59 protein-coding genes and 1 riboswitch (1 of these 60 only partly in view) are annotated in these 54,333 nt (G+C 72.2%); of the genes, 31 read left to right on the top strand and 28 right to left on the bottom strand.

Annotation, left to right across the window (positions count from 1 at the left end; all coding sequences use genetic code 11):
- The 4 genes from ACFW48_RS32170 to ACFW48_RS32155 form a co-directional block, all read left to right on the top strand.
- A protein-coding gene (locus tag ACFW48_RS32170; protein ID WP_386320973.1) for an aromatase/cyclase crosses the window boundary here: on the top strand, positions 1–439 show its 3' portion. It extends 29 nt beyond the left edge of the window; 439 of the gene's 468 nt are visible here — the last part of the coding sequence; the start codon falls outside the window, past its left edge; the stop codon is at positions 437–439.
- Positions 411–1,010, top strand: coding sequence for a flavin reductase family protein (locus tag ACFW48_RS32165; protein WP_386320970.1), 600 nt, complete (start codon positions 411–413; stop codon positions 1,008–1,010). The genes ACFW48_RS32170 and ACFW48_RS32165 overlap by 29 nt, the downstream gene beginning before the upstream one ends.
- Complete coding sequence (locus tag ACFW48_RS32160; protein ID WP_386320967.1) at positions 1,007–2,329, top strand: NAD(P)/FAD-dependent oxidoreductase; 1,323 nt, start codon at positions 1,007–1,009, stop codon at positions 2,327–2,329. The genes ACFW48_RS32165 and ACFW48_RS32160 overlap by 4 nt, the downstream gene beginning before the upstream one ends.
- A 175-nt stretch (positions 2,330–2,504) precedes the next feature.
- Positions 2,505–3,746: a condensation protein gene (locus ACFW48_RS32155; protein WP_386320965.1), complete on the top strand. Its 1,242-nt coding sequence runs from the start codon at positions 2,505–2,507 to the stop codon at positions 3,744–3,746.
- 58 nt (positions 3,747–3,804) lie between these two features.
- On the opposite strand, the gene ACFW48_RS32150 is transcribed toward ACFW48_RS32155, so the two are convergent.
- The 6 genes from ACFW48_RS32150 to ACFW48_RS32125 all read right to left on the bottom strand — a co-directional run bounded on the left by ACFW48_RS32150 (position 3,805) and on the right by ACFW48_RS32125 (position 10,317).
- The gene (locus tag ACFW48_RS32150; protein ID WP_386320962.1) at positions 3,805–4,683 is read right to left on the bottom strand and encodes an SAM-dependent methyltransferase; all 879 of its coding nucleotides are present in this window, start codon (positions 4,681–4,683) and stop codon (positions 3,805–3,807) included.
- A gap of 43 nt (positions 4,684–4,726) precedes the next feature.
- Positions 4,727–6,304 carry an ABC1 kinase family protein gene (locus ACFW48_RS32145; RefSeq protein ID WP_386320959.1) on the bottom strand — a complete coding sequence of 526 codons (1,578 nt, stop codon included), beginning with the start codon at positions 6,302–6,304 and terminating at the stop codon, positions 4,727–4,729.
- Positions 6,305–6,396: 92 nt separating this feature from the next.
- Positions 6,397–7,071: a hypothetical protein gene (locus ACFW48_RS32140; RefSeq protein ID WP_386320956.1), complete on the bottom strand. Its 675-nt coding sequence runs from the start codon at positions 7,069–7,071 to the stop codon at positions 6,397–6,399.
- A 104-nt stretch (positions 7,072–7,175) separates the two neighbouring features.
- Complete coding sequence (locus tag ACFW48_RS32135; RefSeq protein ID WP_345627140.1) at positions 7,176–7,760, bottom strand: sigma-70 family RNA polymerase sigma factor; 585 nt, start codon at positions 7,758–7,760, stop codon at positions 7,176–7,178.
- A 90-nt stretch (positions 7,761–7,850) separates the two neighbouring features.
- Complete coding sequence (locus tag ACFW48_RS32130) at positions 7,851–9,608, bottom strand: NAD(P)/FAD-dependent oxidoreductase (RefSeq protein WP_386320952.1); 1,758 nt, start codon at positions 9,606–9,608, stop codon at positions 7,851–7,853.
- A gap of 49 nt (positions 9,609–9,657) precedes the next feature.
- Entirely contained in the window at positions 9,658–10,317 is a 660-nt protein-coding gene (locus tag ACFW48_RS32125) for a hypothetical protein (protein WP_386320950.1), read from the bottom strand.
- A 347-nt stretch (positions 10,318–10,664) separates the two neighbouring features.
- Here ACFW48_RS32125 and ACFW48_RS32120 point away from each other — a divergent pair, with 347 nt between their 5' ends.
- From ACFW48_RS32120 to ACFW48_RS32080, 9 genes are all read left to right on the top strand, one after another.
- On the top strand, positions 10,665–11,804 hold the full coding sequence (locus tag ACFW48_RS32120; RefSeq protein WP_386320947.1) for a thioester reductase domain-containing protein: 1,140 nt from the start codon (positions 10,665–10,667) through the stop codon (positions 11,802–11,804).
- 71 nt (positions 11,805–11,875) lie between these two features.
- Complete coding sequence (locus tag ACFW48_RS32115; RefSeq protein WP_386320944.1) at positions 11,876–12,148, top strand: acyl carrier protein; 273 nt, start codon at positions 11,876–11,878, stop codon at positions 12,146–12,148.
- Positions 12,148–13,110, top strand: coding sequence for a ketoacyl-ACP synthase III (locus ACFW48_RS32110; RefSeq protein ID WP_386320941.1), 963 nt, complete (start codon positions 12,148–12,150; stop codon positions 13,108–13,110). The genes ACFW48_RS32115 and ACFW48_RS32110 overlap by 1 nt, the downstream gene beginning before the upstream one ends.
- Before the next feature lie 10 nt (positions 13,111–13,120).
- Positions 13,121–14,092: a thiamine pyrophosphate-dependent dehydrogenase E1 component subunit alpha gene (locus ACFW48_RS32105; protein WP_386320938.1), complete on the top strand. Its 972-nt coding sequence runs from the start codon at positions 13,121–13,123 to the stop codon at positions 14,090–14,092.
- Positions 14,089–15,102: an alpha-ketoacid dehydrogenase subunit beta gene (locus tag ACFW48_RS32100; RefSeq protein ID WP_386320935.1), complete on the top strand. Its 1,014-nt coding sequence runs from the start codon at positions 14,089–14,091 to the stop codon at positions 15,100–15,102. The genes ACFW48_RS32105 and ACFW48_RS32100 overlap by 4 nt, the downstream gene beginning before the upstream one ends.
- The gene (locus ACFW48_RS32095) at positions 15,099–16,220 is read left to right on the top strand and encodes a 2-oxo acid dehydrogenase subunit E2 (RefSeq protein ID WP_386320932.1); all 1,122 of its coding nucleotides are present in this window, start codon (positions 15,099–15,101) and stop codon (positions 16,218–16,220) included. The genes ACFW48_RS32100 and ACFW48_RS32095 overlap by 4 nt, the downstream gene beginning before the upstream one ends.
- Positions 16,221–16,292: 72 nt before the next feature.
- Complete coding sequence (locus ACFW48_RS32090) at positions 16,293–16,550, top strand: acyl carrier protein (RefSeq protein ID WP_386320929.1); 258 nt, start codon at positions 16,293–16,295, stop codon at positions 16,548–16,550.
- On the top strand, positions 16,547–17,815 hold the full coding sequence (locus ACFW48_RS32085; protein WP_386320926.1) for a beta-ketoacyl-[acyl-carrier-protein] synthase family protein: 1,269 nt from the start codon (positions 16,547–16,549) through the stop codon (positions 17,813–17,815). The genes ACFW48_RS32090 and ACFW48_RS32085 overlap by 4 nt, the downstream gene beginning before the upstream one ends.
- A 702-nt stretch (positions 17,816–18,517) precedes the next feature.
- A complete protein-coding gene (locus tag ACFW48_RS32080) occupies positions 18,518–19,387 on the top strand; it encodes an esterase/lipase family protein (RefSeq protein ID WP_386320924.1) in 870 nt (289 codons plus the stop codon).
- Here ACFW48_RS32080 and ACFW48_RS32075 read toward each other — a convergent pair.
- Positions 19,339–20,217, bottom strand: coding sequence for an alpha/beta fold hydrolase (locus ACFW48_RS32075; RefSeq protein WP_386320921.1), 879 nt, complete (start codon positions 20,215–20,217; stop codon positions 19,339–19,341). The two genes, ACFW48_RS32080 and ACFW48_RS32075, sit on opposite strands and share 49 nt — an antisense overlap.
- A gap of 221 nt (positions 20,218–20,438) precedes the next feature.
- On the opposite strand from ACFW48_RS32075, the gene ACFW48_RS32070 reads away from it, so the two are divergent.
- Both ACFW48_RS32070 and ACFW48_RS32065 read left to right on the top strand, forming a co-directional pair.
- Positions 20,439–21,326 carry an RNA polymerase sigma-70 factor gene (locus ACFW48_RS32070; protein WP_386320919.1) on the top strand — a complete coding sequence of 296 codons (888 nt, stop codon included), beginning with the start codon at positions 20,439–20,441 and terminating at the stop codon, positions 21,324–21,326.
- Positions 21,327–21,504: 178 nt separating this feature from the next.
- Positions 21,505–22,266: a GntR family transcriptional regulator gene (locus ACFW48_RS32065; protein ID WP_386320917.1), complete on the top strand. Its 762-nt coding sequence runs from the start codon at positions 21,505–21,507 to the stop codon at positions 22,264–22,266.
- A gap of 63 nt (positions 22,267–22,329) precedes the next feature.
- Here the strand turns inward: ACFW48_RS32065 and ACFW48_RS32060 are convergent, their stop codons facing one another.
- From ACFW48_RS32060 to ACFW48_RS32050, 3 genes are all read right to left on the bottom strand, one after another.
- Positions 22,330–23,484, bottom strand: a complete 1,155-nt coding sequence (locus tag ACFW48_RS32060; RefSeq protein WP_386320914.1) for an ROK family transcriptional regulator — start codon at positions 23,482–23,484, stop codon at positions 22,330–22,332.
- A gap of 100 nt (positions 23,485–23,584) precedes the next feature.
- Entirely contained in the window at positions 23,585–24,247 is a 663-nt protein-coding gene (locus ACFW48_RS32055; RefSeq protein ID WP_375905653.1) for a response regulator, read from the bottom strand.
- Positions 24,248–24,261: 14 nt separating this feature from the next.
- Positions 24,262–25,428 (bottom strand): sensor histidine kinase, encoded by a 1,167-nt coding sequence (locus ACFW48_RS32050; protein WP_386320912.1) that lies wholly within the window; start codon positions 25,426–25,428, stop codon positions 24,262–24,264.
- A 108-nt stretch (positions 25,429–25,536) separates the two neighbouring features.
- Between ACFW48_RS32050 and ACFW48_RS32045 the strand changes: the two genes are divergently transcribed.
- From ACFW48_RS32045 to ACFW48_RS32035, 3 genes are read left to right on the top strand one after another with little or no spacing between them, the layout of a single operon-like run.
- Positions 25,537–26,457 (top strand): ABC transporter ATP-binding protein, encoded by a 921-nt coding sequence (locus ACFW48_RS32045; RefSeq protein ID WP_386320909.1) that lies wholly within the window; start codon positions 25,537–25,539, stop codon positions 26,455–26,457.
- Between the two features lie 2 nt (positions 26,458–26,459).
- A complete protein-coding gene (locus ACFW48_RS32040) occupies positions 26,460–27,185 on the top strand; it encodes an ABC transporter permease (RefSeq protein ID WP_386320906.1) in 726 nt (241 codons plus the stop codon).
- A 57-nt stretch (positions 27,186–27,242) separates the two neighbouring features.
- Positions 27,243–27,683, top strand: coding sequence for a hypothetical protein (locus tag ACFW48_RS32035; protein WP_386320904.1), 441 nt, complete (start codon positions 27,243–27,245; stop codon positions 27,681–27,683).
- Between the two features lie 19 nt (positions 27,684–27,702).
- On the opposite strand, the gene mug is transcribed toward ACFW48_RS32035, so the two are convergent.
- The 7 genes from mug to ACFW48_RS32000 form a co-directional block, all read right to left on the bottom strand.
- Positions 27,703–28,254, bottom strand: coding sequence for a G/U mismatch-specific DNA glycosylase (gene mug, locus ACFW48_RS32030; protein WP_386321186.1), 552 nt, complete (start codon positions 28,252–28,254; stop codon positions 27,703–27,705).
- Positions 28,251–29,693 (bottom strand): adenylosuccinate lyase, encoded by a 1,443-nt coding sequence (purB, locus tag ACFW48_RS32025; RefSeq protein ID WP_386320901.1) that lies wholly within the window; start codon positions 29,691–29,693, stop codon positions 28,251–28,253. Before purB ends, mug begins: the two co-directional genes overlap by 4 nt.
- An 85-nt stretch (positions 29,694–29,778) precedes the next feature.
- Positions 29,779–30,561 carry an SGNH/GDSL hydrolase family protein gene (locus tag ACFW48_RS32020; protein WP_386320899.1) on the bottom strand — a complete coding sequence of 261 codons (783 nt, stop codon included), beginning with the start codon at positions 30,559–30,561 and terminating at the stop codon, positions 29,779–29,781.
- A gap of 78 nt (positions 30,562–30,639) precedes the next feature.
- On the bottom strand, positions 30,640–31,680 hold the full coding sequence (locus tag ACFW48_RS32015) for a hemolysin family protein (RefSeq protein ID WP_386320897.1): 1,041 nt from the start codon (positions 31,678–31,680) through the stop codon (positions 30,640–30,642).
- Positions 31,677–33,032 (bottom strand): hemolysin family protein, encoded by a 1,356-nt coding sequence (locus ACFW48_RS32010; RefSeq protein ID WP_386320894.1) that lies wholly within the window; start codon positions 33,030–33,032, stop codon positions 31,677–31,679. Before ACFW48_RS32010 ends, ACFW48_RS32015 begins: the two co-directional genes overlap by 4 nt.
- Before the next feature lie 182 nt (positions 33,033–33,214).
- Positions 33,215–33,640, bottom strand: a complete 426-nt coding sequence (locus ACFW48_RS32005; RefSeq protein ID WP_386320892.1) for a GNAT family N-acetyltransferase — start codon at positions 33,638–33,640, stop codon at positions 33,215–33,217.
- An 80-nt stretch (positions 33,641–33,720) separates the two neighbouring features.
- Positions 33,721–34,608: an LLM class F420-dependent oxidoreductase gene (locus ACFW48_RS32000; protein WP_386320888.1), complete on the bottom strand. Its 888-nt coding sequence runs from the start codon at positions 34,606–34,608 to the stop codon at positions 33,721–33,723.
- A 176-nt stretch (positions 34,609–34,784) separates the two neighbouring features.
- On the opposite strand from ACFW48_RS32000, the gene ACFW48_RS31995 reads away from it, so the two are divergent.
- Positions 34,785–35,012: a toxin-antitoxin system HicB family antitoxin gene (locus ACFW48_RS31995; RefSeq protein WP_337305145.1), complete on the top strand. Its 228-nt coding sequence runs from the start codon at positions 34,785–34,787 to the stop codon at positions 35,010–35,012.
- Positions 35,013–35,045: 33 nt separating this feature from the next.
- Entirely contained in the window at positions 35,046–35,420 is a 375-nt protein-coding gene (locus ACFW48_RS31990) for a fic family toxin-antitoxin system, toxin component (protein ID WP_386320886.1), read from the top strand.
- Here ACFW48_RS31990 and ACFW48_RS31985 read toward each other — a convergent pair whose 3' ends face one another.
- The 4 genes from ACFW48_RS31985 to bioB form a co-directional block, all read right to left on the bottom strand.
- The gene (locus ACFW48_RS31985; RefSeq protein WP_386320883.1) at positions 35,421–36,110 is read right to left on the bottom strand and encodes a class I SAM-dependent methyltransferase; all 690 of its coding nucleotides are present in this window, start codon (positions 36,108–36,110) and stop codon (positions 35,421–35,423) included.
- 353 nt (positions 36,111–36,463) lie between these two features.
- The gene (bioD, locus tag ACFW48_RS31980) at positions 36,464–37,180 is read right to left on the bottom strand and encodes a dethiobiotin synthase (protein ID WP_386320880.1); all 717 of its coding nucleotides are present in this window, start codon (positions 37,178–37,180) and stop codon (positions 36,464–36,466) included.
- Position 37,181: 1 nt separating this feature from the next.
- The gene (locus ACFW48_RS31975; RefSeq protein WP_386320877.1) at positions 37,182–38,468 is read right to left on the bottom strand and encodes an adenosylmethionine--8-amino-7-oxononanoate transaminase; all 1,287 of its coding nucleotides are present in this window, start codon (positions 38,466–38,468) and stop codon (positions 37,182–37,184) included.
- Entirely contained in the window at positions 38,461–39,669 is a 1,209-nt protein-coding gene (bioB, locus tag ACFW48_RS31970; RefSeq protein WP_386320874.1) for a biotin synthase BioB, read from the bottom strand. Before bioB ends, ACFW48_RS31975 begins: the two co-directional genes overlap by 8 nt.
- Before the next feature lie 150 nt (positions 39,670–39,819).
- Between bioB and ACFW48_RS31965 the strand changes: the two genes are divergently transcribed.
- Positions 39,820–40,947, top strand: a complete 1,128-nt coding sequence (locus ACFW48_RS31965; RefSeq protein ID WP_386320871.1) for an 8-amino-7-oxononanoate synthase — start codon at positions 39,820–39,822, stop codon at positions 40,945–40,947.
- A gap of 42 nt (positions 40,948–40,989) precedes the next feature.
- Here ACFW48_RS31965 and ACFW48_RS31960 read toward each other — a convergent pair whose 3' ends face one another.
- The gene (locus ACFW48_RS31960) at positions 40,990–41,232 is read right to left on the bottom strand and encodes a DUF397 domain-containing protein (protein ID WP_386320869.1); all 243 of its coding nucleotides are present in this window, start codon (positions 41,230–41,232) and stop codon (positions 40,990–40,992) included.
- A gap of 9 nt (positions 41,233–41,241) precedes the next feature.
- Positions 41,242–42,102 carry a helix-turn-helix domain-containing protein gene (locus ACFW48_RS31955; protein ID WP_386320866.1) on the bottom strand — a complete coding sequence of 287 codons (861 nt, stop codon included), beginning with the start codon at positions 42,100–42,102 and terminating at the stop codon, positions 41,242–41,244.
- A gap of 214 nt (positions 42,103–42,316) precedes the next feature.
- On the opposite strand from ACFW48_RS31955, the gene ACFW48_RS31950 reads away from it, so the two are divergent.
- Entirely contained in the window at positions 42,317–42,811 is a 495-nt protein-coding gene (locus tag ACFW48_RS31950; RefSeq protein WP_386320864.1) for an ATP-binding protein, read from the top strand.
- A gap of 90 nt (positions 42,812–42,901) precedes the next feature.
- Here the strand turns inward: ACFW48_RS31950 and ACFW48_RS31945 are convergent, their stop codons facing one another.
- The 4 genes from ACFW48_RS31945 to ACFW48_RS31930 form a co-directional block, all read right to left on the bottom strand.
- Complete coding sequence (locus ACFW48_RS31945; RefSeq protein WP_383558343.1) at positions 42,902–43,375, bottom strand: C40 family peptidase; 474 nt, start codon at positions 43,373–43,375, stop codon at positions 42,902–42,904.
- Positions 43,376–43,378: 3 nt separating this feature from the next.
- A riboswitch (cyclic di-AMP (ydaO/yuaA leader) is annotated at positions 43,379–43,523 on the bottom strand.
- 370 nt (positions 43,524–43,893) lie between these two features.
- Positions 43,894–44,202, bottom strand: coding sequence for a hypothetical protein (locus tag ACFW48_RS31940; RefSeq protein ID WP_386320860.1), 309 nt, complete (start codon positions 44,200–44,202; stop codon positions 43,894–43,896).
- A gap of 7 nt (positions 44,203–44,209) precedes the next feature.
- Positions 44,210–44,845, bottom strand: coding sequence for an ATP-dependent Clp protease proteolytic subunit (locus ACFW48_RS31935; RefSeq protein WP_386320858.1), 636 nt, complete (start codon positions 44,843–44,845; stop codon positions 44,210–44,212).
- 162 nt (positions 44,846–45,007) lie between these two features.
- Positions 45,008–45,367 (bottom strand): VOC family protein, encoded by a 360-nt coding sequence (locus ACFW48_RS31930; RefSeq protein WP_386320855.1) that lies wholly within the window; start codon positions 45,365–45,367, stop codon positions 45,008–45,010.
- 111 nt (positions 45,368–45,478) lie between these two features.
- Here ACFW48_RS31930 and ACFW48_RS31925 point away from each other — a divergent pair, with 111 nt between their 5' ends.
- Positions 45,479–45,760, top strand: coding sequence for a type II toxin-antitoxin system Phd/YefM family antitoxin (locus ACFW48_RS31925; protein WP_386320853.1), 282 nt, complete (start codon positions 45,479–45,481; stop codon positions 45,758–45,760).
- Positions 45,761–45,862: 102 nt separating this feature from the next.
- Here ACFW48_RS31925 and ACFW48_RS31920 read toward each other — a convergent pair whose 3' ends face one another.
- Complete coding sequence (locus ACFW48_RS31920; protein ID WP_386320851.1) at positions 45,863–46,852, bottom strand: ABC transporter permease; 990 nt, start codon at positions 46,850–46,852, stop codon at positions 45,863–45,865.
- 103 nt (positions 46,853–46,955) lie between these two features.
- On the opposite strand from ACFW48_RS31920, the gene ACFW48_RS31915 reads away from it, so the two are divergent.
- The 8 genes from ACFW48_RS31915 to ACFW48_RS31880 all read left to right on the top strand — a co-directional run bounded on the left by ACFW48_RS31915 (position 46,956) and on the right by ACFW48_RS31880 (position 54,195).
- Positions 46,956–47,609 (top strand): TetR/AcrR family transcriptional regulator, encoded by a 654-nt coding sequence (locus ACFW48_RS31915; RefSeq protein WP_386320850.1) that lies wholly within the window; start codon positions 46,956–46,958, stop codon positions 47,607–47,609.
- 165 nt (positions 47,610–47,774) lie between these two features.
- Entirely contained in the window at positions 47,775–48,077 is a 303-nt protein-coding gene (locus ACFW48_RS31910; protein WP_386320847.1) for an urease subunit gamma, read from the top strand.
- Between the two features lie 14 nt (positions 48,078–48,091).
- Entirely contained in the window at positions 48,092–48,403 is a 312-nt protein-coding gene (locus tag ACFW48_RS31905; protein WP_386320844.1) for an urease subunit beta, read from the top strand.
- Positions 48,396–50,117 carry an urease subunit alpha gene (locus ACFW48_RS31900; RefSeq protein ID WP_386320841.1) on the top strand — a complete coding sequence of 574 codons (1,722 nt, stop codon included), beginning with the start codon at positions 48,396–48,398 and terminating at the stop codon, positions 50,115–50,117. Before ACFW48_RS31905 ends, ACFW48_RS31900 begins: the two co-directional genes overlap by 8 nt.
- A gap of 8 nt (positions 50,118–50,125) precedes the next feature.
- Positions 50,126–50,800: an urease accessory protein UreF gene (locus ACFW48_RS31895; protein ID WP_386320838.1), complete on the top strand. Its 675-nt coding sequence runs from the start codon at positions 50,126–50,128 to the stop codon at positions 50,798–50,800.
- 208 nt (positions 50,801–51,008) lie between these two features.
- Complete coding sequence (gene ureG / locus ACFW48_RS31890; RefSeq protein ID WP_386320836.1) at positions 51,009–51,683, top strand: urease accessory protein UreG; 675 nt, start codon at positions 51,009–51,011, stop codon at positions 51,681–51,683.
- Positions 51,671–52,441 (top strand): urease accessory protein UreD, encoded by a 771-nt coding sequence (locus ACFW48_RS31885; RefSeq protein ID WP_386320833.1) that lies wholly within the window; start codon positions 51,671–51,673, stop codon positions 52,439–52,441. Before ureG ends, ACFW48_RS31885 begins: the two co-directional genes overlap by 13 nt.
- A 128-nt stretch (positions 52,442–52,569) precedes the next feature.
- Entirely contained in the window at positions 52,570–54,195 is a 1,626-nt protein-coding gene (locus ACFW48_RS31880) for an alpha/beta hydrolase (protein WP_386320830.1), read from the top strand.
- The last annotated feature ends 138 nt before the right edge of the window (positions 54,196–54,333 follow it).

Below are 54,333 nucleotides of genomic sequence, written 5' to 3'. Positions count from 1 at the left end.
CGACGAACTGGCACCCGCCGACGTCTACGCCCGCATCAGCGACTTCCGCCGCTATCCCGAGTACAGCGACACCTTCCGCGAGGTGCACGTCGAGCCTCCGCTGCCCGACGGCTCCACGGTCTCGGACTGGACCGTCGAGTTCCGGGGCGGCCTGATGCGGTGGCGGGAACGCGACACCTACTCGCCCGAGACGTACTCCATCGCCTTCGAACAGGTCAGCGGCGACTTCCAGACCTTCGAGGGGAGCTGGCGCTGCGAAGCGAGGGACGGCGGCACGCTCGTCGTCTTCACCGCGGCCTTCGACCTCGGCATCCCTTCCATGGCCGAGATCCTCGACCCGGTGGCCGAGTCGACCTTGCGGACCAACATCGCCCGCGTGCTGCGGGGCCTTGCGGGCGCGGAGGTGATCGATGAGCGCGCGGCTGCGGCTCGTGACTGACCGGGCGGCCGTCGCGGGCGCCCCGCCTCCGGCCGCCGATCCGCCGCACGAGGAGCCGCTGCACGAGGAACCAGGGCCGGGCGCCGCCCGCTGCCTCGGCCTGTACGCCAAACTGGCCGCCGGGGTGACCGTCGTGACCGCCCGCGGCGCGGACGGCCCGCTCGGTATGACGGTGTCCGCCGTCACCTCGCTCTCCGCCCGTCCGCCGCTGCTGCTGGCCTGTCTGCGCGACGGCTCCCGCACCCTCGCCGCCGTCCGCGGCCGGCGGGCCTTCGCCGTGCACCTGCTGCGCGAGGAACAGCAGGAGCTCGCGGGCCGGTTCGCGTCCCCGACGACGACCGCGGCCGAGCGGTTCGCCGGGACCGACATCCGGCAGGTGCTGGGCGTCCCCGTGTTGGCCGACGCGCTCGCCTGGTCGGTGTGCCTGACCGAGGACGTACGCCGCTACGGCGACCACCACCTCGTCGTCGGCCGGGTCGCCGCCGTGCACGTGGGCGGCGGACGCCCGCTGCTGTGGCACGACCGCCGGTTCGGTGCGCTGACCGAGCCGGTGCCGGACGCCGCCGGATGACCAGGCCATCGGCCGGGACGCCGTACTGGGACCTCGCGGAACTGCCGACGCAGCCCCAGCTGCACGGCGTGGTCACCGCCGACGTGGCCGTCGTCGGGGCCGGCCTGGCCGGGTTGTCCTGCGCCTACCACCTGGCGGAACGCGCCCCGGGGCTCGACATCGCGGTGGTGGACGCCGAGCACCCGGCCGCCGGCGCCAGCGGCCGGGGCACCGGTCTGCTGGGCCCCCGGGCCGGCCCCGCGGTCGACCGCGCGGTGCGCCGCTTCGGCCCGCAGACGGCGCGCAGGATGCACCGGGCCAGTGAGCGGGCGGTGCGGGACGTCCTCGACCTGTGCGCCCGGCTCGACGTGCCCTGCGGGCTGCGGCCCGGCGAGCAGCTGGTGGCCACGCGGTCGTCCGCGGGCCTGGTGGCACTCGCCCGCCAGGCCCGCGCCTGCCGCGAACTCGGTCTGGACGTCCCCGTCCTCACCCCGGCCGGCATCCGCGACCGGGTCGGCGTGCCCTACCGGGCGGCATTCCTGCACCGCCCCGCCGCGACCCTCGACCCGGCCGCCCTGACCTGCGCCCTCGCCCGTGCCTGCGCCGACAAGGGCGTGCGATTCTACGGCCGCAGCCCGCTGCTGGCCCTCCGCCCCGGCGATCTGGTCGGCCCCGAGCTGGTCCTCCCGCACGGCAGGCTCTACGCCGGTCAGGCGGTGCTGGCCGTCAACTCAGCCGCGCAGGCACTGGACCTGCCGGTCGGCACCGTCCTGCCGCTCGAGGTGTACGCCGTCGCCACCGAACCGCTGAGCGCCCCGGCCTACGAGGCCCTGGGCGGGCGCGCAGGACACTCCGTCGTCGACGCCGTCCCGCTGGCGCCGTACTTCCGGCTGCTCCCGGACCGGGGCCTGGTGGCGGGCGGCGGTACCGCCACGGTCCCGGCGGGTATCGGCGCTCCCCGTCTCCAGGCCGTCAGGGAGCGGGCCTGGACCCGGCTGGAGAGGTGGCTGCGGTCCCTGCATCCGGACCTCGCCCGGGTACGGGTCACCCACCGCTGGTCCGGCCGCATCGGCATGACGGGCGACGACCTGCCGGTGGTGGGGCCGGTGCCGGGCTTCGACGACGTCTGGTACATCGGCGGCTGCTGCGGGCACGGACTCGCCCTGTCCGTGGCGCACGGCGCGCACGTGGCCGCGGCCCTGCTGGGTGAGCCGGAACCCGGCGAACCGCTCCCGTGGCACCGCTCCCGGGCCCCGCGCCTGCCCGCACGCGGACCCGTTCGGCCCCTGCTGCGGGCGTACGTGGACGCAATGGGGCGAATCGCGCGGCATACATGCTGACGGCGGGCGCGGCCCGCATCCGTACCCCAGCTCCGCAGACCGCGGGCTCCAGCTCCGCGGACCCCATATCCGCTGACCGCAAGCCACGGACCGCACCGCAAGCCATGAGCCGCCGGCCGCAGACCCCAGCCTCGCAGCCCCACAGACCCTCAGAACCCGACCAGGAGGTTCCACCATGCGACCCGACTTCGGTACGGACGGCCGCCTGCCGCCGTCCCTGTCCATGGGAACCGTAGATGTCGCCTTCCACCTGGCGACGGGCGGAAGCCCCGTGCCCATCGCGTTCACGTTCGGGTTCGAAGGCCGTGCCCCCACTCTGGACTCCGTACGCGCGCGGGTCGCCGAACGCGTCCACCGCGTCCCGACGTTGCGCTACCGCATCGCACGGGACCGCAGGAAATTCGGGCGAGTGGACCGGATCGCGGTGGACCGGCATGTGCACGAAGCGTGGCTGCCCGAGGACACCGACGGGTCGGCGACCAGCCGCCTGATGCTGTCCCGGCCGATGAGCACGGACGACGGGCCGCCCTGGGACGTGTGGCTGGTCCACGGCCCGGCGGACCGCCACACCCTGGTCTACCGAACCGACCACACCTTCCAGGACGGCATGGGCGCCGCCTACACCGCCCGCGCTCTCCTCGGAGACCACCCCGAGGGCGGACCGGCCCCGCAGCATCCCGCCCGGCCCACCGCACACGGTCTCGCGGACGCCCTGGGCGAAGTGGTGGCCGCCTTCCGCGCACCCACCCCGAAACCCGCGTTCGACGGAGAATCCACGGGCCGCGTCGACGTCTGCCACGCCGACACCCCGCTGGCCCGGCTGCGCGCCATCGCCCGCGCCCACGGCGGTACGGTCACGGACGTCTATCTCGCGGCCCTGTCCCACGCCGTCCGCACCTGGTACCTGAAGGACACCGGCTCGGCCCATCCGCCGCTGCCCGTGTCGATCCCGATGTCGGTCCGGGCCCCGGGGGAGGAGTACGCCCCGGGCAACCGCATGGTCACCGCCCGGCTCCTGCTGCCCTGCGACGAGGAGTCACCCCAGCGGGCCCTGGACCGGGTCGTCGCCCGCACGGGCCGGCTGCGGGAGAGCCGGCGGCGCGACGCCATGCGCCTGCTGCTGTCCGCCGCCCCGCGGACGCTCGGCGCCACCGTCGGCACCCGCCTGGTCCGCGGGGCGTTCGTGGCCGGCCCGGTGAGCAGCGTGAACTTCGGCACGGCCCTGGTCCACCAGGGGGTCGCGGCCCGTCGTGCGGCCGTCTTCGCCGGCGTCGCGTCAGGCATCCGGTGTGTGACGACGCTGACGAGCCAGCACGACACCGCGTGCCTGACCGTCGTTCACGACGAGGCCCTGGCGACCGCGGACGAACTCCCCGACCTGTGGCTCGCGGCGCTGCTGGAGCTGGAGCGGCCGTAGCCACGGCACCACGCGCAGGCCCCGGACGCACCGTCCGGGGCCTGCGCGTGGTGCCGTGTCAGGGAGTGCCGCGCAGCGTTCCGGTGGTGAGGAAGACGCTCTTCGCGGCGGCCGTGCCGATCAGCGGCAGATACGGGGAGAGGCGCTCGACCGCGTACGGCAGCGTGAACAGGTCGGCGACCCCCGCGTCCCAGCCGTGCTCCGCCCACCAGCGCTCCGGCTCGGCGAGCTGCCAGTTCCAGGCCAGTCCGATCGTCGACAGGGCGTCCATGAAGGGCGCGACGAGCGGGGAGGACATGGTCGCGGAGTTCACGCACTCGGCGCCGAACATGCTGCCGGGCGCGGAGAGTTCGGTCATCGCGGCGACGACGGCCTCGACCTCCGGGGGCCGAAGGAAGTACAGGGGTGCCTCGCAGAGCCATGCGGTGGGCCTGCCGGGATCGAATCCCGCCGCCCTGAGTTCCTCTCTCCAGGATGCCGTGCCGTCGGCTTCGACGACGGTGCGGCGTCCGCAGGAGAGCCGGCTCAAGTCCAATACCCGTTCCTTGAAGGCATGTACGGCCGCGTCCTCCACCTCGAAGACGTGCACCCCGGTCGGCCAGTCGAGCCGGAAGGCACGGGTGTCCAGCCCGGCGCCGAGCAGCACCACCTGGCGGCAGCCCGAACGGGCCGCGGCGAGCAGGTAGTCGTCGAAGAAGCGGGTGCGTACCACCTGATAGTCGGGCAGCAGGCGCTGCATCGGTCCGTCACCGGGCGGGCCCCCGTCGAACCCGGCCGCGTGGAGGAAGTCGGCGGCCCACGGGTCGCGGACGAGCGGCGCGGGCCGGAGGTTCTCCGCCGCGTGTGCGGCGGCCGTCCAGAGCGCCGCGCGGGAGATGCCGTGCGGGGTTGCGGCGGCCGGCGCGAACGGTGACTGCGGACGTGTGGATTCCGGCATGGGACCTCCTTGAGGTGGGGCGGGGTGGCTGTGCGGACCCGGATCATCCGGAGCGGCGACGGCCCAGCAGGAAGGCCGCGGCACCCAGCGCGAGCAGGCTTCCGGAGGGGCGGGTGGGCCGCTGGCCGCCCATCGCGGCGGGGGTGCGCGGCTCGTGGATGTTCAGGGCGAACTGACGGTTGGCCACGTCGGAGAGGACGCCCCGGACCTGTTCGGGACTGGTGACGGCGGCCAGCAGTAGCTCCATGGAGTTCCGGGCGAACTGGTTGCGGCCGAGGAACTCGCGGCCCAGTGCGAAAAGGATCTTCGGCACCTCCCCCTGGAACACCTCGGGCAGCGTGATCTCGGGAGCCAGGCACCGCACCGAACCGTCCAGGTTCGCGAAGGACTTGCCCAGCAGTGAGACGGCCGGCGGCGAACCGATCCCGCGCTTGGTCGCCTTGGCCAGCACGGTGGTGAGCGCCACGCCGAAGTTCATGTCCTCCAGTGAGAGATGGGAGACCTTGGGCACGAACGAGGCCATGTCGGCGGCGAACGCGGGCATGTTGGCCCACGGCGTCATCCGGCCCATCTCCGCCCAGTGCTGCGCCACCCCGGCCCCGTCGTTCTGCGCCAAGGTCATGAACAGCGGCAGCAGCTGAAGACTGGTCCTGCGGTCCAGGCGGCCGACCATGCCCCAGTCGATCAGCGTCGCGGGTCCGCCGGGAGCGGCGAAGACGTTGCCGGCGTGCGGGTCGGCGTGGAAGAAGCGATGGACGAAGTACCCGTGGTACATGAACCGCAGCAGGTCCTTGCCGATCTCCACGCGCTCGTCGTCCGTGAAGTGCGCGCGGTCGACGTGCCGCACCGACTTCCCGTCGGCCAGCGACTGGACGAGGACCCGAGGGCTGGCGTGCAGTACCCGGGGCACCTCCAGCGAACGGAACGACCGGACGTGCCCGCGGGCCTCGTCCATGTTGCGGGCCTCGCCGGTGAAGTCCAGCTCCGGCTCCATGGCGTCGAAGACCGAGCCGAGCATCGCCTCGATGTCGATGACCTCGTTGAACCGGGGCGCGACGCGGGCCACGATCTTCGACGCCCGGCGCATCAGGGCCATGTCCGCGAGTACGCCCTCGCGGATGCCGGGCCGCTGGATCTTCACCACGGCCGCGCGCCCGCCGGGCAGCGTCACGCGGTAGACCTGGGCGAGGGACGCCGCCCCCAGCGGGGCGACGGTCTCGATGTCGTCGAAGCGCAGCTTCCAGTTCGGCCCGAGGTCCCGGGCCAGTACCGGCTCGAACTCCGAGAACGGCTGGACGTCGACCTCGTCGTGCAGGTTCTGCAGTTCGTCCCGGATGGACTGGGGGACCATGTCGGGCCGGGTGGAGAGGACCTGGCCGAGCTTCACGTAGAAGGGACCGAGGCTCTCCAGGGCGTGCCGTACCGCCTTGGCGCGGCGCTGCTCCGCCCCGGCGGTGGCCTCGGCCGCGGACCCGGCGGAGACATCGGTGTCCTCCGCCGGGGACCGCGTGTCCCGCTTCGTACGTCGCCGCAGCCGGGCCGCCTGTCCCACCTCGTCGGCCACGAGGCTGCCCAGGACCCTGACCACGAGACGCAGCCGATCGCCGACGACAGACGTCATCGTGTGTGATCCTCCTCAGATCGGGACCCGGGTACGGAACGGCGGTCGGCGTGCCTCACGGAGACGGCCGGACGGGACGGTGGCACGGCCGGTCAGCCCGAGGTCGAGGACTGTCCGCCCTGGGACGGCTTCCCGCCCTGCCCCTGCTGACCGGTCAGGCCCTGCAGGGCCGCCAGCCCCTGCTGACCGGCCTGGGCCGGCAGGTTGGTCAGGTTCTGCAGGCCCTGGACCGCCTCCAGGAGCTTGGGGAGCACCTGGGTGAGCTGGGCGAGCTGGGTCGGGAGCGCCATCAGGTCGCCCGCTCCGCTCGCCGCGTGTCCGAGGCCTCCGGCCAGTTGACCGAGCCCGCCGAGCGCACCGGCCGCGCCGCCGACCGCGGCGAGCGGATTGGCCGCCCCGCCCAGCGCGGCCAGGGGGTTGCCCGCCCCGCCCAGCGCGGCCGCGAGCGGGTTGCCGCCGCCCGCGGCACCGGTGAGCGCGGCCAGGGGGTTCTGCGCTGCGCCTGCGATGTTCCCCAGCGGGCCCGCGGCCCCCGAGGCGAGGCCGGCGAGCGGGTTGCCGGCTGCGCCGACCCCGCCGAGGGCGGCCAGCGGGTTGGCGACACCCGCGAGCGCGGTCGCCGGGTTGACGGCCCCGGCCAGTGCGGCGAGGGCGTTCGGGGGCAGCCCGGCCAGCGTGTTGACGGCGTTGCCGGAGCCGCGCGACGATCCTGAGTCGTCGTCTCGGTTCAGGAGGTCGTCGAAAGCCTCCTTCCAGCTGTCGGTCATATCACCGACCAAATCCTTGACGATGTCTTGGATGTTCTTGCTATTGCCCATGAGTGTGGTCCCTTTCCGTTTCTCTGCGATGGGAGAGGTGCGGTTTTCGGGTGTTATCGGGCGCAGCCTTCCAAGGCTTTCGCGCAGACGTTCTTCAATCGCGCGCGGCCCCTGGTGAAGGCGGCTTCGGCCGCCTTGACGGAGATGTTGTGTATGCGGGCGAATTCCGCAGTGGAAATACCCTTGGCGCGGGCGAGTATGACCTCCTGCTCCCGCCCCCGCAGGTGTTGTACCTGGCCCAGAAGCCATCTGCCGAAGTCCTCGTCGCAGACGTCCTCCTCAGTCGTACCCGGGGTTTCCGCGAGCGCCGCACGCTGGAGGAGTCTGCTGCGACGCTCCATGTCACGGTAGAAGTCGATGCAGAGGCGAAGCGCCACGGACGTCAGAAAGGCACCGAGTCGATTCCTGTCCAACGCGGCGTGGGCGGCTGCCCGGGCCATGGTTTCCTGAACGCAGTCCTCGGCGTCCTGAAAACTTGGTAGTCTTCGCCGAACCAGCCGCATGAGGCGGTCCTGATGCTGGAAGATTTCTTCCCAGGAGCATTCAGCGGGCGATTGGCAGGTGGAATGTCGCACCATCGTGGATTGCAGCCCGTTGTCTCTCGGATTGAGCAGGGAGAACCGCGGCCGACTTTCCATTTGTCGGCCATGTGGTTTTCCTACCCGAGGTCCTGGAGCGGCAAACCGGAATATGCACCTCCGCCAGTCGGCAGAAATGTTTTTCCGTGCTCATTTCCGAGGAGCGGGCCGCCGTGCCCAGTCGCGGTTCCAGTTGAGCCACATGTCCCGTACGGTCTGGTGCACTTGGGAGCTGCCGGCGCGCAGCTCGGTGGTGTACGCCTGGACCGCTTCCTTGCCCACCAGCCGCGCTCCGCCGGTGAAGTAGGAGCCCCGGACGTGCCGCGGTGAGCGGTACTTGCCCCACAGCAGGATCTTCATCAGCGGCCAGAGGGTGAACACCCCGGACGGGCACCGGTCGTCGGGGTCCAGGGTGCCCCACACCGCCGGGGCCAGTCCGCTCTCGGCCAGCAGCTCGTAGATGCGTGCGATCGCCTGCTTCTTCGTCAACTCGCCCGCACGATAGGCGAGTACGGCGTCCCGCGACTGGTCGAACATCCGCTCCACCCAGGGGTTGTCCATACCCTGGAGACCTCGGTACGGCGGCTGCTCCAGCATGTCGAAACAGGCCGGGTCGTGCGTCTTCTCGAACGTCACGGCGACCTGGTTCTGGGCGTTCGTGCCGTACAGCGTGGTGATGGTCCACACGCGGTTCCAGGCGTTCCACAGGTCGAAGTCGTCGAACGCGATGTAGCTGCAGGACACCAGGTCGTCGTAGAACCGGAACATGCGCTTGGTCCAGTGATCCAGGTACGCGAACCGGGAGGTGTCGAAGTCGTCCTGGCGCACCGCGTCGATCAGCCGGTGGCTCAGCGCGTTCAGTGCCATCACGGTGACGGCGAGACCGCTGGAGAAGAGCGGGTCGATGAAGTCACTGGCGTGCGGCAGCAGACACCACCGGTCGCCGACCACCTTCTGCGAGGCGAACTGGGTGCGGTCGGTGGACACGTACGGCCGGACCGCCCGTGCCCGCTCGAACTGCCGGGCCACACTGGGGAACCGGCGCACGTACCGCCAGAACTCCTCCTCCGCCGAGATGTCCTCCGGCCGGGGGTGCTGGTCGAGATCGAGGTTGATGCCGACACTGCACAACTGGTTCGTGCTGGTCGACTGGTTGTCGAACGGGATGACCCAGAACCATCCGCCCGGGAACATGTGGTGGAGCGTTCCCTGGCTGAACGGGCTGGGCATTCCGTGCTGTTCACGCGAAGGCGCCACGGCGTCGAAGGGGCGCACGTCCACCATGTGCGTGAAGATCGTGCGCGACCTCGTGCGGTAGGGCGGTTCCTGCCGCAGCCCGAGGCGCTCGGGCAGGACCGCCCGCATGCCGCCGGCGTCGACCACGTACGAAGCCCGGAAGGTGCCCCGGTCCCGGGTGACGAGAGTCGCGCCGTCCTCCTCGAACTTCACGTCGTCGACCATGGTGTGGGTGTACGCGGTCACGCCGTAGGACACGGCGACGTGGAACATGTACGCGTCCACGTCCTGCCGGAAGTAGTGCGAGTCGGGACCGAGCGGAGGTCCCCAGGTGGGGTACTGGGTGCACTCGTCGGGCCGGGTGGGCTCACCTTCCCGGTGGTAGATGAAGCTGAAGTTTCGCTTGACCCCGCTGTTCGACGACACGTGGCGGCGCAGTGCCGCGTTGGTCGCCAGGTGCTCGAGCTCAGGGACGTCGTAGCGGCGGGCCAGGACCCGGAGGCCGAACGTGGTCTCGGGGACGGTGGACTCTCCGATGGCGAACCGGGGGTGGCCGCTGCCTTCGAGCAGCAGCACACGCACTCCGTGACGTGCGAGTACGGTCCCCAGCATCGTCCCGCCGATGCCGCCTCCGACGATGGCGACATCGAAAACACGCTGGTCTTCTTGCATGTCTGCGGTTCCTTTCGCGACGGGAAGGGCGAGTCGCCGGGCTCCCCGGTCACCGGTGGGTGACCGGGGAGCCCGGCAGCACCCGGCGCAGCCCGCAGGCCACCACCCGGGCGGAGAAGGACACGGCGAACCGGGGGGTGGGCGCCAGTCCGGCCAACAGGCGGCGGTCACCAGGCACTTGCCGCTCGCCGCGCCCGGTGACGTCCAGCCACACGCCGAAGTGCAGCAGCCGCGCCTCGGGTCCGGCGTCGCGAGCGGGGAACGGCCGCATGTGCTCGCGCACCGCACGCGTGAGGGTCGTGCGCCGCACCGTGCCCACCTGGTGCCGGGCCAGGAAGTGGTCGAGCAACTGGGCGGAGCGGCACGGGAATCCACCGCGACCGAGCGGAGTGCGCCCTACCAGCCCGGCGTCGTGGAACGCCGCGGCGGCCAGCAGGCCGACCCGGTCGTAGGCGGTCCCGTGGGTCCGCGCACAGGCGTCGGCCAGCAGGAACGTCCGCAGAGAGTGCACGGCGACGTGGGGTGGCAGGAGCCGGCACATCTCCTTCAGCGCGGCGCCCGCGAGGGGGTGCCCGAGCAGCTCCGCGAGGGCCGGGCGGCCGAGCAGAGGCTGCCATGCCTCGGGCAGCGCCTTCGGTGGATCGGGGTGTGAACTCGCCCCGCTCCCATCGGAATCGGAGACCTCCGGCGTCTCAGGGCCTGCGGCCATGGCTCAACCCACCTTGTCTCGCAACCTGTTGGCTGTGTCCTTCTCACCTGTCTTTACGCCCGGGCCGCCCCCGCCCCCCGCCCCCCGTCTCCCAACGCTCCGTTCGTGTAAGCGCGTTGGCGTGCAACCGACGGCGCGCGATACCGGTAACGCGCTCCGGGCGTACGGTCCGGCCCTCCATTCGCAGGCGTGGCCTGTTCGAATGAATGAGCCCTACTCACCCGTGGTGGTGGTGCGGGTGCGGGTGACAGTCAGGAGGATGCGCCCTGCGCTCCCACTGGTGGAAGATTTCTGTAGTAAACCCCGTGAGGTGCGGGGAGTGTTGAGGGCAGGACCGAATCTCGCCTGTGCTGAAATGCGGTGTTGGTATGGCCAGTTTCCCGATCAGTGACGATTTGCGACTTTCGGCGGAAATCGATGCGTCGGCTCTGACGGATGTTCCCGAAGGGCCGCCTGAGAGAATTCTGCTGACGGGAGCCACGGGATTCCTCGGCGGTTTCCTGCTCGCCGACCTGCTGGATGCGACCGACGCTCGAATCCACTGCCTGGTGAGGGCGGAGTCGGCCGCTCAGGCCCGGGAGCGGCTCGCCGGTCAGTTACGCGCCCGGGATGTGCCGGTGCACCACATGTCCCGGGTCGACGTCGTGCCCGGCAGCCTGGCGAAGCCGCGGTTCGGCTTGACCGACGAGGAGTTCTCGGGCCTCTCGCGCGGCATCGACGTCATTTACCACTGCGGTGCTTGGGTCAATCTTCTGGCGAGTTACCCGATCCTACGCGGTTGCAATGTGTCGGGAACCCAGGAAATCCTGAGACTGGCGACCCGGGCCCGCCGAATTCCCGTGCATTACATCTCGACGATGGGGGTGATCCCGGCGGCCCGAGAGGCCGGGACCGGTGTCTCCGGTTACTGCGCCACCAAATGGGTCGCCGAGCAGTTGGTCGCGCAGGCCGCGGACCGCGGATCGCCCACGATGGTGCACCGGCCCGGTGTGATCCTGGCGGACTCGCGCACCGGCCTGGCGGGGAAGTCGGACTGGTTCGTCCACCTGACGACGGCGAGCATCCGCGCCGGCTGCGCCCCCGACCACCCCGGTCTCCTGCCGGTGGGCACGGTCGACTTCACCAGCCGCGCCATCGTCGACCTGTCCCTGAGTCGGCGTGCCCGAGGACAGGTGTTCCACGTGATCGATCCCGAACCGCTGCCCTTCCGGTCGTACTTCCAGGGCTTCGCGGACGCGGGTGTCGACCTTCCGCTCGTTCCGTTCGACACCTGGCTGGAGCGGCTTCGCGACCTGGGCGACGAGGTCCCCCGCAGCACCATGCGGCTGGCCGTCGAGACCCTCCGGCAGATGATCCCGGCCCCGGGGCAGGACACCGCCGGCCCCACCGCGGCGTCCGCGCACCGCGCCCCGCCCGTGCTCGACTCCGACTACTTCCGCAGGGTGCTCGCCTTCCTGAGCCGCGACGTCATGCTGCCCGCCCAGTGACCCACGCGCGGTCCTCTCCTCCCGTCCCTCCCGTGGACCCCTCCCCGCATCTCATCAGCTGGAGTTTCCGCATGTCCCCTTTCACTCTGGAAGACCTGGCGGCGATGGTGGCCGAGATCGCCGGCGCCGAAGCGGCCCGGGCGATCTCGGAGCAGTCGGCCGACGCGCCCTTCACATCGTTGGGGTTCGACTCGATGGCCGTCATCGAACTGGCCGAGCGGATCCAGGAGCGCTACGGCGTTCCCATCCCGGACGAGGCGGTGCACGACCTGCGCACCGTCCGGCGGACCCTCGACTACGTGAACGGCCAGGCAGCCGTCGCCGCGGCGGACGGAGCCCGCTGATGGCCCGGGGCGCGGGACGGCTGACCGGCATCGGCGTCTACCGCCCCGGTGGCCTGCTCACCAGCGCCGAACTCGACACCAGGTTCGGCCATGAGGAAGGCTGGATCGAGCAGATCACCGGAATCCGGACCAGGCTGAAGGCCGACCCCGACGACACCTTCGTCGAGATGGCCGCGCAGGCGGCGGACAAGGCCCTGGCCCACGCGGGAGTGCTCGCCGAGGACCTGGACTGTGTCCTGTTCTCCTCCGCCAGCAGCGTCGGCCAGGCATCGTGCCGGGCCGCCAGTCTCACCCACCGCATCGGAGCCGGCCGGGCCGGCGGGTTCGACGTCAACGGCGGGTGCGCCGGGTTCAGTTACGGGCTGACCCTGGCCTCCGGACTCATCGCCGCACAGCAGGCGCGTCAGATCCTGGTCGTCGCCGCCGAGCGGCTGAGCGACATCACCGACCCCGACGACTGCGGGACCGTCATGGTCTTCGGCGATGCCGCCGGGGCCGCGGTGGTCAGCGCCGCGGAGCACGGCGGGATCGGACCGGCGGTGTGGGGAACCCACGGCCCTGGTGAGCCCTGGATGACCAGCGCCCCGCCCAAACCCGGTGCCGCCCGCCCGTACATGCACATGGACGGCACCCGGGTGGTCCGCTGGTTCGGTTCGCACATGCCGCAAGTGGCCCGGGACGCACTCGACGCGGCCGGGCTCACCTGGGACGACATCGGCGCCTTCGTGCCGCACCAGTGCAACGGGCGGCTGATCGACGCGATGGTGCGCCGACTGCGCCCGCCCGCGCACGTGGCGATCGCCCGCAGCATCGTCACCGACGGCAACACCAGTTCGGCGTCCATCCCGCTGGCTCTGGAGTCGCTGCTCGCCTCGGCCACCGTACGGCCCGGCGACAAGGCGCTGCTCCTGGGCTTCGGCGCCGGGCTGACCTGGTGCGCCCAGGTGGTCGAACTTCCGTAAGGAGCACCTCATGAACGTCACGTCCGCGTCCCCCGCGGTCGACCTCAGGCCCGACAGCGAACCCGAAGCCGGTGTCGTGGCCCGTCCCCTGTCCCGTCTGTCCGACGCCGATCTCGGCACCCTGCTGATGATCCGCCACTTCGAACTGGCCGTGCTGGAGCTGTTCTCCCAGGGCCGGCTGCACGGCACCACGCACACCTGCCTCGGCCAGGAGTACATCCCCGTCGCGCTCTACCCGCTGCTGGACGAGGGCGACTACGTCTTCAGCAACCACCGCGGGCACGGCCACTACCTGGCCCGCTTCCACGACCCGCACGGTCTGCTCGCGGAGATCATGGGGCGGGCCGGTGCCGTCTGCCACGGCGTAGGCGGCAGCCAGCACATCTACCGCGACCGCTACCTGTCGACCGGCGTACAGGGCCAGAGCCTGCCCGTCGCCGTGGGAGTCGGCCTGCACCTGAAGCGGGCCGAGCCGGGCCGGATCGCGGTGGTCCATATCGGCGACGGCACCTGGGGCGAGGGCGCCGTGTACGAGGCGCTCAACATGGCGCAGCTGTGGCAGGTCCCGGTGCTCGTCGTGGTGGAGCACAATGGGATCGCCCAGTCGACACCGACCGAGCGGCAGATGTCCGGCACCGTCGAGACCCGGGCGGCGGCCTTCGGCGTCGGGCACCTGCGGATCGACTCCGTGGACGTCACCGACGTACGCGCCGCCCTCACCCCCGTGGTCGAGCAGGTCCGCGACCGGCACCGGCCGTACGTGGTCGAGTGCGTCACCCACCGCGTGGGCCCGCACAGCAAGGGGGACGACACCCGCGCGGCCGAGGTCCGTGAGCGAGCGGCCCGGCACGACTGGTACCGCCGCTACCGACAGGACCATCCCGCACAGTCCGCCGCCGCCGACCAGGAACAGGCGGAGGCCGTCGCCGCCGTCGTACGAGAGGTCGGCGCGCGTCCGGCGTCCCGATGGGAGGCCCGATGACCAGGCGCCAGCGCGTGGCCGAGAACCTCAACAGCGCACTGCACCACCTCCTCGGCTCCCACCCCGGCACTTATCTGATCGGCGAGGACGTCGCCGACCCCTACGGTGGGGCGTTCAAAGTGACCCGGGGGCTCTCCGACCGCTTCCCGGACCGGGTGCTCTCCTCACCGCTGAGCGAAGGCGGCATCGCCGGCGTGGGCGCGGGCCTGGCCCTGGCCGGCAACCGGTCCGTGGTCGAGATGATGTTCTCGGACTTCGCCGCGCTGGCCTTCGACCCGCTGCTGAACTTCGCCGCCAAGTCCGTGTCGATGTACGGCCGCAGGGTCCCGATGAGCATGGTCGTCCGCTGCCCCACCGGCGGCAACCGGGGGTACGGCCCAACGCACAGCCAGAGCCTGCAGAAGCACTTCCTCGGCATTCCCTCGCTGCACCTGCGGGAAGTCTCCCCGTTCCACGACAACCAGCGCGTACTGACCGCGATGCTCGACCGCGAGGAGCCCGGTGTGCTCTTCGAGGACAAGGTGCTCTACACCCGCGCCATGTACCAGGCGGGGGTCGTGGACGACCTCTTCCGCTACGAGGTGCTGGCCGATCCCAGCGAGACCGCCCGGGTGTTCGCGCCGGACTGCGGGCCCCCCGACTGGATCGTCCTGGCCCCGGGCGGGCTCACCGAGCGGGCCGTCACCGCCCTGCGCACCCTGCTCCTCGAAGAGGAGATCACGTGTGAACTGCTGGTGCCCTCCCAGCTCTACCCCTTCGACAGCAAGGCGCTGCTCCCGGTGCTGTCCCGTGCCGACCGCATCTGTGTCATGGAGGACTCCACGGCCGACGGGACCTGGGGCGAACTGCTCGCACAGCAACTCCACGAGCAGCTGTGGAGCCGACTGGCCCGCCCGGTGCTGCCGCTGAGTGCCGAGCCGAGCATCGTACCGACCGCGGCGCACCTGGAGCACGACGTGCTGCTCCAGCCGTCCACCATCCACCGCGCGATCATGGAGGCGACGAAGTGATCGGCATCGAGCTGCCCACGCTCAACACGAACGACTCCAGCTACACCCTGGTCGAGTGGCTCGTCCCCGACGGCAGCAGCATCGAGGGCGAGGAACCGCTGGCGGTCGTGGAGACCTCCAAGGCCAGTGAGGAGATCGAGAGCACCGGCCCCGGAATCCTGCACGTCCTCGTCGTCGGTGGCCAGGACTGCAGGCCGGGGCAGACCATCGCCTACCTCTTCGAGTCGGCCGAGGAGCGCGACTCCTACCGGGCGTCGGCCGCCACCCCGGCGGCGACATCCGCACCCCCCGGCGCGGAGCTGAGCATCACCAACGCGGCCCGTGCGCTCGCCGACCGCCACGGCGTGTCCGAGGCCGAGCTGTGCGGTCTCGGGCGCACGGTGATCCGTACGGCCGATGTCGAGGCCCTGGTGCGGCGGGCCGCGTCGGCGCCCCCCTCCCCCCAGCGCCAACTGTCGAAGCGACAGCGGACGGTGGGGGCGGTGGTGACCGAGTCGATGCGGACCGTTCCGGCCGCGGCCGCCTACGCCAAGGTCGACGTCGGACAGGCGGAGGAACTGGCCCGCCAGCTGTCCGAGCGCACCGGCAGTTTCGTCTCCCTGCCCGTCCTGCTGATCAAGGCGGTGGCGCGCCGGCACGCGGCACACCCCCTGATGTTCGCCGCGCTCACCGACGACGACGGCGCGGTACGCGAGAGCGAACGGGCCCATGTGGGCGTCACCATGGACGCGGGCCGGGGTCTGTACACCCCGGTGGTGCACGACGCCGCCGAGCTGAGCAGCGACCGGATCGCCGACCTGCTGACCGGCTTCCGGAGCAAGGCGTTCCGGGGCACGTTCCAGGCCGCCGAACTCGCCGGGGCCAACATCATGGTCGCCCCGCACACCACGGAGGGCATGGTCCTGGCCACCCCCATCGTCTTCCCCGGCCAGACCTGCGTGATCTCCATCGGCGCCGTCGACGACCAGGTGCTCCTGGACGCGCAGGGCACCCCTCGCAGCCACCGGTTCGTCCACCTCGGCCTGGTCTACGACCACCGGGTGGTCAACGGCAGGGACGCGATGGCCCTGCTTGAGGACGTCAAGGCCGAGCTGGAGGCACCGGCCGCGCTCGGCTGACCGCCGACCCGCCACCACGGAACCCCGCCACCCCGGGGTACCGCCCGTCGGACCGGAAAGGACACCCCTGACATGACCACCGACACCACCCCCCACAGCCGCGCCTACGACCTGCTCGCCTCGGTTCTCAGCAGGAAGTTCGAAGTGCCCCCCGAGGCCATCGTCCCCACCGCGACCTTCGAACAGCTGGACCTCGACTCGCTGGCCGTGGTGGAGCTCTTCGTCGTACTCACCGAGGAACTCGGCATCGAAGTACAGGACGGCGAGGCCGACCCGGACCTCACCCTGGCCGGCGTGGCCGACCTCATCGCCCAGGCCGTCAAGCCGTGACCGGCGCCCGGCCCGACGTCGCCGTCACCGGGATCGGCCTGGTCACTCCGGCCGGCACCGGCCGCGAGGCCACCTGGGACGGCGTGTGCGCGGGCCGCCCCACCGCCCGGTACGTCCCCGAACTCAAGGGTCTCCCGGTCGACTTCGCCTGCCTCGTACCGGACTTCTCCCCCCGCGGCCACGTCCCCGGCTCACGCCCCTGGCAGTACGACCGCTTCACCCAGTTCGCCCTCTACGCCGCCCTGGAGGCGGTCTCCGACGCCGGCCTGGACCCTGCCGACTGGGACGCGGACCGCGTCGCGGTGGTCTTCGGCAGCTCGGCCGGCGGCACCGGCACCATGCTGGAACAGCACCGCAAACTGCTCGAACTGGGCACGGCACGCGTCTCACCGCTGCTGCTGCCGATGTTCCTGCCCAACATGGCCACCGGACAGCTCACCATCCACCTGCGTGCCCGGGGCCCGGCGCTGTGCACGGTCACCGCCTGCGCCTCCGGCGCCACCGCCATCGGCACCGCCCTGCAACTCCTGCGCTCCGGGGCCTGCGACATCGCCGTCGCGGGGGCCTCCGACGCGGTCGTACAGCCCTTCTGGGTCACCGGCTTCGACCGGATGGGCGCGCTGTCCCGGCGCGGCGACGACCCGCGGGCCGCCTCCCGGCCCTTCGACACCGCCCGGGACGGCTTCGTCATGGCGGAGGGCGGTGCGGCCCTGGTCCTGGAGCCGGCGAGTGCGGCCAGGGCCCGCGGACGCCCCGGCTACGCTCTGCTGGCGGGCTACGGAGCATCGTCCGACGCCCACCACCCCGTGGCACCCGACCCCGAGGGCAAGGGCGCCGCCCTCGCCGTGCGGCGGGCCCTCGACGACGCCGGAGCCCGCCCCGCGGACGTGCAGCACATCAACGCGCACGGCACCAGCACGCCGCTCAACGACGCCGCCGAGGCCCGTCTGATCCGTCGCCTCTTCCCCCACCAGCCCTCCGTGACCTCGGTCAAGGGCACCCTCGGCCACCTGCTCGGCGCGGCCGGGGCGGTCGAAGCGGCGATCACCGCCCTGTCCGTGGCCCACGGCCGGGTGCCCCCCGTGGCCAACCTCGAGAAACAGGAAGGAGACACCGAGATCAACGCCGTCACCGGCACCAGCCGGGCGCAGCCCGTCGACCTCGCCCTGAGCCATTCCTTCGGCTTCGGCGGCCACAACGCCGTACTCGCCTTCAGAAGCTGCCCCACCGAACCGGCCCAGGAGCCAGCCGCTCCTTCACCGTGAGCATCTCCAGGCGGCGGCAGCGGCCATCCGAACGACCTCTCCGCCGGCCGCCGCCGATCCCGCTACGAGCCCAGCGCGCTCAGCCCGCGCCTCCGCCGGTCACTCAGGTTTCTCTACCGTCAGCGGCAGGAGTTCCTTGCCGGTGGGGCCGATCTGGATGCCGGTGTCCATCAGTGGCCGGTCCCGTACATCCGAAGCAGGATGTTGCAGTCGGCGACCGTGGTGCTGTCGTACTCCATCCCCGCTGCCTTCCGGAGCTGACCGAGCCGCGCGAACTCGGGGCAGCCAGGTACCGGGCGGGGCGCAGGGCGCTCCTCCCGAATCGCCAGCTCCACGCTGTTGCACGGATTCACCCGAGGGCAGCGAGAGCCTTCGCGATCAGGGCGCGGGCTTCGGCTCCGCGCACAGCCGATCGGGACAGCTCGGGGAAGGCTCGGAGGTAGGTACGGATCTCGCCGGGCCACGGCCACCTGGTTCTGAAACGCCGTCACAAACGTTCATGATCACGATGGCCGTAACCATGCCCGCAGACACCCCACCATCTCGCTGACCAGCCTCAACACACAACGCAGCCGCATCTGCGGCTGCCGTGATGGAGTGAATTCTTTCCCCCGGTCGAGGGATCGTTGCGGAATTCGATGGACGCGAGACTGAGAAGTCGGCTCGAACTCCGAGCCATTCCCCAACGAAAGGGAGAAGACCGTGAGTTTCCTCAATCCCCGTATCCCCGGTGCCAACTCGGACGACGTCGTCACGGACATCACCGAGGCCCCGCACCGCCTGCGTGCGGTCGCCCAGGCCTGCGGAGCGCAGGTCATCGCGACCGTCGACGTACAGGCGGGAGAAGACGACTGGAACACCCCGCCCACCGAGGAGCATCCGCGTCCGGTGGTGCTCGTGCACGGCACCTTCGGCAACCGGGGCTACACCTGGAACACGGCGACACCGCTGCTACGGCAGCACGGTCACCGGGTCTTCCGGCTCGACTACGGCCAGCACGGCAACCCCGTGATCTTCGGCCTGGGCGACATCAAGCACTCCGCCCGGCAGCTCGCGGACTTCGTCGACGAGGTGCTGCGCCGGACCGGCGCCCAGGAGGTCGACGTGGTCGGCTTCTCGCAGGGCGGCATGATGCCGCGCTACTACCTGAACGCCCTGGGCGGAGGACCCAAGGTGCGCAACTTCGTCGGCATCGCGCCCAGCAACCACGGAGTCACGGCACAGGGGCTGATGAACCTCGCCCGCCAGATTCCCGGCGCGGTGGAACTCCTCGAACAGGGCGCCGTCGGGGAGGTCGTGCCGGCCTGGCCGCAACTCCAGCACGACCACCCCTTCCAGCGCGAGCTGGCCGATCTCGGCGAGACGACGGAGGGCGTCCGCCACACCGTCATCGCCACCCAGTACGACGACGTGGTCACTCCGTACACGTCGTGCGCCCTCGCGAAGATCGAGGGCCGCTACGTCAACAACATCGTCCTCCAGGACATCGACCCGGACGACCACACCCCGCACGTGAGCATGCCCTACAACGCGACCGTGCTGAAAGAGGTCCTCAAGGCCCTGGCCGACTGAGCCCTGCTGGCGTCCAGGAGAACGCGGGCGACCAGCGCCGGGTCGTCGTTCATCGGGACGTGGCCGCAGCCGGGCAGCCGTACCAGGCGGGCCCGCGGAATGGCGTGCTTGGCGCGTATGCCCTGCCGGGGCAGGAGCAGCCGGTCCCGGTTGCCCCACGCCACGGTGACGGGGACGCCGGGCACGTCGTCGGTGAACAGCACGCTCCGTCCGGCCCGGAGCGTCTCGGAGAACCCCTGCGCGTGTGCGAGCGCCAGCGTCTCGGCGACGACCGCCTCGGGGGAGCGGCGGCCGGGGCGGGCGTAGATCGTACTCGTCAGCGCGGTGCGGCCGACCGCGGTGCGGGACAGCCGCTCGACCAGCGGGAGGGGCAGGCTCCGGGCGGTCCGGCGCATCCCCATCAGGACGCCGAAGGCGTAGCGCCGCTCGGCCTGCGTCCAGAAGCCGGCCGGGGACAGTGCCGTCACCGACCGCACCAGGTTCTCGCGGCCGAGCTCCAGGGCCAGCAGACCGCCCAGCGAGTTGCCGGCCACGTGCGGCCGGTCGAGCCCCAGCGCCGCACAGAAGGCGCCGAGCACCGCGCTCGTCGTCGGCAGATCGTGCGGCAGGCTGTGCGGCAGCGCGGATGACTGCCCGAACCCCGGCAGGTCCACGGCTATCACCTCGCGCTCGGGCGCGAGGATGTCGACCACCGGGTCCCAGGCCTGCCGGTGGTGACCTATGCCGTGCAGCAGTAGCAGCGGCTCGCCCTCGCCCACGCGCGTGTAGGCGAGGGTGATGTCCTGCGGGCCGTGCTCGGTGGGGGCGGTGAAGGAGAGCGTTGCGGACATGGGGCTCCTTGTTGCTCCTTGTCGGGAACACATGTTGTGGGAACACGTGTTGTGGGAACACGCGTTGGGGGAACGCATGTCGCCGGGAACAGATGAACGAGGACGTTGCGTAGACACTTTGTCAGTAAGAGCTACCGACGGGTAGCCCCCGGTCGCCGGTCGGCTTCGGGCGGGGGTGATTCCGCCTGGACACGGCCGCACGCGTCCGCTGGGATGGAACGGTGACCACCGAAACCGCGACCGATGTCTTCGAAGAGCACCGCCCCGTCCTCCTGGGGGTCGCCTACCGCATGCTCGGCCGCCTCGCCGACGCGGAGGACGTCGTCCAGGAGGCCTGGCTGCGCTGGTCCGGCGCCGACCGGTCCGGCGTCCGGGAGGCGCGCGGATACCTGGTGCGCGTCACCACCCGCCTGGCCATCGACCGGCTGCGCCAGATCAAGTCGCGGGGCGAGACGTACGTCGGTCCCTGGTTGCCGGAGCCCTATGTCACCGACTTCGGGGACGCCGTGCCGGACACCGCCGAGCGGGCCGTCCTCGCCGACTCGGTGTCCTTCGCCGTGCTGGTCGTCCTGGAGTCGCTGTCACCGCTGGAGCGGGCGGTCTTCGTCCTGCGGGAGGCGTTCGGCTACCCGTACGCCGAGATCGCCGCCATGCTGGAGCGCGGGGAGGCCGCGGTGCGGCAGCTCGCCGGGCGGGCCCGCAAGCACGTCGACGAGCGGCGGCCCCGCTACGACGTCGACCCGGCGCAGCGCCGGGACCTCACCGAACGCTTCCTCGCCGCCGCGGTCGACGGCGACCTGGAAGGGCTGATGGCGCTGCTCGCGCCGGACGTCCGGCTGGTGGGCGACAGCGGTGGCAAGTCCAAGGCGCCGCTGCGCGTGGTGGAGAGCTCCGACAAGGTGGGCCGTTTCCTGCTCGGCGCCGCACAGAAGGGGATCCCGGACTTCTCCTTCCGGTTCCTGGAGCTCAACGGCGGCCCGGCTCTGCTGGCCCTGTCCGGGGGCAGGCCCGACTCCGTCTTCCAGCTGGACGTGGCCGACGGGCGCATCCAGTCGGTGTACATCATTCGCAACCCGGACAAACTGCGCGTACTGGAGGCCCTCGCCTAGCCGCGCGCCATCCGCCGCGCCCCCAAGCCCCCGTCCCGTGACGGGGGCTTCGCCGTCCTGTCGCGGGATTGGTCTTGACCAAGGGTGTGGGCCGTTTTATGGTCGCAGACAACTGCAACAACCTTTAATAAACAAGGGCGTCAAAACGCCGCCGGACACGGCGATTGCGGAGGACAGGGTGGGGACCACGCAGTTGGAATCGGTGCCGGAACCGAAGTACTGGCATCTCAGGACCGTGCTCAGCGAGGCCCTGGACTCGGAGTTCTCGGTGGGCGAGGTCCTGCCCAACGAGCGCGACCTCGCCGCCCGCTTCGGCGTCGCCCGCGCCACGCTCCGGCAGGCCCTGGAACAGCTCGAACTGGAAGGCAGGCTCCAGCGCCGCCGAGGCGTCGGTACGACCGTCGCCCCGCCGCGCGTCGGCGTGGCCGTCGGTACCGAGCGACACGCCTGGCCGGGAACGGCCGGTGACGCCTGGGAACCGGCCGACTGCGTGCCGGCCGCTCCGCCCGCGGCCGTCGCCGACGCCCTGGGCACCGGCCGGGACGAGACCGTGCACATCGTCCGCCGCTCCCGTGTGTCGCACGGCCAGCCCGTAGCGGCGGAGCTGCTCTACGTCCCGCCGGCCTCGGTGCCCGACCTCACCGCCATCGACGCGCCCTCCGGCGCCGCACGCGCGCGGGTCGTGCTCCGCGAACTGCAGCGCGGCGAACTGGAGCGGCGGGAGAGCGCCGTGGAACTCGGGTCGGCCGGAGCGGAGGACGCGAAGGAACTGGACCGGCTCCCGGGAGCGCCCGTCCTCGTGGTCACCACCCGATACCTCGCCGAGGGCCGCACCGCCGCGCTCTCCGTCGCCACCTACCGCGCGGACACCTGTCGGCTGACGTTCGGGGACTCCGGCGACCTGGAGATCCACCACGGCCCCGAGACCCGCGCCTCCTGAGTCCCGGACGGCCCGGGCACCTTCTGAAGGCCGGACCCCGCCTCTGCTGCGGACCGGCGCGGCTCAGCGCCGGGCCGTCGCCCCCTCCACCGCGAACAACTGCTCCTCCACGTGGTCGAGGGCCAGCCGCAGCGAGCCCGTCGCCACCGCGGCCTCGCCGAGGAGCGACAGGGTCACCTTCGGCGGGCGCAGGCAGTAGCGGGCCAGCTCCCGGCGCAGCGGCTCCAGGACGCCGTCCAGCCCGGCCGCCCAGCCGCCGACGACGACGAGTTCCGGGTCGAGGGCAAGCACCAGCGCCGCCACGTCGTGCACCAGCCGCTGGATGAAACGCTCGACGGCCGCGCGTGCCCGCTGGTCGCCCTCACGGGCCTCGGCGAACACCCTGGCGACCGCCTGCTCGTCCAGCGGGTGCAGCGGCCGGCCCGTGGTGGACAGCAGCGTCTCCGGCGTCACGTCCCGGCCCAGCAGATGCAGTGCGCCGATCTCGCCGGCCGCCCCGCCGTACCCCCGGTGCAGCCGCCCGCCGATCAGCGCCCCGGCGCCCGGGCTCAGCCCGGCCAGCACGAACACGATGTCGTCGGACTCGGTGGCGGCGCCCTTCCAGTGCTCGGCGACCGCCGCCGCGTTCGCGTCGTTCTCGACCAGCACCGGGCACTTGAAGGAACGGCTCAGCCGTTCACCCAGCCGCAGCCCCGTCCACTCGGGCAGCGCGGTGCTCAGCCGCACCGTGCCGTCCGCCTCGACGATCCCGGGCGTCGCCGCGCCCACGGCCCGCAGCGAGCCGCGCGCGACACCGGCCCGGCGCAGCAGTTCGGCGACCGCGCTGCGCAGCCGCTCCAGCCGCTCGTCCGCCGGGGCGGTCTCGTCGACGTCCTTGGCCTGGGCGCCGATGACCCGGCCGTCCAGGTCGGACAGGAGCGCGGCGACGCGGTGCGGCCCGATCTCGAGACCCAGCAGATGCCCGGCCTCCGCCCGGAACCTGAACCGCCGTGCGGGCCGCCCCTGCCGTCGGGCCGCGCCCTCGTCGGCGGCCGCCTCGACGACGAGACCCGCCTCGATGAGCCCTTCGACGACACCCTCGACGGTCGGCCGGGACAGCCCCGTCACCCGGGTGATCTCGGTCAGCGTCGCGCAGTCCGTGGCACGCAACGCGTGCAACACCACAGCGGAGTTGATCCTCCGCAGCAGCGACGGATCCCCGCCGGTCAGCCCGCCCAACGTCCGTCCTCCCAGCTCGTGCGCGTGTTGGCCGGATCGTACTCGGCCCGCTCCGCCCCGGCGAGTGCCGGTCCGCCCGTTCCCGGCCCGCCGGAGTGCCTCACCCCGGCGCCACGAAGCCCGACTCGTACGCCGTGATCACCGCCTGCGTGCGGTCCCGTGCCCCCAGCTTCGCCAGCACCGAGCTCACGTGCGACTTCACCGTCTCCGTGCCGACGACCAGCCGGGCGGCGATCTCCGCGTTCGACAACCCGCGCGCCATCAGCCGCAGCACCTCGCCCTCCCGCTCGGTCAGCTGTGCCCGCTCCAACACGGCGCGAGCCGCGCGGTTCCCGCCGCCGTCGCCGTACTCGGCGGCGAGCTGCCGCACCGAGGCCGGGAACAGCAGGGACTCGCCCTCGGCGATCAGCCGCACCGCGTGCACGATCTCGGCCGGCCGGGCCCGCTTCAGCAGGAACCCGTCGGCGCCGGCGCGCAGCGCCTCGTACACGTACTCGTCGTTCTCGAAGGTCGTCACGACGAGGATCTTCGGCGGATCGGCCACCGTCCGCAGCAGTGCGCGCGTGGCCTCGATGCCGTCCAGCAGCGGCATCCGGACGTCCATGGCGACCACGTCCGGCCGTACCTGCCGCACCAGCGGAATGACCGCCGCCCCGTCGGCCGCCTCGCCGACCACCTCGATGTCCGGCTGCGCCTCCAGCACCGCCCGCAGGCCTGCGCGTACGAGGGGTTCGTCGTCGACGAGGAGCACTCTGACCGGCATCCGGCCAGCGTAGATCAGCCCGGCGGCAGCTCGACGCGCACCTGCCAGTCACCGGTGTCGTCGGGCCCCGTGTGCGCCCGCCCGCCCAGCAGCGCGGCCCGCTCGCGTATGCCGCGCAGCCCGCTGCCGCGTCCGGGCGTGACTCTCCCGTCCGGCAGCGGATTGCGCACCTCCAGGGTGAGCGCGCCGTCCGCGACCTCGACGCGGACCCGCGCGGGCACCGCCCCCGCGTGCCGCAGCACATTGGTCAGCGCCTCCTGGAGGATGCGGTAGCCCTCGCGGGAGACCGGGCCCGGCAGGGTCTCCAGCGGGCCCGTGACGTCGGCGTCGACCTTGGCCCCCGACGCGCGGGCGGACTCCAGGAGACGGTCGGCGTCCGCGAGGGTCGGTCTGGCACTCACGGGTTTCTCCGCCTCCCGCAGGACGCCGAGCACCCGCTCCAGGTCCTCCAGGGCCGCCCTGCCGGTCTCCTCGATCGCGGTCAGGGCCCGGTCGGTGAACTCGGCGCTGTTCGCCGCGCGGGCGGCCCCCGCCTGCACGACGGCGACGGTCAGCGCGTGGCCGATGGAGTCGTGCAGCTCGCGGGCGATGCGGTTGCGCTCCAGGAGCTGCTCGGTGCGCTCCTCGAGGGCGGCGAGGCGTTCCGCGGGGGAGGGGCCGAGCAGGCGGAGGGCGAGCCGGGTGATCAGCTCTCCCGAGCCGACGACGACCACGGCGAGCAGCACGAGCGGCAGCGGCGAAAGCAGCGCGTACCACCAGTGGTGGTCCGCGAGACGGAGGTACGAACCGTCCCCCTGCTGCCCGCCTCGTGCCAGCGTCACCAGGTCGATGGAGAGGAGGGGGAGCTGGACGGTGAGCATCGCGACGCAGAAGCCGAGGAACAGGCGGGCCTCCAGCCACACGACCGTGCGTCCTCGGTCGGCCCACGTGACGGACGGCGCGACGACGATGTCCGTCCTTGAGTCGTCCGGCCGATGGCCGGTCAGCAGCAGCCTGGCCTGCATGCCTTCCACCACTCGCATCGCCGGCACCAGACCGGCCACCGCCAGCGGCACCACCGACGCGAACGCCCACTTGTCGTCGACGAATATCCACATGGCCGGCCACACGACGGCCATGAACAGATGCAGCCATCGTGTGTACGTCACCGCCCGGCCGAACGGGCGCAGCAAGTGGACCATCACGTCATCGTGCCAGCCGCCACTGACAGCCGGCCTCCCCCGCACGGGGGAGACGATCTCCACCGGCGGGGGAGGACCCGCCCCCGTGCGAACCGGCACGGTGGTGCCATGACCAGCATCGACGTCCAGAACCTCACCAAGGAGTACGGCACCCGACGAGCCGTCGACGACCTCACCTTCACCGTGCGCCCCGGCCGGGTCACCGGCTTCCTCGGCCCCAACGGCGCCGGGAAGTCCACCACCATGCGGCTCGTCCTCGGCCTCGACCGGCCCACCGCCGGGACCGCGACCGTCGGCGGACGCCCCTACGCCGCCCTCCACGAGCCGTTGCGGCACGTCGGCGCCCTGCTCGACGCGCACGCCGCCCACGGCTCGCGCACCGCCCGGAACCACCTGCGCGTCCTGGCGGCGAGCAACCGCGTACCGTCGCGCCGGGTCGACGAGGTGATGGAGGAGACGGGCATCGCGTCGGTGGCACGCCACCGGGTGAGGACCTACTCCCTGGGCATGCGCCAGCGGCTGGGCATCGCCGCCGCCCTGTTGGGCGACCCCGAAGTGGTGATGCTGGACGAGCCCTCCAACGGGCTGGACCCCGAGGGAATCATCTGGATCCGCGAACTGCTGCGCCGGCTCGCGGCCGAGGGACGCACGGTCCTGGTCTCCAGCCACCTGATGAACGAGACCGCGTCCTTCGCCGACCACCTGGTCGTCCTCGGCCGGGGCCGCCTGCTCGCCGACACGCCGATGCGGGAGTTCATCGACGCGCGCGTGCAGCCGCGTGTCCGCGTCCGTACGTCGGACGCCGACGCGCTGAAGGCCGCCCTCGCCCGGCACGGCCACGACGCCGTGGAACACGACGACGGGTACTGGACCGTGCACCACGCGCGCGTGGACGACATCGGCCGGATCGTGTCCGGCGCGGGCGTACCCGTCCTGGAACTGACATCGGACGAAGGCACGTTGGAACAGGCCTATCTCGACCTGACGGCCGCCGAGGCCGAGTTCACCGCACAGCCCCAGGAGGCCTGACCATGTACTTCACGCCCGTACTCCGCTCGGAGGCGCTCAAGGTCCGCACCCTGCGCTCGCTGTGCGGCACCCTGCTGGCCGTGTTCGCGGTCACCACCGCCTTCTCCGCGCTGGCCGGGGTCTCCGACACCTCCGACCCGGACTTCGACCCGCTGTTCATGTCCCTCTCCGGCGTCATGCCCGGCCAGATCGCCGCCATCGCCTTCGGGGCCATGGTCGTCTCGTCCGAGTACCACGGCAACGGGATCCGGCTCTCCCTGGCAGCCGTTCCACGGCGCGGACCGTGGTTCGCGGCGAAGCTCGTGGTCGTCGCCGTACCGACCCTCACCGTGGGGCTGCTCACCGCGTTCGTCGCCCTCGTCGCGGCCCGGGCGGGCCTCGGCTCGGCGGCGAGCGGACTCACCACCGGAGAACAGGTACGAGGCGTCGTGGGCTGCGGGATCTACTTCATGCTCATGGCCCTGCTCGCGGCCGGCCTCACCGCCCTGTTCCGCAGCGGCGTGGCCACTCTGTCCACCCTGATCCCGTTCGTCCTCATCGTCTCCTTCGTGATCGGGGACGTGGCGGGCGGCGTCACCGACTTCCTGCCGGACAAGGCAGGGCAAGTCGCCCTGTACCAGACGCACGAGGGAACTCTGGGGCCCTGGGCCGGTCTCGCGGTGACCGCGCTGTGGGCGACGGCGGCCCTCCTCGCCGGCGCCTGGCGGCTGCGCAGCCGGGACGCCTGACACCGTCCGTGACTGACGCCCCGCCAATTGTCAGTGGCGGCCGGTTTACTGGACTGCATGAACATCGCGCAGCACATCGCCCTCATCGACGAGTTGTGCTTCCGGCCCTTCCCGGCGGAGCACGGCCCGTCGACCGGGGGCGGCGGGGGGCCGGGCCACTTCGTGGCGGTGCTGGAGAGCAGCCACGGCCTGCGCGGCGGCGACCAGGGAGAGCGGGCGGTGACGGTGGGCCAGTACGAGAAGTGCCGCGACGCCCTCTACGAGCGATTCGCCCCGCGCTGGGGAGAGACGGACCCCTGGAATCTGCAGACGGTCCTGCTGCGGACCGACGAGGAGGAGATACCCGAGCCGTGGGCCGGTCTCAGCGCCCGCGCGGGCGTGGCGTACCTGTGGGAGGCGGAGGGCACCGGCCGCTGGGTCGCGGTGGCCGTCGCCGACCGGGACGAGACGGACGAGGTCCGGCTGCTGGCCGTCGTCACGGAGCAGGCGCCACCGTGACCGCCCCTCACGCCCGCACCTACGCCTCCGCCTCCGCCGCGACCCGCAGCCGGGCGAACTCCTCCGCCATCGTCTGGGCCGTCCAGTGCGCGTTGAGCCCGCTGGGGTTGGGCAGCACCCACACGCGCGTGTCCCCGATCGTCCGCTCCTGCGGACCCACCCGCGCCTTCCGGTCGTCGAACGCGGCGCGGTACGCGGTGACACCGACCACGGCCAGCCAGCGGGGCCGCAGCCGCGCCACCTTCAGCGCCAGCAGCCGGCCGCCCTCCCGGTACTCCGCGGCGGTCAGCTCGTCCGCCCGCGCGCTGGCCCGCGCGACGACGTTCGTGATGCCGAGCCCGTACGACGGCAGCTCGCCCTGCTCCGACGGCTTCAGCAGCCGCGGCGTGAAGCCGGACAGATGCAGCACCGGCCAGAAGCGGTTGCCGGGACGGGCGAAGTGGTGGCCCGTCACCGCCGTCATCAGGCCGGGGTTGATCCCGCAGAACAGCACGTGGAGGCCGTCCGCGACGACGTCCGGTACGAGACGGTCGCGGGCGGCCTCCAGCTCGGCCCTGGTGAAGCGCGTCAGAGGATGGCTCCCGGGGTGTAGCCGGCGGCCGCCGGGTGCTGCTTGACGATCTCCTCGATCCGGCCGACGAGGACGCCGACCTGGTCGGCCGCGGCGCCGGTGAAGGACAGCTTGTCGGCCATCAGCGCGTCCAGCCCGGCCCGGTCCAGCGGGATGCGCTCGTCGGCGGCCAGCTTGTCGAGCAGTTCGTTGCGCTCGGCGCCCTGCTCGCGCATCGCCAGCGCGGAGGCCACGGCGTTCTCCTTGATCGCCTCGTGCGCGACCTCGCGGCCGACACCGGCCCGCACCGCGCCCATGAGGACCTTGGTGGTGGCGAGGAACGGCAGGTAACGGTCCAGCTCCCGGGCCACGACGGCCGGGAAGGCACCGAACTCGTCGAGCACGGTCAGGAACGTCTCCAGCAGCCCGTCGAGGGCGAAGAACGCGTCGGGGAGGGCCACGCGGCGCACCACCGAGCAGGACACGTCGCCCTCGTTCCACTGGTCGCCCGCCAGCTCGCCGGTCATCGACGCGTAGCCGCGCAGGATCACCATCAGGCCGTTGACGCGCTCGCAGGAGCGGGTGTTCATCTTGTGCGGCATCGCCGAGGAGCCGACCTGGCCGGGCTTGAAGCCCTCGGTGACCAGCTCGTGCCCGGCCATCAGCCGGATCGTCTTCGCCAGCGAGGACGGCGCCGCGGCCAGCTGCACCAGCGCGGTGACGACCTCGTAGTCCAGCGAGCGGGGGTAGACCTGGCCGACCGAGGTGAACGCCTGCGAGAAGCCCAGGTGCCCGGCGATCCGCTGCTCCAGCTCCGCGAGCTTGCCCGCGTCCCCGCCGAGCAGGTCCAGCATGTCCTGAGCGGTGCCGACCGGGCCCTTGATGCCGCGCAGCGGGTAGCGGCCGAGCAGCTCCTCCACCCGGCCGTGGGCGACGAGCAGCTCGTCGGCCGCGGTGGCGAAGCGCTTGCCCAGCGTCGTGGCCTGAGCGGCGACGTTGTGGGAGCGGCCGGCCATGACCAGCTCGGCGTACTCACCGGCCAGCTTGCCCAGCCGGGCCAGGACGGCGACGGAGCGGTCGCGGATCAGCTCCAGCGAGAGCCGGACCTGGAGCTGCTCGACGTTCTCCGTCAGGTCGCGGGAGGTCATGCCCTTGTGCACGTGCTCGTGCCCGGCGAGGTCGTTGAACTCCTCGATCCGCGCCTTCACGTCGTGCCGCGTGACCTTCTCGCGCTCGGCGATCGAGGCCAGGTCGACCTGGTCGAGGACGCGCTCGTAGTCGGCGATCGCGGCGTCGGGCACCTCGATGCCGAGGTCCTTCTGGGCCCGCAGCACGGCGAGCCAGAGCTGCCGCTCGAGCTTCACCTTCTGCTCGGGCGACCAGAGCGTGGCGAGCTCGGCGGAGGCGTAGCGTCCGGCGAGGACGTTCGGGATGCGGGGCTTGGCGGGAGCGGAAGTCACGTGAACGGATTCTACTGGCGATTCCTGCAGGCCAGCCCCACGGGGCCCTTCGTCGGAACCTACGAACGGCGCGTGCGCCCGGGGATCACGGCGCCAGGTCCTCGTACGGCAGCAGCTCCGGACGCTTGGGCGGCAGGCCGTCCCCGGACGACCGGCCCGTCAGCCTGCGGCCTATCCAGGGCAGCAGGTACTGCCGCGCGAACCGGACGTCAGCGGTCCGGCGCATGACCCACCCCGGCGGCGGCGTCGCCGGGATCGGCGCGTGCCACTCGGGATCCTCGGGTTCGTAGCCGAGCGACTGCCACACGGCCTCCGCGACCCGGCGGTGCCCCTCCGCGGTCAGGTGCAGCCGGTCCACGTCCCACAGGCGCGGGTCGGCCAGCGAGTCGGCCCCGTACAGGTCGACGACCACGGCGCCGTGCCGCGTGGACAGGTCGTCGATGATGGCGAACAGGGCCTCCATGCGCGGCCGGAACCGCTCCAGCACCGGACCCTGACGGCCCGGACTGCGCATCAGCACCAGCTGCTTGCAGTTCGGCGCGAGCCGCTCCACGGCCTGCGTCAGCAGATCCCGTACCCGGGCCATGTCGCACTTGGGCCGCAGTGTGTCGTTGAGCCCGCCGACCAGCGTGATCACGTCGGCTCCCATGGCCGCCGCCACGTCGACCTGCTCGTCGACGATCTGCCCGATCAGCTTCCCGCGCACCGCGAGGTTCGCGTACCGGAAACCGGGGGACCGGGCGGCCATCCGAGCGGCGAGGAGGTCGGCCCAGCCCCGGTAGGAGCCGTCGGGCAGCAGGTCCGACATGCCCTCCGTGAAGGAGTCGCCGACAGTGACAAGGCTGGCGTGAGTGGGATTCGTCTGCATGGCGACAGAAATGGTAGCGCCTGCACATACCCGCCGGTCGGTCGCCCTTCGCCGGGCCTGGGAGAGCCATGAGGAGGCTCACGTCCGCTGTCCGAACAGCTCCCGCAGCACGTCCTCCATGGTCACCAGGCCCGCCAGCCGCCCGTCGGAGCCGATCACGGCCGCCAGATGCGTACGGCTGCGGCGCATCGCGGTGAGCACGTCGTCCAGCGGGGTCCGCTCCCGGACCCGCGCGATGGGCCGCATGTCCCGCAGCCGGAACGGCACGTCCCGCGGCGAGGCGTCCAAAGCGTCCTTCACGTGCAGATAGCCGACGATCCGCCGCCCGTCGTCCACCACCGGGAAACGGGAGAACCCGGACTCCGCCGACAGCCGCTCCAACTGCTCCGGAGTGATGCCCACGCGCGCGTGGACGACGCGTTCCAGCGGCAGCACCACGTCCCGCACCGGCCGCCGGCCCAGCTCCAGGGCGTCGTGCAGCCGTTCCTGGGCCCGGTCGTCGATCAACCCCGCCTCACTGGCGTCCTTGACGATCTCGGCCAGCTCCGCGTCCGTGAAGGTCGCCGAGACCTCGTCCTTCGTCTCGACCCTGAGCAGCTTGAGCAGCGCGTTCGCGAAGGCGTTGACCGTGAAGATCACCGGGCGCAGCGCTCGCGACAACGCCACCAGCGGCGGTCCGAGCAGCAGCGCGCTGCGCACCGGCTCGGCCAGCGCGATGTTCTTCGGCACCATCTCGCCGAGCAGCATGTGCAGATACGTCGCCAGCGCGAGGGCGATCACGAAGGACACCGCGTGCCCCGCGCCGGACGGCATGCCCACCGCGTGGAACACCGGCTCCAGCAGGTGCGCGATCGCCGGCTCCGCGACCACACCGAGGACCAGCGTGCACAGCGTGATGCCCAGCTGGGCCGCCGCCATCAGCGCCGACACATGCTCCAGACCCCACAGCACGCTCTTGGCACGCCGGTCGCCCCCCACCCCCGCCGCCCCCGCAGCTCCTGCCTCGACGTACTGCTCCACCTGGCTGCGGCGCACGGAGATCAGCGCGAACTCGGCGCCCACGAAGAACGCGTTGACGACGAGCGTCGCCAGACCGATCAGCAGCTGTACGGCGGTCACCGGCCGGCCTCCCCTTCGTCTGCGTCGTCGGCGGCGGTGCGCGCGTCGTCGAGCGGCGCGTGCAGCAGTACCCGGGCCGCCCTGCGACCCGTGGCGTCCACGACGTCCAGCCGCCAGCCGGCGACCTCCAGAGTGTCGCCGACGGCGGGGATGTGCCCCAGCCCGGCCGCGACCAGCCCGGCGACCGTCTCGTAAGGCCCCTCGGGCACCCTGAGTCCCAGACGCGACAGCCGGTCCACACGGGCCGCGCCGTCGGCCCAGTACAGGGCGTGCCCCTGCTCGTCGGTGCCGGCCGTGTCCAGCTCGGGCGTCTCGTGCGGATCGTGCTCGTCCCGCACCTCGCCGACGACCTCCTCGACGATGTCCTCCAGCGTGGCCACGCCCGCCGTCCCGCCGTACTCGTCGATCACGACGGCCATCGTGCGCCGCCCGGAGAGCCGGTCCAGCAGCCGGTCGACGGTCAGTGACTCCGGGACGAGCAGCGGCTCGCGCATCAGCTCGGCGACCGGCATACCGGGCCGCCGCTCGGCGGGCACCGCCAGGACGTCCTTGACGTGCGCGGTGCCCACCACGGCGTCGAGGGTGTCCTGGTAGACGGGGAACCGGGACAGCCCGGTAGCCCGCGTCGCGTTCGCCACGTCCTCGCACGTCGCCCGGGCGTCGAGGGCGACGACCTGCACGCGCGGGGTCATCACGTTCTGTGCCGTCAGGTCGGCCAGGTTCAGGGTCCGTACGAACAACTCGGCGGTGTCCGCCTCCAGCGCGCCCTCCTTGGCCGAGTGCCGGGCGAGCGCCGCCAGCTCCTGCGGCCCACGCGCCGAGGCCAGCTCCTCGGCGGGCTCCATACCGAAGACGCGCACGATGCGGTTGGCCGTGTTGTTCAGGTGGGTGATGAAGGGCCGGAAGGCGGCGCTGAACCAGCGCTGCGGACCGCCCACCCGCTTGGCGACGGCCAGCGGTGAGGAGATCGCCCAGTTCTTCGGCACCAGCTCGCCGACGATCATCAGGAAGACCGTCGACAGGGCCGTGCCCAGCACCAGCGCCAGCGAGGAGGCCGCCGAGCGCGACACCCCCACACTCTCCAGCGGGCCCGAGATGAGCGCCGCGACCGAGGGCTCGGCGAGCATGCCGACCACCAGGTTGGTGACCGTGATGCCGAGTTGCGCCCCGGAGAGCTGGAAGGTCAGGTTCCGTACGGCCTTCAGGGCGCTCGCCGCGCCCCGCTCGCCGCGCGCCGCCGCCCGCTCCAGTTCGCCGCGCTCGACGGTGGTCAGCGAGAACTCGGCCGCGACGAAGGCGCCGCACACGAGACAGAGCAGGATCGCCACCAGCAGCAGGAGCACTTCGGTCATCGGGTCACCTCGGATCCATGATCGGCCAGGACGCGGAGGATCGCGCGACGTCGTGCGCCGAGGGAGGCGCCGTGGGCGGACCCGGCGGACCCGGCGGACCCTGCGGACCCGGACGGGGCACCGGGGTGGGCGCCGGGAGGATCGCCGATGCGGACTCGCTCATGCGCCGGTGCTCACACCTTTCAGCCGATGAGGGGCTTCACCCAGCGTCGCCACTGCTCCTCGGGCGCGTACCCGGCCGCCCGCCAGGCATGCTGGGCCCGCTCGTTGCGCCGCAGCACCATCGCGTCCCCGCGGCGCCCGCCCAGCCGTACGAACCGCTCCTCCGCGGCCGTGAGCAGCGCCGAGCCGATGCCCTGACGCCGGTGGTCCGGGTGCACCGCCAGCCGGTACAGATGACAGCGCCAGCCGTCGAAGCCCGCGATCACCGTGCCCACCAGGTCCCGGCCCCGCTCGGCCAGGAGCAGCGCCTCGGGGTCGCGGGCGACCATCCGCTCCACGCCCTCCCGGTCGTCACTGATACTCGTCCCCTCGGCGGCCACCTTCCAGAAGGCCAGCACGGCGTCCAGATCCTCGGGCCCGGCGGCCCGTATGCGCGGTTCGGTCATGCGGTGATCCCATCACGCGCGCCCGTTCGCCATTCGACATTCCGGCATGCGGACCGCCACGCCCGCGCTCCCACCGCCCGTCAGACCTCGCGCAGCCCCCGCATCACCGGAGCGAAGGCCTCCATGTACGGTTCCAGCACCGTCAGATAGGTGAATCCGTACCGCTCGCGCTGCGCCCGTACCTGCGCGGTGATCTGCTCCAGGGTCCCGGCCAGGAAGATGGGCAGCTCCAGCACCTGGTCGGTGGTCAGGTGCGGCACGTGCTCCAGGAGGGGGCGGACGGCGGCCTCGCGGTCCTCGGTCACGACGACCATCTGGACGAGCAGGTTCAGCTCCGCCGGCTCCTTGCGGCCCGCGGCCAGCTCCCGGTACCGGGCCACGCGCTCGTCGAGTTCCTCGGCCGTGATGGGGGCCGGCTGCCCCGTCGTGCTGCCCCGCACCGTACGTCCGCCCGTGAAGGCGGCGACGGCGGCGTGCCGGGCCGTCAGCTCCAGCATCCGGTCGCCGTTGGCGCCGATGAGCAGTGGCACGGGCCGTTGCACCGGCCGCGGCTGGTACTCCTCGTCGGCCAGCAGCCGCTCCAGTTCCTCGACGGTGCGCCGCAACTGGTCCACCCGCTCGCCCGGCGAGCCGAACGGCAGCCCCGCCGCGTCGTGCTCCGCCCGTACGTAGCCGGTGCCGAGCCCGAGTTCCAGACGCCCGCCCGTCAGGGCGTCCGTGGTCGCCACCTCCCGGGCCAGCAGGGCCGGGTTCCAGAAGCCCGCGTTGAGCACGAAGGTGCCCAGCCGGGGCCGCTCGGTGGCCCGGGCCGCCGCGACCAGCGCCGGAAACGGCGCCGGCATGCCGAGGTGGTCCGGGACCAGGATCACGTCGTATCCCAGCTCCTCGGCCCGACGGCACTTCGCGCTCCACTCGTCGGCAGGGGCGGGGGTCATCAGATTGACGCCGAAGCGGAACGGACGTGGCATGAACTCTCCTCGCGGACGGGGGACTTCGGTCAACGGACCATCGGAGTCAATCAGCCGTGCGCGATGGCCGCCAGCACGTGAACGCGGCCGGGAGGCCGGCCCGTGAGTCGAGGCTGCCGGCCGGACGGGGATGCCCGTCCTTGCCGCCGCTAGCGTTTTGGCGCTAGCTTCGAGGTATGGCGAAGACCCGGAAGGCCCAGCTGAACGTGCGGGTGGACGAGGGCACCGCCCGGGCAGCCCGCGAGAAGGCCCTGGCCCGGGGGATGAGCGTCAACCGCTACATCGAGGAACTGGTCCGGCAGGACACCGGCGAGGCCGGCCACACCTTCGTGGAGGCCGCCGCCGACTTCATGCGGCAGTACGAGAAGGTGTTCGCCGAGGAGGTCGGCGACGGCCGCCGCTGAACCGGCGGAGGCGTCCCGGATGAAAGACCCCGGATGAGAGACCTCACCATCGACCTCGCCTGGCTGCTGATGCTCGCCGAACAGCGCACCCCGGGAGACCCCCAGGTTACCGACTGGGGAGCGCTCGTCGCGGCCGTCGCCCGCCACCGGGCCGAGATATTCGACACCCTCGTCTACGACGGTCCGCACGCCCGCGCCGCCGCCCTGCTCCAGCTGCTGATCCACGTCCCGGCGCTGGAGCGCTCCAACGCCCTGTTCGCCTCCGCGGTCGCCTACGCCTACCTGGTCGCCAGCGGGGTCAAGGTCGCCACCACGCCCGAGCAGGTGCGGGACCTCGCCCTGCTGGTCAAGAGCGGAGAGGCCTCCGTCGACGACATCGCGGACGAGCTGCGCCGGTGGAGCGGGTGACTACGCCTCGGTTTCGGGCGGCCGCCAGGCCGTGCCGAGCACGCAGTACGAACTCGGCAGCGCCGGCCCGTTCTCCGGCATCATCACCCGCCGGTAGGGCCCGAGCGCGAACCCCGCGTCCCGCAGCGCGGCGACCGGTTCACGGGACAGGTGGCAGCCGCCGGACAGCGGAGGCCACAGGGTCCGGTCCAGCGCGCGCTGGGTGAAGGTCATCACCCGCCCACCGCCCCGGCCGTGCTCGAAGAACCGCACCTGCCCGCCGGGCCGCAGTACCCGCTGCAGCTCCCCGAGCGCCCGTGGCACGTCGCGGACACTGCACAGCACGAGCGAGACCACGGCAGCGTCGAAGGCCTCGCTCTTGACCGGGAGGGCCTCCGCCGCGCCCGGCGCCACGTCGACCGGCACCTGGGCGCGCAGCGCCGCCTCCACGGCCAACTGCCGCAGCACGCGCTCCGGTTCGATGGCGACGACCTCCGAGACGGTGCCCGGGTAGTGCGAGAAGTTCAGCCCGTTGCCCGCACCGACCTCGATCACCCGCCCGGACAGCCCGGCAAGCAGTCGCTCGCGCACGCTCCCCATCCCCATCCGGGTCTCGGCGCTCACACTGAACCGGGCGTAGCAGCGGGCGAACAGCGGATGGTGCACGGCGTCCCGCGGCACCCCGCGGGCACGGGCGGATCGCAGCGCCATGGGGCCTCCTTCACGAGGTGGTGCCTTACCGCGATTGTCCCCCGTACGAGCCCCGCGCACCCACCGCGCGGACGGCTGGTTCCGGCGGCGGGCGAACCGGCGGTGGTGGTGTGCTCCGCCTCAGCCCCGGGGCCCTGGAGCCGGAGCCGACCGGAGATGCCGACCCGAGACGAGACGCCCCCGGGGCGAAGGCGGGGCGGCCGGCCCCCCGCCCGTCGCGTCCCGGCCGGCGGCCGCCTCAAGCCCTACCGCCGGTCGGCGTGCCTCTCGGCTCCGGAACCGTGTCCGGGACCCCGATGGCGCCGCTGGTGCGGTGTCTCGGACGTGAAGGTGACCGGGACGCAAGCGCCCGGTCAGGGCGCCTCCCGGGCCCGGAACGCGTCCGCGTCCCACGTGCCGTCCAGCCGGGGCGCCAGCCAGTGTGGTGCCGTCGACCGGAAGGCGGCCGGCGGGAGGGAGCCCGCTCCGGCGGGCAGGGCGCCGAGCAGGGGGGCTCCGGCCACGTCCGGGAGGTCCGCGAGATTGCAGCGCGAGGCGAGGTCCGGCTCCCCGGGCCAGCTGCCGATCACGACGCCCGGCAGCTCCAGCCCACGGGAGCGCAGTTCACGCGCCGTCAGTTCCGCGGTGTTCAGCGTGCCCAGCCCGGCCGATGCCACCAGCAGCACCGGCGCTCCGAGGAGTCCGGCGACGTCCGCCAGCGTCCCGCCGGCCGCGTCGAAGCGCACGAGCAGGCCGCCCGCGCCCTCGACCAGCACCAGGTCGTGCTCGGTCGCCAGCTTGTCCGCGGCCTCCGCCACCTCCCGCGGGTGCACGGGCGCCCGGCCGGCCCGGCGCGCGGCCGTACCCGGCGCCAAGGGATCGGGATACCGGGCCACCTCGGCAGCCGTCACGGTGCCCGCGAGGCGCGCCACCTCCTGGGCGTCCCCCGGCTCGTCCGGCCGTACGCCCGTCTGCGCGGCCTTCAGCACGGCCACCGACCGGCCACCCGCCAGCGCCGTCGCGGCGACGGCGGCGGTCACGACCGTCTTGCCGATCTCCGTGCCCGTGCCCGTGATCACCAGTACCGGCATGTCATCCCTCCTGTGCCGCCGCGCACACCGCGCGGGCGATCCGTGCCACGTCCGCGTCGCCCGTGACGTACGGCGGCATGGTGTAGATCAGGTCGCGGAACGGCCGCAGCCACACGCCCTCGCGCACCGCCGCCTCCGTCGCCGCCCGCATGTCGACGGCGTGGTCGAGCTGCACCACACCGATCGCGCCGAGCACCCGGACGTCGGTCACGCCCGGCAGTTCGGCGGCGGGCGCCAGCCCGTCACGCAGGCCCGCCTCGATCCGCTTGACCTCCGCGAGCCAGTCCTGGCCGAGGAGCAGCCCGATGGAGGCGCAGGCCACGGCCGCCGCCAGTGGATTGCCCATGAACGTCGGCCCGTGGGCCAGCACCGGCACCTCGCCCCGGGAGATGCCGTCGGCCACCCGTGACGTGCACAGCGTGGCCGCCATCGTCAGGTAACCGCCGGTCAGCGCCTTGCCCACGCACATCACGTCCGGCGCCACCGCCGCGTGCTCCGCCGCGAACAACGCGCCCGTACGCCCGAACCCGGTCGCGATCTCGTCGAACACCAGCAGCACGCCGTGCGCGTCGCACGCCTCCCGCAGTACCCGCAGATACGCGGGGGAGTGGAAGCGCATCCCGCCGGCGCCCTGCACCACCGGCTCGACGATCACCGCGGCCAGTTCGTCGGCGTGCCGCTCGATCATCGCTCGCAGGTGATCCGCGTACGACTCCTCGTACTCCGCCGGCGGCGCGTCCGCGAAGACCTGGCTCGGCAGGGCGCCCGCCCACAGTTCGTGCATCCCGCCCTCGGGGTCGCACACCGACATGGGCTGCCAGGTGTCGCCGTGATAGCCGCCGCGCCAGGTCAGCAGGCGCCGTTTCGCGGGGCGGCCCAGTGACCGCCAGTACTGGAGGCACATCTTGACCGCGACCTCGACGGACACCGACCCGGAGTCGGCGAGGAAGACGTGCTCCAGGCCCTCGGGTGACATGTCGACGAGCAGCTTCGCCAGCCGTACGGCGGGCTCGTGGGTGAGCCCGCCGAACATCACGTGGCTCATCCGGTCCAACTGGTCGCGCGCGGCCTCGTTCAGCACCGGGTGGTTGTAGCCGTGGATCGCCGACCACCAGGACGACATGCCGTCGACGAGTTCGCCCGAGCCGTCGGCCGGACACAGCCGCACCCCGCTCGCCGACTCCACGACGAGCGGGTCCTGCCGGCCGGGCATGGGTCCGTACGGATGCCAGACGTGCCGCCGGTCGAGCGCCAGCAACTCGTCCACGGTCAGCGCGGGCTCAGGCATTGGGCGCGAGGTCCGTTCCGGCACCCCGGCGGCGCACGGCGACCAGGTCCGTACGGGCTTCGCCGGCCACCGCCGGTTCGGAGGGCGGCGCGGAGCCGCAGCCCTCCGTGGCCGCAGCGGAGCCGCAGCCCCCGTCGGCCGGGGCGGACCCGCAGGCCCCGCCGCCCTCGTGCGAGCCGCAGCCGCCGCCCGCCGTCGCCCGGTGCCCGGGCAGGGTCACCTCGCCGGCGCCCTCCACCTCGAACCCGGCGTCCGCGATCATCTCCAGGTCGGCATGGCCCGCCTGACCCTCGCTGGTGAGGTAGTCGCCGAGGAAGATGGAGTTGGCCAGGTTCAGGGCGAGCGGCTGCATCGTGCGCAGGTGGACCTCGCGCCCGCCCGCGATGCGCACCTCGACGTCCGGGCAGACGAACCGCGTCATCGCCAGGATGCGCAGGCACCGCTGCGGGGTGAGGTGCCACTCCTTGGCCAGTGGCGTGCCCTCCATCGGGATCAGGAAGTTGACCGGCACCGAGTCCGGGTCCAGCTCACGCAGCGAGAAGACCACGTCGACCAGGTCCTCGTCGCTCTCGCCCATGCCCGCGATGAGACCCGAGCAGGCGGACAGCCCGGCCGCGTGCGCCTTGTTCACCGTGTCCACCCGGTCGGCGTACGTGTGCGTGGTCGTGATGTCCCCGTACGTCGCCTCGGACGTGTTGAGGTTGTGGTTGTAGGCGTCGGCGCCCGCCTCGCGCAGCCGCTCCGCCTGGCCGTCGGAGAGCAGGCCCAGGCAGGCGCAGACCTCGACGGCCTCGTTCTGCTCCTTGATGGCCTTGATGGTGTCCGAGACCCGGTCCACGTCCCGGTCGGTCGGACCGCGTCCGCTGGCCACCAGGCACACCCGCTTGGCGCCCCCGGCCACGCCCGCGGCGGCGGCCTGGGAGGCCTGGTCGGGCTTGAGCCAGGTGTACTTGAGGATCTCGGCCTTGGAGCCGAGCCGCTGCGAGCAGTAGGAGCAGTCCTCGGGGCACAGGCCCGACTTGAGGTTGACGAGATAGTTGAGTTTCACCCGTCGGCCGAACCAGTGGCGGCGCACCTTGCCGGCCGCGGCCACCACATCGAGCAGGTCGTCGTCGGAAGTGGCGAGGACGGCAAGAGCCTCCTCGCGGGTCGGCGACTCGCGCCGAAGCCCCTTGTCCACCAGCGTGTTCAGCAGGTCCATGAGAGCCGATCCTGTCCTACGGGGCCGCCCGGGGCCAAGGAGACTTTGCACAACACTGACAGATCACCGTGTGGGTATTGCCACACCTCGCGGGGGCTGCCGTGCCGCTAATGTCTGTCCACTGCCTACAAAACCACGGAGGACCGACCCATGGCGTTCGGCTGGATCGACGAGCAGGCCCAGGCGCGCCGCCGGGCCGGGCTCGTACGGATTCTGCGCCCCCGCCCGGCCGACTCGCCGCTGCTGGACCTGGCGAGCAACGACTACCTCGGCCTGGCCCGGCACCCGGAGGTCACCGAGGGCGCGGTCCGGGCCGCGCGGACCTGGGGCGGCGGTGCGACCGGCTCCCGGCTGGTGACCGGCACGACCGAACTGCACGCCGAGCTGGAACGCGAACTGGCCGCCTACTGCGGATTCGAGGCCGCGCTCGTCTTCTCCTCCGGCTACGCGGCCAACCTCGCCGCGGTCACCGCGCTGGCGCCGCACGGCTCCCTCGTCGTCTCCGACGCGGGCAACCACGCCTCGCTGATCGACGGCTGCCGGCTCGCGCGCGGGACGACCCAGGTCGTGGCGCACGCCGACCCGGACGCCGTACGCAAGGCACTGGCGACGCACGACGGGCCCGCCGTCACCGTCTCCGACACGGTCTTCTCGGTCGACGGCGACGCCGCGCCGCTCGCCGGGCTCGCCGAGGCGTGCCGGGAGCACGGCGCCGGGCTGGTCGTCGACGACGCCCACGGACTCGGTGTCCTCGGCGACGGCGGCCGGGGCGCCCCGCACGCGGCGGGACTCGCGGGCGCCGACGACGTCGTCGTGACGGTGACGCTGTCCAAGTCGCTCGGCAGTCAGGGCGGCGCCGTGCTCGGCCCCGCCCGGGTGATCGACCACCTGGTCAACGCGGCCCGGACGTTCATCTTCGACACCGGCCTCGCCCCCGCGGCGGCGGGCGCGGCGCTGGCGGCGCTCACCCTGCTGCGCCGAGAGCCCGAGCGGGCGGCGCGGGCACGCGAGGTGGCGGCGGAGTTGCACGCACGCCTGACCGCCCTCGGGCTGTCGGCGGTACGTCCGGACGCCGCGGTGGTCTCGGTGCGCGCTCCCTCCCCGGAGGGGGCCGTACGGTGGGCGGCCGACTGCCGTGCGGCCGGCCTGTCCGTGGGCTGCTTCCGTCCTCCTTCCGTACCCGACGGCATCTCACGGCTCAGGCTGACCGCTCGTGCGGACCTCTCCGGGGAACAGATCGAACGCGCTGTACGGGTGATCGGCGAAACGCGACCATGAGTCGGCGTGACACGGCCGTGCTTCGCCCGGTGCCCAACCGGTTCAGCCGCGGTGGACGGCGGCCGTGAACCTGGCCCAGCTCCCGGGGGAGAAGAGCAGCGCGGGCCCGGCCGGGTCCTTGGAGTCCCGCACGGCGAGCAGTCCGGCCCAGGGGCCGGCCGACGGCCGGGCCGTCTCCACGCAGTTGTTCGCTCCGGTGCTGTAGCTGCTGCGCAGCCACCGCACGCCGTGCAGATCGGTGCCGGCAGGGATGTTCCGACAGAGTGCGGACTGTGAGCCTGACATGGTGCCTCCTTACGCGCCTGCCGCGGTCGCGGCGATGTAGTCCAACGAGTCCTCGGGCGAAAGGGCATGGATCAGAAGGGCGTTGAAGGCCTCGGTATAGGCCTCTAGGTCTTCTTTCCGTTCGAGATGCAGGCTACTCGTCAAGTGGTCGAGAACAACCACGTCCAGATCAGAAGTGCTCGAAAAAGAGAAGATTACGAAAGGGCCGGTGACACCGATGTGCGCCCCGGCGGCGAACGGCAGTACCTGGAGCCGGACATGGGGGAGACGCGCGGCCTCGACCAGTCGCGCCAGCTGACGGGACATGACACCGGGGCCGCCCACCTCCCGGCGCAACACCGCCTCGTCCAGGACCGCGCTCAGCAGAAGCGGCGGCTGCGCCCGCAGTACGTCCTGCCGGGCCAGCCGGACCTCCACCAGTGTGTCCAGCCGCTCCTCCGGCAGCCCGTCCGCCGCGGCGCGCGTCACCGCGCGGGCGTACTCCGGTGTCTGCAGCAGCCCGGGGACCACCGTGGTCTCCAGCGTGCGCATCGCGCTCGCCTGGGACTCCAGGCTGATGAAGTCGCGGTAGGTCGGGGGCAGTACCCCGCGATAGGCGTGCCACCAGTGGTTCCGGCCGCCCGCGTCGTCGGAGCCGGCCAGCATCACCAGCAACTCCCGCAACTGGTCGTCGTCCACGCCGTAGGCGTCCAGCAGTAACCGCACGTCGGCCGGTTTCGCCCCGCTCGTCCCGGTCTCGATCCGGCTGACCTTCGACTGGTGCCAGCCCACCAGCCGGGCCGCCTCGCCGCTGGTGATACCCGCCGACGTGCGCAGGGCACGCAGTTCCGCGCCCAGCTTCCGACGGCGCACCACGGGACCGTGCTGCATGGGCCACTCCCTTACTCCTTATGGGCCGCACGAATACGCTCTGCCGTCGCAGAGTTCACCGCATTGAGCGACAGATATATGCATATCTTGGTGGATCGCCGTCCTGCACCGGTCTGGTGATGGCAGTCTGGCGGCGAAGCACCAGTCCGGGACCGTACTCGAACCATCCGCTCCGTGTCCGGCTGCGGTCCCGTGGGAAAGGGACGACGTCGCCATGGCAGACCATCTGGAAGCATCCGTCACTCTGCCGAGCGATCCCGCCTCGGTGGCCGCCGCGCGTACCTACGTGGTCGGCACACTGGCGGAGTGGGGCCTGCCGCCGGACACCGACGTGTCCGAAACCGTCCGGCTCATCGTCTCGGAGCTGACGACCAACGCGGTCCAGCACACGTTCGGGCAGTCGCCCACCTTCACCGTGGACCTCGTGCTCGACCGTGACGAGCGGCTGCGCATCGGAGTCACCGACAGCCACCCGAGGTTTCCCAGACGCCTACCCGCCGCCGTGCAGCAGGACAACGGCCGCGGCATGGTGATCATCCGCTGGCTGACGGCGGAGTGCGGCGGCAAGCTGAGAGTGCGGCCCACGCGCGAGGGCGGCAAGACCGTCTCCATCGAGTTGCCCTGGGCGCCGCCGGGCGGTCCGGAGTGCGCCGAACCGGCGGTCACGGCCGCGGTGCGGGCCGTGGGAAGGCAGGAGCCCCAGCGGTGAGGCGCCGACGGCACCCGGCGCGCCGCAGGCGGATACCGCGCACCCGAGGGGGTGACGGCGGGTCAGGACGCCGTCACCCCCTCGGGCGGGCTACTTGACCCGGCCGTACCAGACGCTGCCGGTCCAGATCTTCTGCAGACGCACCACGTCCCCGGTCTTCGGGGCGTGCCAGATCTTGCCCTTCCCGGCGTAGATGCCGACGTGGTAGATGCTGCGGCCCGAGTGGAAGAACACCAGGTCCCCGGTCTTGCGGTTCTTGGCGGAGATGTGACGGGTCTTGTTGTACTGCTGGGCGGCGGTGCGCGGCAGCTTCTTGCCGGCCTTCTTGAACGAGTACAGCGTCAGCCCCGAGCAGTCGAACCTGCTTGGTCCGACGGCGCCCCATTTGTAGGGTGCGCCCTTCTTGGAGGCAGCGATCTTGAGGGCCTTCGTCGCATGGCTCGCCGCGGCCGCCTCGGAGGCGACGCCGGGGACCACTACGGAACCGCCCACGGCGGCGAGGGTGAGGGCCGAGGCCGTACCGGCACGGGCCATCAGCGACGGGACACGATTGAGCGCGGACATGCGCAACCCTTCGTCAGCCGCCTGTGAAGGATGACCTGTCGGATTCGGGCTGGCGAAGTTGCCCGGCCGCACGGGTGCGGCTTCACCCCAAGGGCTGCTCGGCCCGGCGCGTCTCCCGCGGAGACGACCGTTCCGGCGACCCGTCGTGCTCGGGTCCTCCACTCCTGCCGATCCACTCCTGTCGACCGGTCGTCCGGGCGGCGGCAGGACTCGGCGTCCGCCCGGACCGCCCCGCCGCTGCGGCGGGGGCTTGTCGTCAGTCACGGATCTTGTCTCGCCCCATGGGAAAATCCCAACGGAACGTGCCCTTTGTGTTGTTACTCACCACTCGCCCGTTCGGGTGGACGCCTCTGTGTTCGAGCCGCCGGTGGGTGTGGTGACGACCCCGGGACCAGCGACGCAGTGGCTCATTGCGCCGTCCGGACACGCGGGTCGCGCAAGCTCGGCCGGTCGGAAATCAGAGGGTTTCCTACGCCGAAAGGCGGTACGCCGTTTGGTCCGTTTCAACTCCGGGTGCCTCAACGGTCGGAGCGGGGCGGCAGACCGACTCGCGCCGTCCGTCGTTCACCGTCCAGCACGCGCAGCGCCCGGGCCAGGGTGGTGGCGTGCAGCTCGGTCTCGCGCCGCCGGTGCATCAGCGCCAGCGCGTCGCGCAGGGCGGCCGCCTTGCCGACCAGCGCCTGGGCGGCCCGCAGCCCGCGATAGGTGTCGCCCTCCTGCGCGGGGTTGATGCGCCCGAGCAGGTCGACGACGTCCAGGTACCGGTCGATCAGCTCGGCCTCGGCGCGGGTCAGGGCGGGCAGAGGCGGCAGTTCCGGTGGCAGCATCGCCGGATCACCTCGCGCCGGGTGCCGGAGACGTGGCCCTGCGGCTGGGTACGACCCGGTCCACCAGGCCGTACTCCAGGGCCTGTTGTGCGTCCAGGACGGTGTCCCGCTCGATGTCCGCGCTCACCTGCTCGGGACCGCGGCCCGTGTGCCGTACGAGGATCTCCTCCAGGCGGGCGCGGATGCGGATCAACTCGTCGGCCTGGATGGCCAGGTCGCTCGCCTGCCCCTCCACCGGCACGGTGAGCGCGGGCTGATGGATGACCATCCGTGCGCCCGGCAGGACGGCGCGTTTGCCGGGCGTGCCCGCCGCCAGCAGCACCGCGGCGGACGTGCCGGCCTGCCCGAGGCAGGTCGTCGCCACGTCGCAGGTGACGTAGCGCATGGTGTCGTAGATCGCCGTCATCGCGGTGAAGGACCCGCCGGGCGAGTTGATGTAGAGCGCGATGTCCCGGTCCGGGGCCTGGTGTTCCAGATACATGAACTGCGCCATCACGTCGTTCGCGGAGGTCTCGTCGACCGGTGTCCCGAGGAAGACGATCCGCTCCTCCAGCAGCTTCGAGTACGGGTCCGTCGTCCGGCTCCCGGCGCTCGTGCGCTCGGTGAACTCGGGCAGGACGTGACGGGCGGACGGTCGGGTCATGGCGAACCCCTCCTCGTGGCGGAACCGTGGTCGGCTGCACTGCCTCCTGTAAAAAATGTACAGGACGTACGTTACGAGGTTGGAGGGTCGCGGGGATCGCGCGTTCGCCGGCAGCGGAGGGGGGTCGTAGGGGGCTCGGTGGGATCGGCGGGGCGCCCGCGTTCATCCCCCGCCCGGCGGCTCGTGCAGGCCGAAGGAGGAGCCCTGGTCGTCCCGGCACAGCGTGAACCGGCCGAACCGGGCCACCGACTCCGCGTCCTCCTCGCCGAGGTCCTGCACCGAGCCGCCCAGTTTCCGCACCCTGGCCACGGCGGCGTCCAGGTCGTCGACCCGGAAGAACACGTACGGGGAGGCTCCCGCGTCACCGCCGTGCAGGCCGCCCGGCACACCGCCGGTGCCGATGGAGAACCCGCGCCCCGTGGGGCCGGCTTCGAGGGTCCAGTCGAACAGGCTGCCGTAGAAGAGGCGCCCGCGCTCGGGATCGGCCACGCCGAGTTCGAAGAAGGACGGTTCGCCTGCCATGGGGTACCTCCAGCGGGCCGGTGGCCTGTGCTCGCCCCCCCGCCTCCATCGTCCTCCCCGTCGAACGGCGGCGCAGCCGGTCGTCGCGAGGCGAACCGTAAGCTGGGGGGCATGGCCTACGAGATTCCGGTGACGCAAGCCAGGGCTGAGCTCGCCGACCTGATCAACCGGGTGGTGTACGGCGGTGAACGCGTCGTCGTGACGCGCCACGGCAAGCCTCTCGTCGCCCTCGTCTCCGCCGCCGACCTCGAGCGTCTGGAGGAACTCCGGGAAGCGCCGGAGGACCAGGTGATCACCTCGGTCACCGGAGTCCGGGACGCCGCCGCCTCCGCGCCCCGAGAGACGCACCGCTTCGGCATCGCGGCGGAACACCGGGGGCCGAACCCGACGTAGGGGGCGTCGTTCGGATCCTGCCGGGGTCGGGTCGGTTGCAGGGCACCGTTGCCTGGAGCCGGCCGTATTGCTCCGCGCACCCCTTGACCCGGCCGGATTCGCTCAGGCGGCCGCTGTCGGTGCCGGGGCCCCGTCGGGCGCCGTCGAGCCGCCCTGCGCGCGCTGGCGCAGTGCGCCGCCGAGCACTATCGCGCCCAGGCCCAGTACGGCCCACCACGTGAGCGTCAGTGCGGGGCCGGTGGCCGCGGCGCCGTCGAAGAAGGACACCGAGCGCAGCAGCGAGGCGCCCGCGCCCGGAGGCAGCCACTGGCCGATCGCGCCGGCCGGCTGGGGCAGCATCTCCGGCGCCGAGGACGCTCCCGAGAAGGGGTTGCCCAGCAGCATCATCACGGCACCGCCCAGCCCGAGCCCGGCACGTCCGAACAGTGCCCCGAGCCCGGCGATGCCCGCGCCGACAGCCAGGGTCGACAGCCCGAACACGCCGGCCGCGGCCCACCAGTCACCGGTGACCACCCCGAGCCAGCTGTGCGCGATCGCCGCCGCGACCAGGCCGGTCAGCGCGGCGGCGCCGACCAGGGCGGCGACCGCGCGGGCGCCGCGCAGTCCCAGCAGGGTCGCCACCGCGCCCGTCGCGATCCCGGCCAGCGCCAGCGGCAGCACGCTCGCGCCCAGGGCCGCGCCGCGCGGGTCCGTCCCGGGAGCGGGCACCACATCGACGACCTGGACCGGGGTCCCCGCGGCGGACGCCTGCCCGGTGACCGCCTGCCGCAGCAACTGGGTGACGGCGGGGCTCGCCGCCGACGCCGTGAGCAGCTTCGGGCCCCGGTCGCCGGCGATCACCGCGCCGTACACGGTCCGGTCCTCGATGGCGCCGCGAGCCGCGTCCTCGTCGGCGTAGCGGTGGATCTCGAAGGCGCCCTCGCGCTGGGTGAGCCGCTGCTCCACCTGCGCGACCGCGGCGGGCGGCCCCGCCACGCCGAGCGGCAGGTCACGGGGCGCCGTGCGGGCGGCGGGCCAGGCGAAGGCCCACAGGGCCAGGCCCACCAACACGGGAACCAGGACGATCACGGCGATCATGCGACGGCTGTCCATGGGGACTCCTACCAAAAAGAAGGATCGTTCGTTTTGCCTGCCACCACCGTGCGACCGACTCGGCGTCCTTGTCAAGAAGGAACATTCGTTTTAGGTTGGGAGCATGGCCCGCGTATCCCAGGAACACCTCGACGCCCGCCGCCGGCAGATCCTCGACGGCGCCGCGCTCTGCTTCGCCCGCAACGGCTTCCACGCCACGTCGATGCAGGACGTGCTGAAAGAGGTCGACCTCTCGGCAGGCGCCGTCTACCGCTACTTCAGCGGCAAGGAGGAGCTGATCGAGGCCATCGTCGCCGAGGTGCTGGGCGCCATCCGGGACGTGTACGAGCGGGCGGCGGAGGAGGATCCGCCGGCCATGCCCGACGAGCTCATCGCCCGCACCCTGGCGCACATGGCGCGGGAGCGGCCGGCGCTGACGGAAGACGGCCGGTGGCTGTTCCCGCGGCTCATGATCCAGGCCTGGACCGAGACGCTGCGCAACGAGACGCTGTCCGCCCTCCTCGATGAGGGCTTCGCCAAGGTCCTCGCGTCCTGGGCGAAGGTCGTCGTCCGCTATCAGGAAGCGGGCATGATGCGCGACGACGTCGACCCGGACGCCGTGGCCCGGACGCTGATGGCGACGGTGCAGGGCTTCGGGGCCCAGTACGCGCTGTTCGGCAGCTTCTCCCCGGAGGCCCTCCAGGCGGGCGTGCGTGGACTGTTGAGCATGCGAGAGGCCACCGACGGCACCGGTAATCAGTCGGTCAAGAAAGCGTGACGCGGCGGAAACACTCTAGCCCTACTCTCCACCCCGATCCACCTGCGGTTTTGGGACACCGGCGTGCGTATTCCAGCGCATTCATGTGTGTTACATCTATAGCCGTCGCGGTGGCCGCGGCAGCCGGACCGCCCGGTCCCGGCGTGATGCCCTGTGAGGTGGTACGTGCAACTGACCCCGCACGAGCAGGAGAGACTGCTCATTCATGTGGCCGCGGACGTGGCGGAGAAGCGCCGCGCGCGAGGCGTGAAGCTCAACCACCCCGAGGCCGTCGCGCTGATCACCGCGCACATCCTCGAAGGCGCCCGCGACGGTCGCACGGTCAGTGAACTCATGGCCTCCGGTCGCAAGTTGCTCCAGCGCGACGAGGTGATGGACGGCATCCCCGAGATGATCCACGACGTGCAGGTCGAGGCCACCTTCCCCGACGGCACCAAGCTGGTCACCGTCCACGATCCGATCATCTGACGGGGGCGGCAGCCATGATTCCAGGAGAGATTCTCTTCGCCGACGAGCCGGTCGCCTTCAACGAGGGGTGCGAGACCACCCGCCTGACCGTGCTCAACACCGCGGACCGACCCGTCCAGGTCGGCTCCCACTACCACTTCGCCGAGGCCAACCCCGGTCTCGACTTCGACCGCGCCGCGGCCCGCGGCAAACGGCTGGACATCGCCGCCGGCACCGCTGTCCGGTTCGAGCCCGGCATCCCGGTCGACGTGGAGCTGGTCCCCCTCGCCGGTGCCCGCGTCGTCATGGGTCTGCGCGGCGCGACCGGAGGTGCCCTCGATGCCTGAACTGTCCCGTCCCGCCTACGCCGACCTGTTCGGCCCGACCACCGGCGACCGCATCCGCCTCGCCGACACCGACCTCCTCGTCGAGATCGAGGAGGACCGTTCGGGCGGCCCCGGCCGCTCCGGCGACGAAGCCGTCTTCGGCGGCGGCAAGGTACTGCGCGAGTCCATGGGCCAGTCCCGTGCCACCCGCGCCGACGGCGCCCCCGACACCGTCATCACCGGCGCCGTGATCATCGACCACTGGGGCGTCGTCAAGGCCGACATCGGCATCCGCGACGGCCGGATCACCGCCATCGGCAAGTCCGGCAACCCGGACACCATGGACGGTGTCCACCCCGACCTCGTGATCGGCCCCGAGACGGAGGTCATCGCGGGCAACGGCAAGATCGTGACCGCCGGCGGCATCGACACGCACGTCCACTTCATCGCGCCGGCCGCCGTCGACGAGGCCCTCGCCTCCGGCGTCACCACCCTCATCGGCGGCGGCACGGGCCCCGCCGAGGGCAGCAAGGCGACCACCGTCACCCCCGGTTCCTGGCACCTCGCGCGGATGTTCGCCGCCCTGGAGTCCAGCCCCGTCAACATCGGCTTCCTGGGCAAGGGCAGCACCATGTCCAAGGAGTCCATGCGCGACCAGCTGCGCGCCGGCATCCTCGGCTTCAAGATCCACGAGGACTGGGGCGCCACCCCGGCCGTCATCTCCGCGTGCCTGGACGTGTGCGAGGAGTCCGGTGTCCAGCTCGCCGTCCACACCGACACCCTGAACGAGGCGGGATTCGTCGGCGACACCTTCGACGCCGTCGCCGGCCGCACCCTGCACGCCTTCCACGTCGAGGGCGCCGGCGGCGGCCACGCGCCTGACATGATCACGGCCGTCTCGCTGCCCAACGTGCTCCCGGCGTCCACCAACCCGACCCGGCCGCACACCATCAACACCGTCGAGGAGCACCTCGACATGCTGATGGCCTGTCACCACCTGAACCCCGCCGTCCCCGAGGACCTGGCCTTCGCGGAGTCCCGCATCCGGCCCAGCACCATCGCGGCCGAGGACATCCTGCACGACATGGGAGCGATCTCCATCATGGGGTCGGACGCCCAGGCCATGGGCCGCATCGGAGAGGTGATCCTGCGGACCTGGCAGACCGCGCACGTGATGAAGCGGCGCCGGGGCCTCCTGCCCGGCGACACCCGAGCCGACAATCTGCGCGCCCGTAGATATGTCGCCAAGTACACCATCAACCCCGCCGTCGCCCAGGGTATCGAGCACGAGGTCGGCTCCGTCGAGACCGGCAAGCTCGCCGACCTGGTGCTCTGGGACCCGCGGTTCTTCGGCGTGAAGCCGCAGTTGGTGCTCAAGGGCGGCCAGATCGCGTACGCGCAGGTGGGCGACGCCAACGCCTCCATCCCCACGCCGCAGCCGGTCCTGCCGCGCCCCATGTTCGGCGCGCACGGCACGGCGCCCGCCGCCAACTCGGTCGCCTTCGTGGCGGAGGCGACCATCGAGGACGGGCTGCCGGAACGTCTCGGTCTCCGGCGGGAGTTCGTGCCCATCCGGTCGACCCGCGGCCGTACCAAGGCCGACATGAGGCAGAACGACGCCCTGCCACGAGTCGAGGTCGCCGCGGACTCCTTCGCGGTGACCATCGACGGCGAACTCGTCGAACCCGCACCCGTCGCCGAACTGCCGCTCGCGCAGCGGTACTTCCTCTTCTGAGCGCCGACATGAGCCGCGCAGCACTGCTCGTCCTCGCGGACGGCCGCTTCCCCGCCGGAGGGCACGCCCACTCCGGCGGGGCGGAGGCCGCCGTCAGGGCCGGACGCGTCACGGACGCCGCGAGCCTGGAGGAGTTCTGCCGGGGGCGGCTGCACACCAGCGGGGCCGTCGCGGCGTCCCTCGCCGCAGCCGCGGCCCTCGGCGTCGACCCCGGTGAACTGGACCTGGCCGCGGACGCCCGCACTCCGTCACCCGCCCTGCGCGCGGCGGCACGCAGACTCGGCCGACAGCTGACGCGGGCCGCCCGTGCCACCTGGCCGCACCCTGAACTCGACGCGCTGGCGCGGCGGTTTCCCAAGGGCGCCCACCAGCCCGTCGTCCTCGGGCTGACCGCCCGCGCGGCCGGGCTCGGGCCGCTGGACGCGGCGTACTGCTCCGCCTACGAAGGGGTGAGCGGGGCGGCGACGGCCGTGGTGCGGCTGCTCAGCCTCGACCCGTTCGACGCCACCGGTGTGCTCGCGCGGCTCGCGCCCGAGCTGGACCGGGTGGCACGGGACGCGGTGGAGGCGGGGCGGCAGGCCGTGACCGGCGGGGTCGACGTGCTGCCCGCGCGGTCGGCGCCGCTGCTGGAGATCGGGGCGGAGGCGCATGCCGCCTGGCCCGTGCGGTTGTTCGCCTCGTAGGGGGCGGTTCGCCCCCGCCGCCCCTTCCCTTCCCGACCCCAGGGGCGCTGCCCCTTCGACCCCGCCAGGGGGCTCCGCCCCCTGGACCCCGCCGGCCTTGACGGCCTCGTCCTCAAACGCCGGACGGGCTGAATACAGCCGGCCTCGGTTTCCAGAAGCCGGACGGGCTGAACACAGCCGGCCTCAGTTCTTGTACAGGAGTCGCAGCATGCATCTTGACCATCACCACGACCTCCCCGCCGTCTCCGCCGACGCCCACCGGCCCGACGGGCGCCGCCGCGCCCTGCGGATCGGGCTCGGCGGGCCCGTCGGGTCCGGGAAGACCGCGACCGTCGCCGCGCTCTGCCGGGCGCTGCGGGAGGAGTTGTCCCTCGCCGTCGTCACCAACGACATCTACACCCGTGAGGACGCCGAGTTCCTGCTCCGGGAGGCGGTGCTGCCGCCGGAGCGGATCAGTGCCGTCGAGACGGGGGCCTGTCCGCACACCGCGATCCGGGACGACATCTCCGCCAACCTGGAGGCCGTCGAGGATCTGGAGGACGAGGCCGGACCGCTCGACCTGGTCCTGGTGGAGTCCGGCGGGGACAACCTCACCGCCACCTTCTCCAAGGGGCTCGTCGACGCCCAGATCTTCGTGATCGACGTGGCCGGCGGAGACGACATCCCGCGCAAGGGCGGGCCCGGCGTCACCACCGCGGACCTGCTGATCGTCAACAAGGTCGACCTCGCCCCCTACGTCGGCTCGGACCTCGCGCGCATGGCGGCCGATGCGAAGGCACAGCGCGGTGAACTGCCCGTCGTCCTCCAGTCGCTGCGGAGCGAGGACGGTGTACGGGCCGTCGCGGACTGGGTGCGCGACCGGGTCGCCGCGTGGACCGCGTGACCGCTCCGGGCGGCGTACGGGCGAGGGCGCGCGTGCTCGCCCACGGCGACGGACGCGGCGGCACCGTCCTGCCCGTGCTGGAGGGGGAGGGACCGCTCGCGGTGCGGCGGACCCGGGGGAGCGGCGCCGAGGCCCGCGTCATGCTGGTCGGCGCGATGAGCGGGCCGCTCGGCGGCGACCACTTCACGGTGGCCGCCGAGGCGGCCCGGGGCGCCCGGCTGCGGGTCGGCTCGGCCGCCGCCACCCTCGCCCTGCCGGGGCAGGACAAGGCCGGCGCCCACTACGACGTCGATCTCACCGTCGGCGACGACTCCGAACTGCACTGGCTGCCCGAGCAACTGATCTCCGCGCACGGTAGTGACCTGCACGTCACCACACGCGTCGACCTCGCCGCCAAGGCCCGCTTCCTGCTGCGGGAGGAACAGGTGCTCGGCCGGTCCGGCGAGGAACCGGGGCGGCTCACCAGCCGTCTGACGGTGCGGATCGCGGGCCGGTGCGTACTCGACCAGGAGCTGGCCTGCGGTCCCGGCGCCCCGGGCGGCTGGGACGGCCCCGCCGGGCTGGCGGGGCACCGTGCCGTAGGACAGCTCGTCGTCGTACGCCCGGAGTTCGCGACAGGCCCACCGAAGGCGCGGACCCTCGCCGAGGGCGTGGCGGTCATGCCGCTCGCCGGGCCCGCCGCACTGGTGACGGCCGTGGCACCGGACGCGCTGCTGCTCAGGCGGCTGCTGGAGGAGGCGTCGGACGAGCTGGGCTGAGATCCCGGCGACCGAACACATTCCTCCGTTTATCGGATTGGCAAAGAAGTAGCACCGCCTCTGTTCTCAGGGAACGCACAGCCGCGAGGATCCCCGTACTTGTCGCGATCACGTACGGGGAGGGCCACTTGAGGAAGAGCAGACTGGGGCGGAGGACGGCGGCGTTCGGCACGGCCGGAGCGCTGGTCACCGCCACGCTGATGGCCGGCGCCGTCGCGGCGCCCGCCGCGAGTGCCGCTCCGTCCACCGGCCAAGGACACGGCCACGGATACGCGAAGGGCTGGGACCGCGAGGCCCGCGGCGCCACCATCGCCGCGGCCCGCGCCGCACGGGCCGGCATCGACTGGCAGGACTGCCCTGCCGACTGGAACCTGCCCAAGCCGATCCAGTGCGGCTACGTCACGGTGCCGCTCGACTACGCCAAGCCCTTCGGCAAGCAGATCAAGATAGCCGTCGACCGTATCGGCAACACCGGCACCAAGGCCGAGCGCCAGGGCGCACTCCTCTACAACCCCGGCGGCCCGGGCGGCTCCGGCCTGCGCTTCCCGGCCCGCGTCACCGGCAAGAGCGCGGTCTGGGCCGACGCGGCCAAGGCCTACGACTTCGTCGGCTTCGACCCGCGCGGCGTCGGCAAGTCCGCGCCCATCTCCTGCGTCGACCCGCAGGAGTTCGTCAAGGCACCCAAGATGGACCCCGTGCCCGGCTCCGAGGCCGACAAGCTGGCCCAGCGGGGGCTCGCCCGCGAGTACGCCGAGGGCTGCTACGAGCGCAGCGGCGAGATGCTCCCGCACATGACCACGCCGAACACCGCGCGCGACCTCGACGTCATCCGCGCCGCGCTGGGCGAGAAGAAGCTCAACTTCCTCGGCGTCTCCTACGGCACCTACCTCGGTGCCGTCTACGGCACCCTCTTCCCGGACCACGTGCGCCGGATGGTCGTCGACAGCGTCGTCAACCCGTCCCGCGACAAGATCTGGTACCAGGCCAACCTGGACCAGGACGTCGCCTTCGAGCAGCGCTGGAAGGACTGGCAGGACTGGGTCGCGGAGAACGACGCCACCTTCCACCTCGGCGACACCCGCGCCGAGGTCCAGGACCAGTGGCTCACGCTGCGCGCCGCCGCCGCGAAGGAACCACTCGGCGGGGTCGTCGGCCCGGCCGAGCTGATCTCCTTCTTCCAGAGCGCCCCGTACTACGACTCCGCCTGGGTGCCGGTCGCGACCGTCTTCAGCAAGTACGTCGCCGGTGACACCCAGGCCCTCGTCGACGCCGCCGCCCCCGACCCGTCCGACACCGCGGGCAACGCCTCCGCGGAGAACGGCAACGCCGTCTACACCGCCGTGGAGTGCGCCGACGCCAAGTGGCCCACCGACTGGCGCACCTGGGACCGGGACAACACCCGGCTGCACCGCGACCACCCGTTCATGACCTGGGCCAACGCCTGGATGAACCTGCCGTGCGCCACCTGGCCGGTCAAGCAGCAGGCCCCGGTGAACGTGAAGAGCGGCAAGGGGCTTCCGCCGGTGCTGATCGTCCAGTCCGAACGGGACGCGGCCACCCCGTACGCGGGCGCCGTCGAACTGCACCAGCGTTTCAAGGGATCGCGTCTGATCACCGAGCGGGACGCCGGTTCGCACGGCGTCACCGGCATCGTCAACCCGTGTGTCAACGACCGGGTGGACACCTACCTGCTCACCGGCAAGGTGGACGCCCGGGACGTGACCTGCGCCCCGCACGCCACACCCAAGCCGTAACGACACCCGGGCACGAGGAGGGGGGGGGGGGGGGGGGCCCCCCCCCCCCCCCCGCCCCCCCCAACCCCCCCCCCCCCCCCCCCCGGGGGGGCGCCCCCCGAGGAGAGGAAAGGAGCCGCCCACCCCGCCCACCAAAGG

Source organism: Streptomyces sp. NPDC058812 (assembly GCF_042744565.1).
Classification (GTDB): domain Bacteria; phylum Actinomycetota; class Actinomycetes; order Streptomycetales; family Streptomycetaceae; genus Streptomyces; species Streptomyces thinghirensis.
This window is presented reverse-complemented; position numbering and strand designations above follow the sequence as displayed.

Excerpts from the sequence above, each read along its gene's own strand:
- ACFW48_RS32165 (WP_386320970.1), top strand. The coding sequence starts at position 411 with ATGAGCGCGCGGCTGCGGCTCGTGACTGACCGGGCGGCCGTCGCGGGC.
- ACFW48_RS32160 (WP_386320967.1), top strand. The coding sequence starts at position 1,007 with ATGACCAGGCCATCGGCCGGGACGCCGTACTGGGACCTCGCGGAACTG.
- ACFW48_RS32155 (WP_386320965.1), top strand. The coding sequence starts at position 2,505 with ATGCGACCCGACTTCGGTACGGACGGCCGCCTGCCGCCGTCCCTGTCC.
- ACFW48_RS32150 (WP_386320962.1), bottom strand. The coding sequence starts at position 4,683 with ATGCCGGAATCCACACGTCCGCAGTCACCGTTCGCGCCGGCCGCCGCA.
- ACFW48_RS32145 (WP_386320959.1), bottom strand. The coding sequence starts at position 6,304 with ATGACGTCTGTCGTCGGCGATCGGCTGCGTCTCGTGGTCAGGGTCCTG.
- ACFW48_RS32140 (WP_386320956.1), bottom strand. The coding sequence starts at position 7,071 with ATGACCGACAGCTGGAAGGAGGCTTTCGACGACCTCCTGAACCGAGAC.
- ACFW48_RS32135 (WP_345627140.1), bottom strand. The coding sequence starts at position 7,760 with ATGGAAAGTCGGCCGCGGTTCTCCCTGCTCAATCCGAGAGACAACGGG.
- ACFW48_RS32130 (WP_386320952.1), bottom strand. The coding sequence starts at position 9,608 with ATGCAAGAAGACCAGCGTGTTTTCGATGTCGCCATCGTCGGAGGCGGC.
- ACFW48_RS32125 (WP_386320950.1), bottom strand. The coding sequence starts at position 10,317 with ATGGCCGCAGGCCCTGAGACGCCGGAGGTCTCCGATTCCGATGGGAGC.
- ACFW48_RS32115 (WP_386320944.1), top strand. The coding sequence starts at position 11,876 with ATGTCCCCTTTCACTCTGGAAGACCTGGCGGCGATGGTGGCCGAGATC.
- ACFW48_RS32110 (WP_386320941.1), top strand. The coding sequence starts at position 12,148 with ATGGCCCGGGGCGCGGGACGGCTGACCGGCATCGGCGTCTACCGCCCC.
- ACFW48_RS32105 (WP_386320938.1), top strand. The coding sequence starts at position 13,121 with ATGAACGTCACGTCCGCGTCCCCCGCGGTCGACCTCAGGCCCGACAGC.
- ACFW48_RS32100 (WP_386320935.1), top strand. The coding sequence starts at position 14,089 with ATGACCAGGCGCCAGCGCGTGGCCGAGAACCTCAACAGCGCACTGCAC.
- ACFW48_RS32090 (WP_386320929.1), top strand. The coding sequence starts at position 16,293 with ATGACCACCGACACCACCCCCCACAGCCGCGCCTACGACCTGCTCGCC.
- ACFW48_RS32075 (WP_386320921.1), bottom strand. The coding sequence starts at position 20,217 with ATGTCCGCAACGCTCTCCTTCACCGCCCCCACCGAGCACGGCCCGCAG.
- ACFW48_RS32055 (WP_375905653.1), bottom strand. The coding sequence starts at position 24,247 with ATGCCGGTCAGAGTGCTCCTCGTCGACGACGAACCCCTCGTACGCGCA.
- ACFW48_RS32050 (WP_386320912.1), bottom strand. The coding sequence starts at position 25,428 with ATGGTCCACTTGCTGCGCCCGTTCGGCCGGGCGGTGACGTACACACGA.
- ACFW48_RS32045 (WP_386320909.1), top strand. The coding sequence starts at position 25,537 with ATGACCAGCATCGACGTCCAGAACCTCACCAAGGAGTACGGCACCCGA.
- ACFW48_RS32040 (WP_386320906.1), top strand. The coding sequence starts at position 26,460 with ATGTACTTCACGCCCGTACTCCGCTCGGAGGCGCTCAAGGTCCGCACC.
- ACFW48_RS32035 (WP_386320904.1), top strand. The coding sequence starts at position 27,243 with ATGAACATCGCGCAGCACATCGCCCTCATCGACGAGTTGTGCTTCCGG.
- ACFW48_RS32020 (WP_386320899.1), bottom strand. The coding sequence starts at position 30,561 with ATGCAGACGAATCCCACTCACGCCAGCCTTGTCACTGTCGGCGACTCC.
- ACFW48_RS32010 (WP_386320894.1), bottom strand. The coding sequence starts at position 33,032 with ATGACCGAAGTGCTCCTGCTGCTGGTGGCGATCCTGCTCTGTCTCGTG.
- ACFW48_RS32005 (WP_386320892.1), bottom strand. The coding sequence starts at position 33,640 with ATGACCGAACCGCGCATACGGGCCGCCGGGCCCGAGGATCTGGACGCC.
- ACFW48_RS32000 (WP_386320888.1), bottom strand. The coding sequence starts at position 34,608 with ATGCCACGTCCGTTCCGCTTCGGCGTCAATCTGATGACCCCCGCCCCT.
- ACFW48_RS31995 (WP_337305145.1), top strand. The coding sequence starts at position 34,785 with ATGGCGAAGACCCGGAAGGCCCAGCTGAACGTGCGGGTGGACGAGGGC.
- ACFW48_RS31990 (WP_386320886.1), top strand. The coding sequence starts at position 35,046 with ATGAGAGACCTCACCATCGACCTCGCCTGGCTGCTGATGCTCGCCGAA.
- ACFW48_RS31985 (WP_386320883.1), bottom strand. The coding sequence starts at position 36,110 with ATGGCGCTGCGATCCGCCCGTGCCCGCGGGGTGCCGCGGGACGCCGTG.
- bioD (WP_386320880.1), bottom strand. The coding sequence starts at position 37,180 with ATGCCGGTACTGGTGATCACGGGCACGGGCACGGAGATCGGCAAGACG.
- ACFW48_RS31975 (WP_386320877.1), bottom strand. The coding sequence starts at position 38,468 with ATGCCTGAGCCCGCGCTGACCGTGGACGAGTTGCTGGCGCTCGACCGG.
- bioB (WP_386320874.1), bottom strand. The coding sequence starts at position 39,669 with ATGGACCTGCTGAACACGCTGGTGGACAAGGGGCTTCGGCGCGAGTCG.
- ACFW48_RS31965 (WP_386320871.1), top strand. The coding sequence starts at position 39,820 with ATGGCGTTCGGCTGGATCGACGAGCAGGCCCAGGCGCGCCGCCGGGCC.
- ACFW48_RS31960 (WP_386320869.1), bottom strand. The coding sequence starts at position 41,232 with ATGTCAGGCTCACAGTCCGCACTCTGTCGGAACATCCCTGCCGGCACC.
- ACFW48_RS31955 (WP_386320866.1), bottom strand. The coding sequence starts at position 42,102 with ATGCAGCACGGTCCCGTGGTGCGCCGTCGGAAGCTGGGCGCGGAACTG.
- ACFW48_RS31950 (WP_386320864.1), top strand. The coding sequence starts at position 42,317 with ATGGCAGACCATCTGGAAGCATCCGTCACTCTGCCGAGCGATCCCGCC.
- ACFW48_RS31945 (WP_383558343.1), bottom strand. The coding sequence starts at position 43,375 with ATGTCCGCGCTCAATCGTGTCCCGTCGCTGATGGCCCGTGCCGGTACG.
- ACFW48_RS31940 (WP_386320860.1), bottom strand. The coding sequence starts at position 44,202 with ATGCTGCCACCGGAACTGCCGCCTCTGCCCGCCCTGACCCGCGCCGAG.
- ACFW48_RS31935 (WP_386320858.1), bottom strand. The coding sequence starts at position 44,845 with ATGACCCGACCGTCCGCCCGTCACGTCCTGCCCGAGTTCACCGAGCGC.
- ACFW48_RS31930 (WP_386320855.1), bottom strand. The coding sequence starts at position 45,367 with ATGGCAGGCGAACCGTCCTTCTTCGAACTCGGCGTGGCCGATCCCGAG.
- ACFW48_RS31925 (WP_386320853.1), top strand. The coding sequence starts at position 45,479 with ATGGCCTACGAGATTCCGGTGACGCAAGCCAGGGCTGAGCTCGCCGAC.
- ACFW48_RS31920 (WP_386320851.1), bottom strand. The coding sequence starts at position 46,852 with ATGGACAGCCGTCGCATGATCGCCGTGATCGTCCTGGTTCCCGTGTTG.
- ACFW48_RS31915 (WP_386320850.1), top strand. The coding sequence starts at position 46,956 with ATGGCCCGCGTATCCCAGGAACACCTCGACGCCCGCCGCCGGCAGATC.
- ACFW48_RS31905 (WP_386320844.1), top strand. The coding sequence starts at position 48,092 with ATGATTCCAGGAGAGATTCTCTTCGCCGACGAGCCGGTCGCCTTCAAC.
- ACFW48_RS31900 (WP_386320841.1), top strand. The coding sequence starts at position 48,396 with ATGCCTGAACTGTCCCGTCCCGCCTACGCCGACCTGTTCGGCCCGACC.
- ACFW48_RS31895 (WP_386320838.1), top strand. The coding sequence starts at position 50,126 with ATGAGCCGCGCAGCACTGCTCGTCCTCGCGGACGGCCGCTTCCCCGCC.
- ureG (WP_386320836.1), top strand. The coding sequence starts at position 51,009 with ATGCATCTTGACCATCACCACGACCTCCCCGCCGTCTCCGCCGACGCC.